This is a genomic window from Nitrospirota bacterium, assembly GCA_016180645.1.
GTDB lineage: Bacteria > JACPQY01 > JACPQY01 > JACPQY01 > JACPQY01 > JACPAV01.
In genome coordinates this window covers 57,672-115,123 of the sequence record JACPAV010000008.1, presented here as the reverse complement: position 1 = coordinate 115,123, position 57,452 = coordinate 57,672, and the positions used below count along the sequence as shown (strand labels likewise).

The window sequence follows — 57,452 nt, the reverse complement described above, 5'->3', positions numbered from 1 at the left end:
GGCAGTTTATTTTCCGACGCTCTTGCAAAATATCTTCACACGTTATCTCTGGGTGACTCAGACATGGGTCTAGGTCTAGATCCCGAACAGTACGCAAGAGTGATGGGAAAGACAATCGTTCGTGCAGGGCAGAAGGTATATGTCATTGGGTTTCCGAGAGCCGCGGAACTCTCGGCCCTCGGTGGCCGCGAATCAGGGTTGTCACCGACGGTATCCGACGGAATTGTCGCCGGACGGAAGATGGTTCATGGGATTGATGTCATTCAGATTACTGCACCCATTTCTCCCGGTTCAAGTGGAGGCCCCGTTATCACCGAAGATGGGCAGGTGATCGGGATTGCATCCTACTCTTTGGTCGATTCCCAAAACATCAATTTTGCGATTCCCTCAAGTCATGTCGAATCGAACTTGGCCAACTCAACTCAGGCTCTCCAAGATGCACCTTGGTGCCCGAAATAGTGAACAGATCCCGCTCGCGTTCTGCAACTCAAGCCCATGCCACAAGGGTGAGCATAGGAAAGCCCAGGAGACGGAAGGCCGGGACCGGACGGGAATCGGTTGCCGGGAATGAAGCGAAGGGCGTGGAGGAGAACAAAGGCCGGAGCGTGTCTCCCAACTCGCGCCGGGCTGAAAGGAAGGAACGACGAATGCCGGAAAAGGATTTCACGCCCCCGGATGGGGAGCCAAGAAACGACGACATCGAACCGCGTTTCACGGAGGATGCTCGGCGCAGGAAAGAAAACCGGGATCGTGAGGATGTCGTAAACAGTCTTGCCCGGTGCCGCGCCGAGTGGACCCCGGAAAGCTACATCAAGGCGAATTGGAACAATCAACCCTGCATTTTGCCGACTACCGCGAGAACACTCTATGGAGAAATGCACTCGGCACGAAGGGACAGAATCCCGAACCCCCTGCGGGGGGTATTCCCAAGCCTGGAGAGAGATTTGAGAAATACGTTTCCACCGGAAGGACGCACCATCGGTGACGCTTTCCTTGCATTCGTCCGCAATCACGCCGGGAAGATGAGCGGTCCCGTTCTATTGCAGCGGTTCCGGGAGCTTGTCGGTGAGGTTATGGACGCCGAAAATGGATCGGAAAAGATTTCTCGCTTCAAATTGCTGTTTGAGTCCAAGTTTCAGCTACCGAAGAGAAAGCCTGACACACCGAAAGACTTTCACGTCGCTGTGGCGACGGCATATTGGACACTGAAACAGCACATATCCCCTCTCTTCCCGCCCATGCCGAAAGGGGTCTACAAGAGCCAAAGAAAAGACCCACGGTGGGAAACCGCGTTGCTGGCTTCTTTTCCAAACACGGACCTTGCGCCGACCATGACAGACGAAATCAAGGATTGGCTCGATCCGACCCCGAAGGGTCAGGGAAAGAAGGGAAGAACTCCAAAACGTTCGATGTCGGGGTTGATTCTGCATCTGCTTGCGCCGATGTTCACGAATCAGCGAGGGATTTCGACCAAGGGAAGCGCCGCAAGAGCGTTGCAACGAAGCGTTCAAGTCAACAGATTTCAAACCGGCGCTTCCAAGTTCTTTCCCCCACCGGACTAGCCCCCCCCTACGTTACCGCGACAAATACCACCCTCTCTTTTGTCGCGGTAACAGTGACAGATAGTCATTGACCGCGATTCTACGCGGGTGTAGACTCTTGAGCAGTATGATTCAATTGGGATCAGCGAGAGAAGCGGCAAAGGTACTCGGCTTTACGCATCGCACGTTGTATCAACTCCACTACCGAGGACGGATACCCGCGTGTTTGATTGTCCACCCCGGCGGGAGCAGGACGGTTCGGTATCGTCTTGACCTTCTCGCACTCTGGATCGACGCCGGCTGTCCCCGCGACTGGATGCCCCTTGGCTTGGCGCATCGATGAGCTTAGATGTGTCGAAGAACTACCGCGTTCTGGCGCTTCATCACTTCAGGCAGCGGCGAATGTTGAAAGCGTTTCGGTGTCTGCTCCTTTCGATTCTTGGATGACGGGGATTGCACTTTCCGAACGCCGGACCCCGGAGGGTTGGATTGCCGAGGAGCTTTCCCAGGCTGTGGGAAAGATCGCGGAATGCGGGGCGCGGCTCCGGCGGGATCATACGATTCAAGCCAACCTCCACGCGGCGGTGGACTGGCTGTTAGTTTCAATCAGTGAACTCAAAAATGAGCATCTTATCGGACGCGCTTGAACTTCACCGGCGAGGGTACGCCGTCATCCCGATCCGGGAGGGTCAGAAACATCCCCCGCTCGTAGACTGGAAGACGTTTCAGACGAAACGCCCCACCGAGGAGGACATCCGCAAGTGGTTCGCCCATGGAAGTCCGAACATGGCGATTGTAACGGGGAGCGTAAGCGGAATCAGCGTGATCGACCTGGACGGCCCGGAAGGGATGGAGAACTTCAAGAAGCTCGGTGTCTCCGGTGACACCTTCACGGTGAAAACGCCGAAGGGCATGCACCTGTACTTCAAGTACACGCCGGAACTCCATACTGGGGCGGGGTTCCTCCCTCACGTGGACGTTCGAAGCGATGGGGGCTACGTCATGGCCTGCCCCAGCGTGGTAGGCGGTAAGGCGTACACCGTGCTGAAGGACCTTCCGCTTGCCGTACTGTCGAATCTGCCGGAAGCCCTGAAGGGGAAGAACGGAAACGGCAACGCGCATCCGGGAGCGGCGGTCAACGGTGACGCGCCAGACTGGGTATCCCGTCTGCTTGCGAAGGGTACGGCGGAAGGCACCCGGAACACCGACGCGGCCCGGCTTGCGGGATACTTCCACACCAAGGGGCACCCGGCGGACGTGATCGCTACGATCCTCCGGCCCTTCGCCGACAAGTGCAGACCCCCCATGGACGCCGGGGAGCTTCGCTCCGTGATCGAGTCCATCACGCGGTACCGGATCGAAGCGGAACGGCTGGGGATCGAGGAACCGCCCGATTTCTCGGATCGCGGGGGCGCGTGGGTGTTCGCCTGGCCGGAACACAAGATCGAAATCGAGCTTGACGGCGTGCACTCCGAGAACACGGGTGTTCACGCTGAACTTTTGGTCCGGGGCACCGGGGATGGAGTGCCGAAACGGATTCACGGCCCCGTGCGGACGAACTTGTCTGTCACCGGGACGCGGGTTCAACTTGTGAACTACCTGTCGAAGAGGCTACAGATCGGCTGGGCCGGGATGCTTGAGAGCGTGGCCGTGCTCGCCATAGAGCGAATCAAGACGGGTGACCCGGTGGAATTTCTGAACGCGCCCATGACGGCACGTGATACGCGATGGTTGATTGATCGAATCGTGACGCTGGGTGTTCCCACGATCCTTTTCGGCGACGGCGGCACGGGGAAAAGTCTTCTCGCCCTGGCGTGTGCCGTAGCCCATCAAGGGGGATGCGGCCCCCTCATGGACTCCTGCAACACATGGGGGAAGGCTTTCTATCTCGATTGGGAATCCGATTCGGACGAACACAAGGCCCGCCTTCGGCAGATGGTGACCGACCAGGGGCTTCCGCCCATTGGCTACCGCCGGTGTATCGGTCCCCTGTACGATCAACGGAGGCAGATCAAGCGGCTTGTTGGCGAGGGCGGTTATTCGTTCATCGTGTACGATTCAGCCGGGGCCGCCAGCGGCGGGGAGCTTGAGTCGGCGGAGGGAGCATTGAAGTTCTTTGAGGCCGTCCGCTTCATCGGCGGGACCTCCCTCGTCATCGCGCACGTGGCGAAGAACGTCACCCAGGAGAAGCCGATAGGTTCCGGGTACTGGCACAACATGGCGCGGGCGACGTGGGAGATGAAACGCGGGCAGGCCCCCGGCGAGGACGTGATCCAGGTGGGCTTGTTCAACCGGAAGTGCAACGGGGGCAGGCTTGAAGCTCCGATGGGGTTCACGATCCGATTCACGGGGGGCCGGATCACCTTTGAGAAAAGCGAGTTTGACGCCATGCCGGAAGCCGTGGCCGGTGGCCTGGCCCAATGGCAGCGGGTGGAGATGGCTTTGAAGAACGGGCCGAAGACTGTCCCGGAGATCGCGGAGATCACGGGGATCACCGAAAGCGCGATCCGAACCGTCTTCAGCCGGGACGATGGGCGGAAATTCGACGCCCTAGACACCCCCGGAGGACCCCGCAAATGGCTCAAGAAGTAGAGGGCGCAACATACCCCCATGTTGCGCGGATGTTGCGCTCGGCTAAGTGCTTGAAACTATTGCTGTGCAACATGTTGCGCTACATGTTGCGCTACACAGCTACACCCCCTTTAAGGGGTGTAGTGTTGCGGTGTTGCGGTCAAAGAGTGGTGGAAGAGTTCAAGCAGATTTTCTCTCGCCGGAGATGAAGTGAGGGGAAAGGGGTCAGTTCTGGACGGTCGGTTTCTTGCGGGTGACGCGGGACACGTAGATGACAGTGCCCACGGCGAACAAAAGCATACTCGTGAAGACTCCCAAGAGAACTGCGCTTGCCGCGTCCATGTCTATAGGGTATCGCCGTTTCCCTTGCCCGTCAACCAAACGGCGACTCCAAGAAAGATGATCCCCACCGCAATCCCGAACACGTCGATCAAGAGGCGAGTCCCATCCACCACGGCGTCCGCCGTTCCTCCGATCACGGCGGCAAGGCCAAGCTGTCTGAAGATTTCCACCAATTCGCGGATTCTCTTTGTATCTCGGCTTTCTTCTGCCGCCATGGGAATGGTTCCTACCACCGGCGGGAAGGAACTACAACTTTGAGCTACGCCAAGGGCCGATCCACCCTCCGTAGCAAGGCTACTGCGAAGGACGGGCGCTTGGAGTACCCGCCTTCGCCAAGGCTTCGGCGGGCAGGCCGGACGATCCGTTGCCTTGAGGCCCACGCGAGAGAGATCCGCCTACGCGCATTGCGCAAGGTGGGCGAGTTCCTGAAGGAGACGCCGAAAGCGAAGGGCGCACCGGGTCCGGGGAGAGGAAAAGCCGGTCACAAAGCGGGACCGGCTTTTACGGATGCCCCCACCCTCTCCGCCCTTGGCCTCACCAAGCGGGAGAGCGCAGACTGCCGCGGATCATCACGGCAAGCCCCCCCAGGCGGGCAGAAAGGGTGTGCGGGCAAACATCCGAATCCGTAGGTGGGGGATGAGACGATCCACAAGAGAAATGACGGAGGGGGTATGTTCCCGTTGCGCGTCCACATCGAAACACGCCGTATTTTCTGAAGACCCACCGTGCTCCTTCCGGTGTATCCCGCTGTAAGAACACGCGGAACGTGATGACGGGAGATGAAATCGAAGCGCCGAAACAAGGGCGGAAGGGCATTTTCGACGCCATATCTGGCCTTTTTGTCGCGTTTCCCCATGGATATTTTTCAGTTTTGTGAGGTAAAACGATGAACCATCGAAGAGGCCGACCGAGAAAGATTCCGCGGACGCCGGAGAACCTTCCCGCCTTGTGGGACGAGCTTGGGCGCCACATGGACAAGGACCGCTTCACGCAAGCGGTGAAAACTGCTCGCTCGATCCTCACGGTAACGGCGTGGGCGGTGCTGGAGGGCAAGGCGGACGCGGAACAGATCAAGCCCCTGATAACATTCGTGGGCCACCTTGAAATGCAGGAAAAGCTGGAGGCGGAACTCGATTGACGGTTCGATGTCGCGCCTCCGATAAGGGGGGGCTTGACATATAAAATGGCTTATAATATCGTGTCCCCATGAAACAGAAACAAGGCTACACCTTGACGGCTTTTCAAATCCGTGAGAATGAGCTTGACCTTGTGAGACGGACGGCGAAGGAAATGGGCGTGTCGGCGTCCGAAGTCATGCGCCGGGCGGTGTTGTCGTTTCTCGGAACATGCCCGACGTGTCGAAGGCCGTTCAAAACGAAGGGGGGAAAGCATGGCAAGGCGTGAGAGGAACCCGCGTGGGGTCTACGAGTACGTGAAGTACAGCGTTGAAGACTTCCTCATCGTCCCCGCCGTGGCGAAGGTCAACACGGGCGTCTGGTACATCCGCTACCGGGATCGGGACGGCAAGCTACACCGCGAGCGGGTGGGGCCGAAGGGGAAGGCGATCGAGCTTTACGGAAAACGCCGGAACGAGATTGTCGAAGGAAAGTTCAGGCCGGATGCGGTGAGAGCAAGGCGGGCGGTGTCGTTCAAGGAAATCGCGGAAGACTTCATCACGTGGGGGAAGGCGAACAAGAAGAGTTGGGCCGACGACGTGCAACGGCTTGGCTACTGGATCGAACACCTTGGAACGAAACCCGCCGGATCGGTGACGGCGCAAGAGATCGAAACGTGGAAAACGAAGCTGACCGAGGTGCGGAAATTGAAGAACCGGAAGACTCAAGCCTGCATGGGGACCACGATCAACCGCTACCTGGCTTCCCTACGGTCTGCCTATTACCTGGCCATGAAAAACGGGAAGGCGGAAAAGAACCCCGTCAAAGGTGTGAAGTTCTACCCGGAGAGGCAGAATCGTCGCGTCCGCTACCTGTCCGACGAAGAAGAGAAAAGGGTGTTCGCGGTGCTCAAGGACGACGAGAGGCCCTTTGTGGTGCTGGCGCTTCACACGGGCATCCGGTTGAGCGGCCTGAAAGAACTTCTGTGGGGCGATGTGGATTTTTCCGCGGGGGTGATCGACGTTCAAGAGGCCAAGGGCGGGCGCAACTACCAGGTGCCTATGAATCGCGTGGTGAGGGAAACCCTCCGGCGGATGCGGGATGAGCGGATGGGCGCGTTGCAACCCACGGAGAAGGGCAATGTTGCGGCCTTGCCGTCGTCCATCCTGCAAAAGCATGCGGTGTTCCCCCGGTGGCAGGGGCGGCGGAAGTGGATCGTGTCCAAGTGGTTCGAGGATGTGATCGACAAGACGGGGATCGAGGACTTCACGTTCCACTGCCTTCGGCACAGCTTCGCCAGCCGTCTTGTGATGGCCGGGGTTGACTTGACCACCGTGAAAGAGTTAATGGGCCACCGGACGATTGAGATGACCCTACGCTACGCGCACCTGTCGCCATCGCACAAGCAGAGTGCCGTTGAGCGGCTTGCCGGAGGGGGTTCCGTGGAACGAAGTATCACACCAAGTATCAACGGAACCTTGTCAACGGACTTGGCTGGTGCTAAGGTCGCGTCCTAACGCATTTCTGGGAGATCGTCCAATGGCAGGACAACGGACTCTGGATCCGTTTATCTAGGTTCGAATCCTAGTCTCCCAGTTTCCCTCGATTTCGCGTGATGATGGCGTCTGGCCCTGAACCGCATTCAATCGAGGCCGGCGATGGCTGGCGAAGTTGGGAGAGTGGGGTAGAATAGGAGAGTCATCAATAGCGAAGGGAGGGGAAATCATGGCGAATCGCATTGAGGGTTTCGGAGCTGGGGCGTCACAGGCGTTCAATCCCGTCGAAAGGGTTCGAACGCAGGCCACGCGTCCGGATCAGAGTGATGGGGCGGACCCGTCGGCGCCTCGGATTCAAGATTCGGTGACGAGTCGTCGGATCAAGAACGAGGTGAACGCGCCCGGTCAGATGGGGCCGCTCAGCCCCGCCGAGCACCGGATCGTTCAGAAAGTACAAGAATCGCTTGAGGGATCAGGAGTGACCGCTGCCGGTGGTCAGGCGGCGAATCCGAATGCGCGGCCCGGAGGACGGATCGACATCCTCGCGTAGTAGCCGGCAGCCTCGGAACCCGGGGATTCCGGGATAGTGCAGGGACGCCGGAACTACAGCTCCTGCCAGCGGATTTTCGTATGGCCGGAGCCGTATCGCGTTGAATCCACGGGCTCAAGAAGTTTGGCAATGGGATTCTCCGAGGCCCGCAGGCGCTCCGTGGCGTGGGCGGCCAGTACCACTTCGTTGGCAAGGGCAATATCTTCCATCTTCGCGGCCATGTTCACCGCGCTGCCGATGAACGTATTCTCGGAATGCTGTTTCGATCCGATGTGGCACACGAGAACCTTGCCGTAGTTCATCCCGATGCCGAGCCGCATCCGGGGCAGGTCGAGCCGGTCGAATACGGACCCCATGCCGTCGATGGCCACCTGCATGTCCGCCGCCGCGCGGATGGCCTGATCCAGATCCGCGCCGCCCGAGTAGGGGTGCCCGAACGCCGCCATGATGCCGTCACCGAGGATCTTATCGACCATTCCCCCGCGTTTCTCGATGATGATGTTCAGGAGTTCGGGAAGAATCGTATCCAGAAGTTGAACGATGCGTTCCGGGGGCATGTCCGCCGTCGTGCGCGTGAAATCGCGGACGTCCGCGAACATAATCGCTACTTCCTTTTCCACGCCGCGCGCCAAATCCCCGAGCAGTCGCTCATCCTTCTTGACCTTCTGAAAACACCTCTTGTTGATCTTTCCGGCGAAGGACGTGAAGATGCACTCGCGGTCCTTGTGCGACAGCCGGCTCCTCTTCGTGATGGGACAATTCATGAGTTTCATGGGATCCACGCTCTGGGGTTATTGCCTCAAGAGCTTGAACGCGTGGTTCCACTGGCCGCGCTGGAGGCCGGGGATGCACCAGAGGATGCACAGGGGCTCGATCGCGCGCGCGGCTTCGACGCCTCCCATGTCTTCGAACTCCCATCCGAACCGGGTCAGGATCGACTTCACTTCGTCTTTCGCGCCGGCGCTGTTTCCGCAAATGAACATGGTGGGTTTCATCCCGCCGAAATTCGGGTTGACCATGAAGGCATTGCCGACGCAGGAGAACGCTTTGACGAAGTTTGCCTTCGGGGCGGCGTTTTGCAGCCGCTCCATGAGCGAATCGTTCGGTCCGGTGAAGAACTTGAGGACGCCGTTGACGGGCGCCTCATCCGCGATGGGATTGGTCGCGTCGATCACGATTTTCCCGGCCACGTTCTCGACTCCGGCGAGCTTCACGGCCTCCGCCGCGGCCGTGCCCTTGACGGCCAGAACGATGATGTCGCCGAACTTTGCCGAATCGGCGAACGAGCCTGCCGACGCCTTGGAACCGGCCTTCGCCTTCCATTCCGAAAGTTTCCCCTTGTCGCGGGACCCGCGCATGACCTCGTACCCGTGCTTTAGGAACCCGTTGGCCAAAACCTCACCGACGATTCCCGAACCGATCACACCGACTTTTTCCATGATGTTACCTCCCTCAATGTGCTGATGCTGTTGCCGTTTCTATTTTCCCGACGGGTCACTCCTCCGCCTCTTCCTCGGACGCAGAGCCATGCTCCTGTGGGGCCGACTCACTCACGGCGTGGAGAAGCTCGTCCTGCCGCGGATGGCGTCCGAGCCAGTACACCTTGCCCGACTCGACATCGTAAACCGCCCCGTGGATCATCAGCTTCCCCGAATCGACACGCTTCCGGACGAGAGGGCTGTGCAGGAGATCTTCGATGCTCTGCCAGATATTCTCCCGGATGGCGTGTGTGAGGAGGTCATCGCCCTGGGCGGCAGGATAGGCCGCCTTCGCGCGCGCCACGGCCGGGCCGATGTTGTCCACCAATTGCGGAATGCTCCCGTGCACTTCGGCCTTGTTGACCACAGCCGTGACCGCTCCGCACTTCGAGTGGCCGAGGACCACGAGGAGGGGCGTTCCCAGATGATCCACTCCGTATTCCGCGCTCCCCGTTTCATCCACATCGCATACATTGCCGGCAACGCGGACGACGAAAAGATCACCGATACCCTGATCGAAGAGCCGCTCCGGAGGCACCCGGGAATCAGAGCAGCCGACAATCGTGGCAAAGGGGGCCTGGCCTTTGCCGGTCTCCTTGATTCGCGCCGCATTGGAGTGCGGATGGCGGCTTTTTCCTTTCACGAACCGCGCGTTTCCTTGTTGCAGAAACTTCAGCGCGTCCTTGGCGGAAACGTGTGTGGTGGGTCCTGAGGCATGGGAATGGACCATCGGCAGGCAGAGCGCGGCCGAAAATATCGCGAGAGCAACCACTTTGGAATATCGCATGGGTAACCTCCTATGGTCGGTCATCTTATCCTGTTCATGCATCATGCGGCAACGATCGAGGGCGGAGTCCACCGGCGCCAGGCTCTTCACGGCGGTTGACGCAGGGTGAGGGGCGGGGTAGAGGGTAGGCGATGACAGAGTCGGCGGCGCGCGCGGTATCCATTCTGAGGGACGGTTCGCATTTCCAGTGGCCCGTCATCTCCATCCTGGTGATCGTCATCTACATTTACAATGCGGAAATCGCGCGGAAGAATTGGAACGTTGTTTTCGCGGGTCTCGCCTTGTGGGGTATGGACTGGTTCAATGAGATCTGGAACTGCCTCGTGTTCCATTTCACAAACCATGCACCCGTCTGGGGCGAGCCGGGCGAGACTTCCTATCTTATTCTAGTCGGCCTGAACATCGAGACGTGTCTCATGTTCATGATCATGGGAGTGGCCGCTTCGCTGGTCCTGCCGAAGGACCCGCACGTGAAGCTGCTGGGGCTGCCCAACCGGCTCGTGGCGGCCGCCGGCTTCAGCGTGGTGTCGGTTCTCGTCGAGGTGGCGCTCAACCACATCGGCGCTCTGACGTGGGACTACCCGTGGTGGTCGGCGCGATCGCCCTGGCTGATTTTCCTGCTCGGTTATTTGCCTCTCTTCAGCGTGGCGTTCTGGGTGCACGATCTGTCGACGATCAAGCGGAAACTCGCGGCGGTGGGCGCGATCTACGCCTTCGATGCGGTTTGCATCGCCGTTTTCGGCGGCGTGATGGGATGGTTCTGAAATGAGAACGACTTCAATCATGTTGCTATCGATCCTGGTTTTTGCCGGTTGCGAAACATCGAACACCGGTGGGGGCGAGTGCGACGGGGTGGCGCCGACCGCGGAGGCGCTTCGCAAGGCCGGTGATTCGGACGGGTTATTCCTGCTTCCCGGAGGACGGGCGCTTACACCGACCGGCAGACAGGTGACGGTGGGCGGCTTCCCGGTGGATATCCGAACGCATCCGACGCTCCCGCTGGCGTACGTCTCCAATACCGGCTACGCGTTCCGCGCGCTTCAAGTCATCGACGTGCGGACCGGCGAAATCGTCCAGCAGCTCAAGAGAAAGAACGCGTTTTACGGTCTGGCCATGTCCATGGATGGCAAGCGTCTCTACGCGGCGGGGGGGGATTCGAAGCTCGTCGAGGCCTACGACATCGGGGGAGATGGGAAAGTGACTCTCGCAGGACAAGTCGTGGTGGGCGGCTATCCCGCCGGAATCGCGCTCTCGGCGGACGGGAAAATCCTGTGGGTGGGTCAGTTCCTCGGCACGAATGTTGTTGAGATCGATGCGGCGACGTTGACGAAGACGCGTGAGATCGCCGTCGGTTTCGGCTCATACGGCGTGGTGGTGGCCGAGCAGCGGGGAGAACTCTACGTGACCGGATTCAGGGACGACAAGGTGGGCGTGGTGAACCTCCAATCGGGGGACGTTGCCACGATTCGAGTGGGGGGCGGACCGCAAGGGCTGGTCCTGTCGCCCGATGAAGCCATGGCTTACGTGACCGTGTCGGATGGACACAACATCGTGGGGATCGACACGGCCGTGAAGACCGTGCTCAGGACCGTAGCCATCGGCGAGCCGGACCTTTTGGATGACGGGGGGAATCCACTGCCGGGGAGCAGCCCGGCCGGGATCGCGCTCGATTCCGTCCATGGAAAACTGATCGTGGCTCGAGCGGCGGACAACGCCGTGACCTTGTACAACGCGTCCACCTTCATCGCGGAGTCCGCGATTCCCGTCGGCTGGTATCCCACCGCGGTGGCGCTCGCCGATGGGGGGAAAACGCTCGTGGTCGCCAACGGCAAGGGGATCGGCGTGGGACCGCTCGTTGGCTACAAGAAAGACGACGAAAGCGGAAAGGAGAAAATGACCGGCACGGTGTCGCTGATTCCGCTTTCCGGACTCGATCTTCCGGGTCTCACAGCCCAAGCTGAGAAGAACATCCGGCGTCCCAACCAGGTCTTCCCGTTCACGTGCGACCGGAAATTCCCCGTGCCCGCAAGGGCCGGCGGAGAGACCCCCATCAAGCACGTCGTGCTCATCGTCAAGGAGAACAAGACGTATGACTCCGTACTGGGCGATCTTGATCGCGGCGACCGCGATCCGTCGCTCGTTCTCTTCGGCGAGGACATCACGCCGAACCTCCACTCGCTCGCACGGCGATTCACCCTCCACGACAATTTCTACAACGACTCGGAGACATCGGTTCAAGGCCACCTCTGGCTGACGTCGTCGTTCGTGAACGATTACATCGAACGGACCTGGCTGGAGGACTACCGCGGATCGGGTGGATTCGCCGAGGACGCCGCGATGGAGCGCGGACAACCGGATTTCGGGACGTTCTTCACGCACCTCATCAAGCACAACGTCTCTTTCACCAATTTTGGCGAAGTGGTCGGGACACTCGGGCGCGAGAGCGGCGACACCGTGTTTAATCATACGGACCTTCAATTTCCCGGCGTCTTTTTCAATACGGACGTGAAGGACGAAGAGAAAGCGCGCTACGTGGCCAGGAAACTCGTGGAGGAAGGGAAGTTTCCGTCCTTCGTGTTCCTGCTGCTGCCGAACGATCATACGCACGGAACCTCGCCCGGCGCGCTCAGCCCTGAATCGATGATCAACGACAACGATGTGGCTATGGGTATCGTGATCGAGGCCATCAGTCGCTCATCGTACTGGGACAGCACCGCCATTTTCGTCGTGGAGGACGATCCTCAGCAGGGTTCGGATCACGTGGACTATCATCGGTCGTTTCTGTTGGTGATCAGTCCGTGGGCGAAGCGGGGATACGTGAGTTCGGTGCACACGTCCTTCCCCTCGCTGTTCAGGACCTTCGAGCTGATTTTCGGGATTCCGCCCATGAACCGGTACGACCGTCTGGCCACGCCGCTTTGGGATGCGTTTTCGTCGAAAACCGATCCGGAGCCGTACACGACGATCCCGCGGACCGTACCCGACAAGGTGAATCCCCCGAGGGCCGTGGGAGCGGAGTTCTCCATGCGCATGGATTTCCGCGGCCCCGATCGGAACCCGCTTCTGGGGGACGTCCTGTGGTGGTATCGGAAGGGGGCGCCGAGGAAGGGATCTGCACTCGAGGGAGCGCTGGCGGGAAAAGGCGAGCTGGGCGAGGAAGAGGAGTGGGATGACGAAGTGGAACGGGATATTTACGACGCGGGGTGGCGGTACTTAGATGAGTACCTCAAGAAGCATCCGCAAGTGAAGGCGGACCTCCGGCCGCGCTTCCGGCACGCGGCGCCGCGGGAAACCAAATGAGTAACCATGGCGAATCCGTCCGCTGAGCCCGCGAAGGCCGGAACGGAAGTGTCCCTCGGCCTGGTAAAGTTCCATCTCGTTGCCGGGCTCGTTTGGCTTCTTCTTGGAATGATGGCGGGACTGACGGAAGCCTATCGACTCACCTCCCCCGCCGCCGCGGAATTTCTGGGGAATGTCCCTTGGCTGAACTACGGTCGGTTGCGGTTCTTCCACACCCACTCGGTGATCTTCGGCTGGTTGTCCAACGGATTCATGGCCTTCACGTTCTACGCGGTGCCGAAGCTGGTGGGAAAAGGACTTTTCCTCGAGCCGGTTGCGCAATTCAATCGGAAGTTCATGCAAGTGGCGCTGGCCGCCGGGGCCATCGGTCTTCTGGCCGGGTATGGCGAGGGCGTCGAGTATGCCGAGGCCCCGTGGTGGGCGGACGTGCTGTTTGCCGCCTCGTTCGTCTTGGCGCTTCTCTCCACTGTCGGAACGGTGCTCCAAGGAGGCGTGAAATCGATGTACGTCTCCCTCTGGTACATCGTGATGGCGTTTATCTTCACGGCACTGAACTTCGTGATGGCCAATACGATCGTGGCGCACGTGGCTCCCGGCGCGGCGGGCGCGGCGCTCTCCGGCCTCTGGATCCACAACGCCGTGGGCATGTGGGTGACGCCGATGGGAGCGGCGATCGCGTACTACCTTCTGCCCGTGCTTGTGCGAAAACCGATCGCGAGCCACAAGCTCTCGCTCCTCGGATTTTGGACGCTTGCCTTTCTCTATCCCCTCGGTGGAAGCCACCACTACTTTTACAGCCCCATCCCATGGTGGCTCCAGGTGGTGGCCGTTCCCCTCACGAGCGCGCTCCTCTTCGTCGTATATACCGTTGTGTACAATTTCTTCGCGACCATGCGGGGCTCCTGGAATCGGCTGGCGGACGACATCGCGCTACGCTTCCTGACGTTCGGGATCTTCTCCTACATCATGACGTGCACGCAGGGGCCATTCCACGCACTGTTGTCCGTTCAAAAGGTCGTCCATTTCACGGATTGGATCGTTGCGCACGCCCATCTGGCGCTGTTCGGTGTTTTCTCCTGGTGGATTTTCGCGTTCATCTACTTCGTCTGGCCCAGGATTACCGGCCGGGCCATCGCCTCCCGTGCCCTGGCCGAATGGCATTTCTGGCTCGCCCTGATCGGCTTTTTCTTCCTCTACTATGTGCCGGATACGGCCGCGGGTCTCATGCAGGGATTCGCGTGGATGCGGGGCCTCTCGATCATCGATTCACTCAAGGCCGCGGAGCCGTTCTGGGTGCCGCGCGCAGTATCGGGCGTTGTGCTTTTCGTCTCGACGGTGCTCCTGGCGATCAACCTGATCAAGAGCAGTCGAATGAAACCGGAGGCGGATGGCCGTGGGTGAGGAGAAAGGGCCCGTCGCCGAACGCCCTGTGGCAGGACAGCCGCGGGAGCGCGTGAGGCAGGACGCCGATCCCCCGAGAGGGGGACCGCCAGTGGCGGAGCGCCCGATGTTCATCCTGCTCGTCGCGGGCGTCGGATTCTTCATCTTCTCCATCGTGGCGATGGGGCTGGCGCCGTGGACGACCTTGCGGCACGTTTCAAAGCCGCCGGCAGGTTTCAAGAATCCCTATCTGGACGACAAAGGCCAACTCAATGCGGCGGGGCGGGGTCGCCACGTCTACATCCGGGAAGGCTGCTGGCATTGCCACTCGCAGTTCGTCCGGCCTGTGTCCGGTGAATCCTTCAGGTACGGTCCGGTCAGCCAAGCATGGGAAAGCATGTACGATGTGCCCCATCTGTTCGGCACGCGCAGGATCGGTCCGGACCTGAGTCGCGAGGCGGGCCGCCGACCGGATGACTGGCATTTCGCGCACCTGTATAACCCAAGATCGGTCGTGCCTCTCTCGGTCATGCCTCCGTATGCGTTTCTCTTCGACGAAACATCGGCGGGGCCGAGGCCGAGGGAGGAAGCGAAGGATCTGGTGGCGTATCTCCAGGTTCTGGGGAAGCCGTTCGAGGAGCAGGTGAAGGCCATGGTCTATCCGCAGTTGGTTTCGGTGAGCGGTGCGCCCCCGGAGGACCCGGCCAGTTTGCATCGAGGCAAGATGCTGTTCGAGGAACATTGCGCCGGATGTCACGGTGCGCTGGCGGATGGGAACGGCCAGGCGAACGCCTTTCTGCGCCCGAGTGCATCGAACCTGAGAGCGCGCTATCTGAAGCCCGAGTACGTGTACACGCTTTTCTACGGCGGCATCCCGGGATCGGCCATGCCTTCCTTCCGCGAACTTCCCGAGCGCGATCTGTGGGCGATTGCGCAGGCCGTGTCCGCCTTCGGGGTCGACTCGAAGGACAGGGCGCTCGCGGCCGCCGATCCGACTCTCACGGAGAAGGGGAAGGCCATTTTCATCTCCCAGTGCGGCGTGTGTCACGGTTTCGAGGGGAAGGGCGACGGCCCGGCCGCCGTGGCGCTGACGCCGCGGCCGAAAGACTTCATGCGCCGACTTTTCGATCCCGCCCACATCGACCGGATTCTCCAAGAGGGTCGGTCGGGCTCAGCGATGGCGCCGTTTCCTGCATTGGGACCCGATGACCGGAAGGCTATCGCGGCGTTTCTAACGACGCTCTACGGAGGTGCGTTGTGAACCGTGGCGCATTGGGCCTCGTCCGCCTGGCCGGTGGCGCCGGCGGGCTGATCCTGCCTGCAGCCGCACTGGCCTGCCCGTTTTGCGATGCGGGAGGAAGGGATTCCGCGCTCTTCATCCTGGCTTTTTTCGGCTTTTTCGCGCTCGGAATGGGCGCGGTCGTTTGGGCCTATGCGAGGGCGGGCGCGTTCAAGAGCCATCTCGGCCTGGAGCGGCGCGTCCTCGAGGCCGAAGGTATCGACACGGAGGAGCGGTAGCCGCAGGCTTCAGCCTGCGAGGCGGGAGGTCATCCATGGGCGACGATCATCGTCAACGGGACGAACAACCGAATTCAGCGGAAACCGGCATCCCTTTGTGGATCAAGCTGATGTGGGCGGCCGGCATCATCTGGATCCTTGGCTACGTCTACCTCGGCCTCCAGCACACTCCCGAGAATTGGTAGCCGCGGCTCCGTTAGACCTTTCCGGCGGGGATGCGTAGAATCGCTGGATGCACTTCGAATGGAGCCCGGCCAAGGCTGCGAAGAATGCTCGCAAGCACCGGGTGTCGTTTGAAGAGGCATCATCGGTGTTCTACGACCCCTTGGCGGCGACAGGTGCGGATCCGGACCATTCGCTTGACGAAGAGCGAATGGTAACATTCGGGTTGTCTTCTGCGGGTCGCCTCCTTGTCGTGGCTCACATCGAGCGTGGTGAGGCCATTCGAATCATCAGCGCTCGTATCGCAACCCCAGGCGAAAGGCGGATTTATGAAGAGAGGTAAGTCTGGTTCAGATGATCTCCGTCCGGAGTATAAGCGCTCTGATTTCGCACAAATGGAGCGCGGGCGCTACTTGGGGCGCGTGAAGGCGAGTTCCAATGTTGTTGTGTTGGACGATGACGTTTCGGCGGTGTTTCCGAACTCCGCCGCCGTAAACAAGGCGCTCCACTCGCTCGTCGAGGTCGCTCGGAGAGCGTCCGGACTAGCCGGCGGTTCCAGCCGACGGCCCCGCCTTCGGCTCGGCCGCGGCTGAACCACAACGCTGGCTCCAAGGCGAATCCGCATGGACGATCAATCACACCTCGATTCGAAATACTTCATCACGACGGACGTCTATAACTGCCCGTTCTGCAACCGTCGTCACGTCAAGTACAAGAATCTGGGCTGTGTGCAATTTAACTGGTCCAATCAAAAGACCTGCGACGTGTGGCGCGTTCAATGCGCAAGCTGCGAGAAGGTTTCAATGCACCTTACTTATAAAGACCTTCAGTCGGAATACTCCGACCGGCCTGACTTTCGAGAGGATGTAGACCTCGACAGAGCGTTCTTTTACTCAGTGCCAACGTCCTTCTTTGTTGTGGACCGTCGAATCCCAGCTGCACTGCGGGAGCTCATGACAGAAGCCGAGGGCTGCGCGAAGATGAACTATCTCACCGGTGCCTCGGCTTGCCTACGCAAAGCGATTTACCAACTGCTCGCGATCCACGGGGCTGATGGCGAGTACTACGACGACAGAATCAAAGATTTGCGATCTAAACACCCGGCTGTTGACTCCGAACTCTTTGAGACCCTCGGCCACGTCAAAGACATGACCAGCGATCACGTTCACGAACAAAGTTGGGTGGCATGGGACAGCAAGCACCTTCACCTGTTCTTGGAAACGTTGAAGGCGGTGTTGCACGAGATATACGTCGTGCCAGACGACAAGAAGTCGCGGGCAGACGCCGTGCGGGCTCTGCGGGAGCAACTTGGCAAAGCGAAGAGCACTGATAGCGCGCCCGCGCAGCCCGGCGAAGATGAGCCAAATAAAAGCTAATCGCCACGTTTCTACGTAGGGGATTTCTGTGGTGAGGCTTTGTCTCTCGACTTCATGGGGTGCGTACAATTGGGACTTGATCGGTCACGGGTGAGGCGCTACACTCCCGCACCGAAGGCCTCCGATGATCCCCGAAAAGTTGGTTGAATTTCTGCACGGCCCCGTTTACATCGGGGTCGGTACGCGCGACGAGAGGCTGCGACCCCTTCACACGTGGGCCATGGGTATGACTGTGGCCGCGGATAGGAAGGCCCTCACGCTTTTCATCCCCGATAAGACGTCCGGAAGGATGTTGGAGAATCTCAAACATAATGGAAAAGTGGCCGTCGGCGTAGGCTCCCCCGTGAACAACGAGAACTACCAACTCAAGGGAGAGTTCGCCACATCCCGGCCCACCGAACCCGGAGAGGCGGCCATTCAGGAAATTTATCGGACGAAACTTCTGACCACGTCGATCCAAGCCGGTTATCCCGAGGCGATCATCAAACCGCTCGTCATGGGATTTGCCTACAAGCCCTCGCTGGCCGTCACGGTCATCGTGAAGGAAATCTATCTCCAAACCCCGGGCCCCGAGGCCGGAAAGAAGATGGCCTGATGGGCCTGCTGCCGGACGAGATCAAACCCGCCATGCAGGGCGTGATTCCCGCCCATCTGGTGACGTGTTCGTTGGAGGGGATCCCCAATACCACGGTGGTCTCGCAAGTGTATTATGTGGATCCTGATCACGTGGCCCTCTCTTTCCAGTTTTTCAGCAAGACGAGCCGGAACATCAGGGAAAATCCCCATGCCTACGTGTGGATCGCGGACCCGAACACGGCCGAAACGTGGGACTTGGAGATACAATTTGAACGTTCGGAGACCGAAGGCCAACTGTTCGATACGATGGACATGCAGCTCGAAGCCATCGCCTCCATGACCGGCATGTCCGGAGTGTTCAAGCTCAAGGCGGCGGACATTTATCGGGTTCTGTCGGTGCGCAAGAACATCGAGGAAAGGATCCCTCCCTCCGAGATCAAGCCGTGATGGGGGGGGCCGCGTGAGCCAGGACGCCGTCCCGAACGTTCGCCAACAAATCCTCCAGAACGAAAAGATCATCGCGGATCTCAACCGTGATCTTTCGCGAAAGACGGATCAGGTCAGGATCATTCAGGAAATCTCCGCCGAGATGAACTCCACGCTCGACCTGGACCGCATGCTGGAGATTATTCTCCATTCGATGGGGAGGGTCCTCGGATTTCAGCACTCCATGATCCTCTTGTCGGAGGAATCCGGGGAGGACCTCCGAGTAGCCGCGAGCCGCGGATATGAGAAGGACGGGACGGGTGCCAGCGTGAAGTTGGGGCAGGGTGTGATAGGCGTCGTAGGCAAACGGCGAAAGATGATGCGGATGGGGAACATCGGGGCCGGGATGGCCTATCTGTCCACGGCCCGGGCGCAGATGAACCCCGGCGGAAGTGGCGCATCGACTGCGACGATGGCGTTGCCGGGACTTCCCAAGGTGCAGAGCCAACTCGCCATGCCGTTGGTGGTGAAAGATCGCCTCATCGGCGTGATGGCGGTGGAAAGCGAGCAGATGGCCGCCTTCGATGAATTGGATGAAGTGCTGCTCACGATTCTGGGCAACCAGGCCGCGGCGGCGATCGACAACGCTAGAATGTACCGCTCGGAAGAGCGACGCCGGGTTGAACTGGACCAGGCGAATGCGTCGCTCAAGCGTCTCAATGAGAAGTTGGAGGAGAAGGTTCGGGAGCGGACGGCTGAGTTGGAGGGGGCGAACCGCGAGATCTCCGGCGCACTCCATGCGGCGCGAACGGAAAAGCAGAAGGGCGAGGAGCTTCTGGGCCGGATGGCCCCTCCGGAAGTCATTCCGCAATTGCTCGAGGACAAGCTTCAACCGAGGAAACTCAAGGCCACGATTCTCTTTACCGACTTCGAGGGATTCACGCAGTTTTCATCGGGCATGGAGCCGGACGAACTCTTCTCCCGCCTCAATGGATTTTTCAGCCACGCGGGTGACACGATTGCGCGCTACCGCGGCTATGTGAACAAGACGAACGGCGATTCGATCATGGCCATTTTCGGTGTCCCCTTTGGAAGTCCCACTCACGCCATCGATGCCGTCTTGGCCGCCCTTGCACTCCAGTCGGGTCATCGCGAGCAGTTCCCCCTCAACATGCGGATTGGGATCAACACCGGCGCCATTACCGCGGGGATCCTGGGTCCTTCAAACAAGAGCCTGTACGACATCCTCGGCGATGCCGTGAATGTGGCCAGCCGGATGGAAAAAGTGTGCCCGGCGGGCGGGGTGACCGTTTCCGCAGAGTCCGTTCCACTCATCGATCGGTATTTCACCATTGAACCGCTGGGAGCCCAGCAGGTCAAGGGGAAGGGGGCCATGGATTGCTTCCGCGTGGCGGGTGTCCGAACGCTGGGGCAAGATGCAAACCGGGTGGACGCCACCAGCCGCTTTGCGAAGGAGTGTTCTTCCATGATGGATGAGGTGAGTCGGATCAAAGAGCAGCAACTAGGCATGGTGGATTTTCTCAGCATCCAGGCGCGAGACGGCGCCATTCTCCACAACGAGACGGTTGCCGCGCTGGCGGTGGCCTTGCGGCGATTCCTTGCGGGTGGCGGAGCCGGGAGCGGAGCGGAGGGTCGGAAGGAAGCGGAGAAAGTGCCGGAAGGGGACCTCATGCTTCTCGCGCTGCTGCATGATTTGGGAAAACACGCGTTGTCGCCCGATCGGCTCAACCAGCCGGATCTCCATTTCGGGCATCGCGGGGAGTTGGTGGGGGAGCTTCTCTCAAAGACGAGCGAGGCTTTGGAGAAACTCCAGTTCGGTCACCTGGCGCCGGCGCTCCAACGTCTCTATCGGTTTGAGTCCACCCGCGGATCGGAGGAGGAAACGGATCCGCTCGTACTCATGGTGGCCGCAGCCGACATCTACGACGCCCTCGCGGCTCCCAAGCTCTACAAGGGGCAGCCGTGGCGCGTAACGGGAGTGTTGGAAGAGCTTCTACGGATGCCGCACAACCAGCGGCGCGAGTGTCCCTATTTCCAGGGATTCGTTGAACTCATGCGCCCCGCCTCCGCCTCCGTCTCCTCCCGCCGGAAATCCGAAGTCCTGTTCAGATAGCATTGCGCGCGGTTGCCTTGGGGCCGCCGTTGGAGAGTGAACTGGCGATCTGGCGGATGTCTTCGAAATATCGCCGATGTGTCGTCCGGATCGCCGCCTCGCTTGCCGCATCCAGGATCACAACCTCGTGCTCAATATGCTCTCGGTTCAAACGGAGCTCGGTTTGAAGGCGCTCCTCTTGGGCCTTCTTCCGCTCGGAATCCGAGTATTGGACCAGCTTGACGAGGGTGCCGGCCTTCCGATCATATTCGATGAGGAACAGCATCAGGCCTTCTTGTCGAATCGTTCTACGCGAGTGATGCTCTCTTCCATTACGTTTGCCATTTTACCTCGTTGTCTAGCTATTTCCAGCGTTGCTTGCTCAAGTTCCCCCTCCAGATCAAGGATAGGGTCAGTTGATGTCCATCCCAGCCTAATGAATCTGATTCGGACCTCGCGAATTGCCCTATCAAATAGCGTCTCGGTTTTCGTTGTTCGCGCCCGCTTTATCAACTCGAATTTGGCCGCCAATCTGGCGTGCCGTTCCTCCAACCCTTCGTGTGCGGCTACGGCACGAGTGGTGTTATGGAGGGTTAGGCGGATGTCAGAGTCCCCTCCGCCGTACTTGATGGAAGGGTCGAACCTGTCGGAAAGTTTTTCGGAGAAATCGCCCCACAGATGCTGCAACAAGGTTCGGACCTGAATCTCGATCAGCTTTCCCTTGATTCTAGGAATGACATGAACGGCTCGGTAGCCGTAACTCGGCGTTTCGCGTCGATCGGCAACGGCGGCTTTGGGTAGCAGGCGTGTCAGGTCCGAAACAACACGATTCTGTTCCACGATATCACTCAGGATGATTCAGCATCCCGCGATGTCTTGGATTTGCGTCAAGCGGATGCTTTCGCGTCGAAGTTTCTCAATGATGGAAGTTGTGGATTTCGCGGGTCTTCCCGTGGGTTTCAGCTTGAGTTTGTCCCGGATTTCACCCATGGCGTGCTCAAAGGCTTCTCCGAAGGACCGTCGATACTCGTCAAGGGCAATCAAATCGGAATCGGTTAATTTTCCAGACTTCAGACGCTCGCCGAGCTTGTCGATCTGTGTCTTGCTCGGCGCCCCTGCGGGAGCCTTCCTCCTACTCACGCTTCAAACGGCAGTCCGGGCTGAGGGCGTCAGTAGAAGATCCCTTTGCGTTCGCGCAGACCCTTCTGGATCATGTCGTTGATTTTGTCCTTTGCCGGGGTCACTTGGGTTGGGTCACGGGGGGGGTGCTACGCATCCAAATATACACGCGCACCATGCGCATAGTGAACTCATATTCACCCCTCACCGGCCCTTGCTTGATCACATTCAGGTGCTTCATCTTGGTCAGGAAATTGTCGAACTTGCCTATCTGAGCCTCCGTCAGTCCCGTAAGGACCTGTTTCCTGTTGAAAGCCGTTTCGGCGGGTCCCAATTGCCCAATCTTCTGGAGAATGGCCTGGTAGTCAGCCGACTGTAGAGCGGCGTATACTCTAGCGTCCACGAATTTTCTTCCTAACTCCTCCGCTGCCGTCAATACCGCCCCTATCGCATCGTCCTTCGATACGACGCCATCGGTATCGAGCCAATAGGCCGCATCCCCAACTAGATGCATGATCCGAGGAAACCCCGCAGAATACCATGTCATGAACTCCAGCACGTTCTGATCGACCTTCATTTGAACGCTTTCAAACGCCCTGGTGAAGAAGTTCCCCATTTCCGCTTGGTCTAGAGGCGCAATCTGGATAAGCTCGAAAATGCGCTCTACAGGTTCATGCTGGGCCATCATGTCGAATCGTCGCTCTTTGGTGCCGCACAGAACCAACATCAGGGGCAGTTGGTGTGATGGGTCGGCGGCATTCGCATCCCAGAGGCTCTTCAGGAATCGCGAGAACTCCGGGTTAGCCGCTATGCCATTGATTTCGTCCAGGACCAGCATGATTCCTTTGGTACTCTGCTCGGCTCGGCGCAGGCGCCCGAGCACATCTCCAAGGAAGCTAAGCAGTCCGAAATGTGTTGCGATCTGGGGCGCATCGGTCTTCAGCGCTGCAAGATCAAGGTTCAGGCCGAAACCGAACAGCGACACCTCCTGCTTTCCAACGTATTTGGCGAGCTTGTCTTTCAATCCCTCCCATTTAGTCGGATCGAGGTGGCCGGCTCGCACCGTCTGCTGGAGGATGATCTCTCCTACATCCCGCAAGTCTCTTGCGCCTCCAAGCGGTGCATAGATACCAAAAACCCCGAAATCTCTTGCAGCCAACCATCGAATCAGGTTGGCTATGGAGCTCTTGCCTATCCCGTATTCCCCTTCGATGAAGAATGCCATTGGCTTGCCGGCGACAACCTGAACGATTCCTCGATCTACCATGCGCTGAATCTGGCCCCTGCGGCCCACGAACAACTCGGCCTGCACCGGACTGTTCGGCGAGAACGGACTCATGTTCTTGGTTTCAGCGGCCATGGATTCCTCCTATGCTGCCCACCAAGGCGAGCCACGCGCCGAACGGACAACTAACCCGGGAGGGAGCGTCCTTCGGAACTTCATGCTGGTTTCTCCCACTCAAAAGAAGATTCCCTTCCGCTCGCGGAGGCCCTTCTGGATCATGTCGTGGATCTTGTCCTTCACGATGCCGACGCACTTCTCGACCTTCTTCGGATCGTTTACCGCGTCCTCGCCGAACTCTTTGTGGAAATCGAAGGGCTCGCCATAGTAGATGCGATACCGAACGGGAAGAGGAAACAGGGACAGAGGTCCCAGATGGGGAAAGAACGGGGTCACGGGGAAGTAAGGCATCCCCGCGAGTCGGGCCAGGGGCTTGATGTTCCCGATCATCGGCGCCTGCTCCTCGCCGCCGACGATGGCGATGGGAATGATCGGGGCCTTGTATCGCAGCGACAGCTCCATGAAACCGACGTTGAACTTGAGAAGTTTGTAGCGGTCCCAAATCATCTTGCCCGGACCCTTGGCGCCCTCGGGGAAAACCATGACCAGCTCCTCGTTGTTGAGGAGTTCTTCGAAATTCTTGCGCGTGCCGATGACTTGTCCCACGCGACTGAACCAGATGTTGATGTACGGAAAGCGGGCGGCGAAATTGTCCACCACCGCTCGCATCAGACGGGGTGGGTCCATCCGGTGCAGGAGATCGAGAGCGACCAGCCCACCGTCCATGGGGATGACGCCGCTATGGTTTGCCGCGAGGATGGCCCGTCCGTTCCGTGGAATGTGCTCGTGACCGAAGCTCATCACCCGGAACCACCTCTCGTAGAGAAACTTGGTCATGGCATACGTGAGCGCCACGGAATACTTGTCCATCCCGAACTTGTCGTAGCCCCACCCCTGGTCGTGAATACGAATCTGAAGGATACGATCCAGATCGTGCGACTTGAGAAGGCGCTTGGCGAGTCTCTTTGTGAAGGATGCGTTGCCGGCAGTCATCGAACCGTGGGGAGTCTATGAGAACGCCTCCACCTCGTCAAGGATTGGGGAATCGGGTACGATCGATTTATGTCCCGCGTGGGTCTTCTTTACTCGGACGTGTTCCTTGGACATCGCACCTGGCAGCACCCGGAGAAGTCGGAACGTCTCCAGTGGATCACGTCCGGGCTGACATCCTCCGGCCTCCACGATCGTCTGGATACGGTCGTGCCTCGCCCGGCCACGGAGGAGGATATCGCTCGCGTCCATACGCTTTCGCACATCGAAACGATCCGGGCGACGCAGGGATCTCCTCGCGCGCAACTCGACGCCGATACCCAAACGTCAGAAGGCTCGTATGAAGCGGCGGTGCTGGCCGTCGGCGGATTGTGCGAGGCGGTGGATCGGGTCATGGACGGCAAACTGGACTCGGTGTTTGCCATGGTCCGTCCACCGGGTCACCACGCGGAACGGGACAGGGCGATGGGTTTCTGCTTATTCAACAACATCGCGATTGCGGCCGCCTACGCGCGCTCGAAGCACAAGCTGGATCGAATTCTCATCGTGGATTGGGACGTCCATCATGGGAACGGGACCCAGCACGCATTCTTCGAAGACCCACATTGTCTGTATGTCTCGACCCACCAGTATCCGTTCTACCCCGGGACCGGACACTATCGGGACGTCGGCATGGGGGAAGGCGAAGGCTTCACGGTCAACGTCCCCCTGCCGGCGGGGCAGGGCGATGGGGAGTTCAGGGCGATTTTCGATGAGGTGATCCTGCCCATCGCAACGGAATATCGTCCGCAAATCGTGATGATCTCCGCCGGCTTCGATGCCCACAAGGATGACCCCCTTGCCGGGATGGGGCTCACGGGCCCAGGCTACGGTTACATGACGCGAGCACTGAAGTCGGTCGCGTCCGCGTCGGCCGATGGGAAGCTCGTGGTGGCCTTGGAAGGTGGGTATTCCGAAACGGGACTTCAGGAGGGCACCCAGGCCGTCTTCCACGCGCTGCTGAACGATCCGATGGTAAAGACTCCTGCGGCAAGCGTCCGAATAAAGGATTACGTTGGAGACCTCAAGAAGAACTTCAAGCCATTCTGGAAATCGCTCTGAGGGCTGTCTGCGGGGGCCGGAGTGAAGAAGCCTGACTACCGGCAGGTTGAACATACGGCGGATCTAGCCATCGAGGTTTATGGAGCTACTCTGAGAGCGCTGTATCGGAACGCGATTCTCGCTTATTTCGACCTTATTACAACTCCGAATACGATCAGACCTCGGCGGACGTGGCGATTGAAGGTGCGGGCGTCATCGCCGGTAGATCTGCTTTATCAGCTACTTCGGGAGGTCCACTACCGGCAGCAGGCCGGAGGGTGGCTGGGTCGAAGAGTCGGAGTATCGGTGAATCGCGCCAAACCAGTGAGGGTGAGGGGAAAATCTTCTCCCTCTCCCCTGGCGGGAGAGGGTGAGGGGGCTGAACAGGTACAACGGCTGGTTCTGAACGCGGTTATAGAAGGCGAACGGTTTGACCCGGCACGCCACGAACTGAAGGATGAAATAAAAGCGGTGACACTCCACGGCCTCTCGATCAGCCGAATCCGGCGGCAAGGGCGGCCATGCTGGAAAGCGTTCGTGGTCTTCGACGTGTGAATGGACCACGTCGGAGACCGGGAGTTTGACAGTCCAACCCAAAAGCGGGATCATCGCGGTCTCGCAATACGTCCCAGCGTGGATTGGGGATTGCGTGGGAGGTTCCATTGGCTGAAGAAAAACAAGCTACGGGTCACAGCTCGAACGGGATCATTCAATCGGCTGTCGTCGAACTCCTGAAGGCCGTCGGGGAGGATCCCGGCCGGGAGGGACTGCGCAAAACTCCGGATCGCATCGCCCGCATGTACAAGGAGCTGACGGCCGGCTATTCCGTCACGCCCGAAGCCCTGATCAACGGAGCGTTATTCGAGTCGCAGTACGATGAGATGGTGGTGGTCAAGGGCATCGAGTTTTACAGCCTATGCGAGCATCATCTTCTGCCGTTCTTTGGACGCTGCCATATCGCCTACATTCCATCGGGGCGGATTATCGGCCTCAGCAAGATTCCGAGGATTGTGGAGGCCTACTCGCGCCGCGTCCAAATTCAGGAGCGGCTGACGTCACAGATCGCCGATTTCGTGAACACCGCGCTGAAACCGCAAGGCACGGCGGTGAGCATGGAGGCGGAGCATCTCTGCATGACGATGCGGGGAGTGAAGAAAGCGAATGCGAAGATGGTGACGAATTCGATGATGGGGGTCTTCAAGAAGGACGAACGCACCCGCAATGAATTCATGTCGCTGATCCGCAGCGGGAACGCAAGCTAGAGAAGCGGGCGGCTTCCAATCAGGGGTAGCCGCAGTCTTCAGGCTGCGTGGAAGGCGCGGGCTAAAGCCCGCGGCTACAGAGGTCTGGAACTCAAGTCTGGAACGAGGAGCCGCAGCCGCAGGTCGATTTCGCGTTGGGATTCTGAATCTTGAAACCGCCGTCGGTGAGGCCGTCCTGAAAATCCAGATGCAAGCCCTTGAGATGGGGCTGGCTGTCGGGGTCGATGGCCACTTTCACACCCTGAACCTCGGCAATGGCATCGTTGGCTCGAGCGCCTTCTTCAAACGCCATCGCGTACGAATAGCCTGAGCATCCGCCGGGGACCACTTTCAGACGGAGGACCGGCTGCTTCAACTCCTCCTCGGAGGAAAGAAGTTTCTTCAATTCTTCGGCTGCCTTCTCGGTGATGGTAATCATCGTGTGCTCCTCAATGAGAATAGATTGTATCCAGAAATCCTCCGGAGGTCAACGCGAGGCCGGTCACTCGTAACGGAGCGCGTCGATCGGGTTGAGCGCGGCAGCGCGGCGGGCGGGCCAGAGACCGAAGACCACGCCCACGGCGGCGGAGAAAAAGAAGGCGAGCGCGACCGCACCGGGGGACACGGCGGTGGCCCATCCGGCCATGCGGGACATCCCTTGCGTAAGTGACCAACCCAGCGTGATGCCCAGGATCCCTCCCAGCGTACTGACGACGATCGCCTCCACAAGGAATTGGCCCAGGATGTCCGACCGGGTGGCGCCCACGGCTTTCCTCAGCCCGATCTCCCGGGTGCGCTCCGTGACCGAAACGAGAAGGATGTTCATGATTCCGATTCCGCCGACTAGGAGTGAAATCGCGGCGATACAGGCGAGAAGCCATGAGAGGGTTCGGCTGGTTTCGGAGAGGGCTTCCTGGATCTCGGCCATGTTGCGGATCTGGAACGTATCGGGCTGCGAAGGTGGAATTCGGTGGGTGCGCATGATGAGATTCTCGATCTCGGTCCTCGCATCTTCCATCTGATCCGGTGAAGCGATTTCGATGTCGATGGAATCGACGTATTCCTTTCCAAGCAGCCTTCGCATCGCGGTCGACAAGGGGATCACGACGATGTCGTCCTCGTCCCTCCACGTGGAGGCCCCTTTCTCCCGCAAGACCCCGATGACCTGGAAATTGACCCTGTTGATCTTGATGAATTCGCCCAAGGGGTTGCGATCGCCAAAGAGCTCGCGCAGGGGCGTCATGCCGAGTACGGCCACCCGCGCCCGCCGCTGCATCTCCTCCTCGGTGGGGAAGCGGCCGGAGCCCGGTGAGGCCGCGCGCATCCCGGCATATTCGGGAACGGCGCCGAGGATCTGGGTGTTCCAATTCTTGTTGCCCACCACCACCTGGCCGCGGCCGCTGACGGTGGGGGCCACCTTGGCCACACCGGGAACGGATTTGCGGATGGCCTCGGCGTCGTCCATCGTGAGGCGAACCACGCCGGGACCCTCCCGGGAAACCCCGTGAAGTCGCGCAGAGCCGGGGCGAAGTACGAGGAGGTTGGATCCCATGGAGGCGAGACGCTCCTCGATCGAACGCCGGGCGCCCTCGCCGAGAGCAAGCGTCGCGATGACGGCCGCGACGCCGATGAGAATTCCGAGCATGGACAGGCCGGATCGCACTTTGTTGGCGCGAAGAGCGCGACCCGCCTGACGGGCGTGATCGGAGAGTTTGCGGAGGCTGAGGGCGTGGTGGGGGACTTGCATCATTGGAATCCGGGCATCCATGTTCGAGGTAGGCGCACCCTTTGAGGGTGCGTCCATGGACGCGGGCTGGAAGCCCCATGCCACGGAGGGTATGGGACCATGATATGTCGCCGCACCACGGATGGTGCGGCATGTAACATGGCCCGCGGTCACCGGGAGGTCAGTGGGCTTCTTATGCGCGCCCACTCGTTCATCCGACTGGACCAGCCCGTCCCGCATCCGGATGGTCCGCCCGGCGCTCCGCGCGATATCCGCTTCGTGGGTCACAAGAATGATGGTCTTTCCATCGGCATTCAGCTTGCGCAGGGCGTCAAGAATCTCCTTCTCGCTCTGCGAATCCAGATTCCCCGTCGGTTCGTCGGCGAGGATGATGGGCGGGGAATTGACCAGAGCGCGGGCGATGGCGACACGCTGCTGTTGACCGCCCGACAGTTCATTCGGTCGGTGGCGACTCCGGTCGCTCAGTCCCACGGTCTGGAGCAACTGCACCGCGAGATCCGGACGGCGTCCGTTCCGTGAGTACACAAGCGGGAGGGACACGTTCTCGAGGGCTGTGAGTCTGGGGAGCAGATTGAACTGTTGAAAAACGAAACCGATCGACCGGCCGCGAAGGTCGGCCCGTTCTTCCTCGTCCAGTGAGGAAATGCGACTCCCCATGATTTCGAAATCGCCGGAATCGGGAACATCGAGGAGGCCAAGGATGTGGAGCAGGGTGGACTTGCCGGAGCCCGAGGGTCCCATGATGGCGATAAACTCTCCTTCGGTGATGGACAGACTGACGCCCGCCAGGGCGTGCACCTCGCTTCCTCCCATGCGATAGCTCTTTCGAACGTTGGCCAACCGGATCATCTCGATTTTCCCTCCTTGCCGCCGGCCTTGCGCTGGCCCCACGGCATGAAGGGACTGGTCTTGGTTCCTTCGGTGGAGGGAATACGGAAACTTTTCATCAGAACCACGTCGCCCTCCGCGAGCCCCGATCGGATCTCGACGCGCTTGCCGTCCGTCACGCCCGTTTCGACGGATCTCGAACCGGGTTGGCGCGGCGTTGGGCCGGGCACGGAGACAACGGCATGACCATCCTCCTGCCGAATCGCCTCCGCCGGAAGCACGAGCACGCCCTTGCGGGCTTCGGCTTTCATGGTGACGTTGGCCGTCATGCCGCTCCGCATGAAGGGTGGGACGCGGCCCGGCGTGATGTCCACTTCGTAGATGGTGACGTTGTTCACGGTCCTTGCTTCGTAGGCGATGTGCGAGACCTGCGCCGGAATGAGGTCGGAGGGATACGCATCGAGGACGATCTCGGCGCTCTGGCCGACCCGCACCTGCCCGATGTCCGTTTCGTCGACCTGGGCCTGGACGATGAGCCGGTCGGACATGACGAGCACGGCGTCCTGGGCCGAAACGCTCTGGCCGGGTTCGACATTGCGCGCGATGATGACCCCGTTGAGTGGCGCGACCAGAGGCATGGGTTTGTAGAGCTGTTCCCAGTGGGCCAATTCCTCCGGTCCCTTGGCACGGGCGGCGTCCAAGAGGGCGGCGCGCTCGACCGAACTCATCCACGCGACCACCTCCCCCTTCTGCACGCTCTGCCCTTCTCCAAAGCGAATGTCTTCCACGCGGCCGCCGAGGGGCGGTTTGATTTCGACGCGGGTGCGCGGCTGAACGATGCCTGTAGCTAGAATGGAAACCTGGAGGTCGCCCCGCTCAACACGGATGGTTCGGTAGGTGATGGTTTCCGCCTTGCGCTCCTTTTTTCGAAGCGCCCAAAAGCCTCCGGCGGCCAGGAGCGCGAGCGCGGCGAGGATCATGAACCATTTGACTCTCATCGATCCAGACCTTTCCCTTGCGCCCTCAACCATTCTGCCTGTGCCAGCCAAACGTCCGTCTTGGAGGCGAGCCATGATTTCTCCGTCGAAATGAGATCATTCTCGATCAAGTCCCAATCCTGGAAGGACAAGAGTCCGCTTGTGTATTGGCTGCGGCCGATTTCGGCCCGGAGGCGCGCCGCCTCAAGAAATTCATTTTGGACCCCGTAGCGCTCGACGGCGTCCCGATATCGGCTCAGCGCCGCTTCCAGGTCCGCCACGGCGCGCTCACGCGTATCTCGCAGCGTGGCTTCGGCGCGACGCTCCTCGGCCCGTGCGCTTCGAATATCATAGGCGGTTCTTCCACCCGGGAAGAAGGGATAGGTCATGGACAGGCCGGCGGACCAACGATTGGAATCGGGCGGCCACTCGTCGCCGCCGCGGGCGAAGCTGGTGAGGGCGTCGACTCCGGGGAAGAGCTGGCCCCGCGCCGACTCCACGCCGGCTCCAGCCGAATCGACGGCTGCGCGAGCGCGCTGAAGCGAGGGGACATCCTCAGCGATACCGCGGAAATCCGGATTGGGGTCGGAGGGAAGCGGGGGAACATCTCCTGAGACGACCAGGTCGGCCGCGTCGTTCCGCCCAAGAATCCGTGCCAACTGTCTGCGCTTCACCCCGAGCGCGCGGTCGGCTTGAGCGACTTCGAACCGGGCTTGACTCCCGGCGGCCTTGCTCCGGAGATACGATCCCTTGTTCTCGCGCCCGGCTTCAAAGCGGAGTTCGACGAGCCGGACGTTTTCCTGCCTCCGTGAGAGGATTGTTTCGGCCAGCCGGAGAGCGTCCTGGCCGAAGGACAACTGAGCGAAGGCCGATGCCAAGTCCAGCCTGAGCCTGGAACTGGTGTCCTGAAGGTCGGCTTCCGCGGCCATCCGTTCGGCGCGGGCCTTCCCGAGGGATGCGGTATCCTTCCAGCCCGCAAAAAGATTCTGCCGGGCCGAGAGGCCCGCACTCACGTCGTTTCGTGCTGCCGATGATCCACCGGAGGCGGAAGACCGGGCACGGGACCAGTCCGCGCCCGCCGAGAGTTGCGGGAGGAAGGGGCTGTACGCACCGGTGGCGCGCTCGCGGGCGGCGGCGAGGCGTTCCTGTGCAGCGGCCAACTCGGGGTTGCGTTCGGACGCTTCCCGCAGGCATGCGTCCCAAGTGAGGGACTCCGCCGAGGCCGCCCGGGAGAGGGAGAGCATGAGAACGACGGCAAGCAGAACAGACATGGACGCGGGGCGACTATTCGTCGGGATGATGGTGCTTCCGCCGACGCTCCTCGCGCCGCGCCTTCATCGTGTCGAACTGTTCCCGCTGTCCGGGTGTGAGCAGCCGGGCGATTTCGTCGTCGGTGGTGTGGCGGATGTCATCGAATCGGGGGCGGACTTCGGCCCGAAGCGCGTGGACCCTCTGGCGCTTGCCCTCCAGAATCGCGCCTACCTGGCGTTGTTGTTCCGGGGTGAGGTCGAGTCTCGAAGTGAATCTTTCAAGCAGGCGCTGGTAGGGGTGCTCGCCCCGCCAGGAATCGAGGCGCATGCGGTGCCCCCACCATCCGAAAGCGGCGCCAAGCAGGAGTCCAACGGCCAACGAGGCGGAGATCGTTTTCCAGGAAGGTCTCATGGTTCCTCCAAGAGCTGTTCATCATAGGAATCAGTTTCAATCTCTGATGCGAGGAGAGGCCCCAATGTTCCGGAGTCCTCCTGAGCATCGGCCAAGAGGAGGAGTTCGGTGGCGCCCGTGGAATCTTGTTCCGGCACCAGGAGGGCCAGCGCCGCGGCGGCCAGGGCAGCGCCGAATGCAGGGATCAGCCAGCGGCGCAGGACCGCATCCCAATTCCGCTCGCCGTCCCCGGAGCGGAGCGGAGCGGGGCGGCGCAGGCTGAGCCAAACGGGATCGAAGACCGGAATGGGAGGGTCGGCCAAACGCGCCATGACACGGCTGGAGAAATGGGTGGACGGGGCCGCCATGGGCCGACGGAAGATGGCGGCGCCCATGGAGTTCCACGCGGCCAGTTCGGATCGGCATTCTCCACAATGGGCGACGTGGGCGGCGACCGCCTTCTGGTCGGCATTGTTCAGTTCGCCGTCGCGATAGGGCGAGAGGAGCTCCCAAGCTTGTCGGTGGTCCATGATCATTTCAGGCTCTGTTTGAAAACCCCATCGCTTCCGAGGGGATGTCCGGGTAGCCGCACCCCCATGCCGAGGACGGTATGGGGCCATGAGATGTCGCCGTGCCACGGATGGCACGGCATGTAACATGGCCTTTAGGGTGCGTCTTCGGACGCAGGCTGAAGCCTGCGCCTACCGGTCCAACGCATTTTCAAAAAGAGCCTGAAGGATTAGACGTTGAGTCAGGGTGAAAAGTGTCGCGCCATCTCGCGCAGGGACTGGCGGGCGCGGCGAAGTCGGGCTTTCACGGCATCGACGGAGCAGCCGAGGATCGCCGCGATTTCGGTGTAGCTGTGCCCTTCGCGTTCGCGGAGGACGAGTAGGGTTCGCTCCTCGGGCCGGAGAGATGAAAGGAGTTGATCCACGAGGTCGGCCATCTCCGAGTCGGCTTCCCCGGCCGGGTCGAGAAAAAGTGTGCGGGCCTGTTCTCCGTATTTGTCTTGCAGCTCCTCCAGGGAAAGCTCCCTGCGGCGGGACCGCCGTCGGAGCGCATCGCGACACTCGTTCACGGCAATCCGAATGAGCCACGTCGAAAAGGCTGCGTCGCCCCTGAATCGGGCGAGCGACCGAAACGCTTTTACGAAAACCTCCTGGGCGGCCTCCTCGGCCTCCTCCCGGTTTGAAAGTGTCGTCATGCAAAATCCGAAAATCCGGTCCTGATATCTGCGAATGAGCGCCTCGTAGCTCTGCGTGTGGCCACCCAAAACCTCGCGGATGATCTCCCGGTCGTTGGGAGATTCCTTCGCGGGGGATATGGTCGTTTCGATTGGATCCATCCGGTTTCGTGGGCATGGATCGGTTCGGACCGATCTCCGTCCTGCCTGAGGCGAGTTCTACTGTCGTTTAGTCCGGGAGTCCAGGGGCGGGGCGGGCGTGTCAGGCCTAGTGGAGGGAGAGGCGGTCGGATTCGGCGTAATAGAAACCGATCATGATGCACATCTCGTCATCCGAGGTGAAGCCGAAGATGAGGGGGATACTCTTGTCGTTGGTGTGTGTACAGGAGAAATTGACGCCCTGACCTTCCGAGATGGGAAGGGGAGGATCGAAATATCTCACGGCGGGATGGTCCCAGGTTTGGGTGGACATGAGAGGGGGATCGACCTTCTGACCGCCCTCAATCAGCCGGGCGGTGAAATCGATCGCGCGTTTGTGCATGTGGGAAGTGAGGGAGAGGAGTTGGATGTCCCGGTCGGGTGTCCACACATATTCGGTGGTGCGAGTCTCGCCGGGCAGCACGAGGATGAGTGGATTGTTCTCGAATATGGGCCGTGCCAGATGGCGCACGTCGGACTCCGGAATCGTGTGCAGGTTCAAGGCCACCTCGCCGCGAATTGGATGTGAGCCGTCCAGGTTGATGAAATGTGAATTGAAGATGAGCCACTGCTGAGCCCGCAGTCTGAAGGCCACTCCCACTGGAAACTGCATGTTGAGGTAGGGCTCCTGGGAGCCCAGAACGAAACTCCCTTCGCGGGCGCCAAACTTGAGCTCTGCGAAAAGAGGATCGTCGGAATTGAAGAACTGGCGAGTCCCTTCCTTGATGTCCTGTCGCTCCGGATCGGCTACATAGAGAATGAAGTGGTGGCTGCCCTCGGGCATCTTAACCTCGATTCGATTGACGTAGAGGTCTTCGTCGGATTCGAGCCGCCGGGCCTGGAAAATTTCCCGCTCGTGATTGGATTGGATATCGAAGGGCGTCATGCGGAGCTGTAGACCTCTCGCGGGAGCGGGGGGCGGTTCGAACGACGGTCCATCGGAACCGCAGGAGAAGACGAGTGCGGAGGCCAGCAAGGCCGGTATCGGGAACCATGCGTAACGCCTCACCATGTGGACTAGTCCGATCTCCATTGGCCCAACGGGAAGTCTACCCGTGACACGGAGTGGCTGTCAAAAGAAACGCGGTGCTATCGGACAGGAGCGTGTTCGGGTACGGGGGCCGAGAGGAAGATGGCCGCCAAGGGTGGGAGGGCGAGGACAACGGAAAATGGCCGGCCATGGGAGGGGAGGGCCATCGCCGTGACTTGGCCCATGTTTCCATGGCCGCTCCCGCCGTAGAGTGTGGAGTCGCTGTTCAGCGTTTCCTGCCAGGCGCCTTCGAAGGGAACGCCCACCCGGAATGAGGTGCGCACCACAGGCGTGAAGTTGAAGGCGGCGAGCACGGTCTCTCCCGGATCAGCGGAGCGGCGGAGAAAAGCCAACACGCTGGAGGAAGCGTCATTGCATTCAATCCATTCGAATCCCGCGGGGTCGCAGTCGAGGGCATGGAGCGCGGGCGAGGTTACATAGATTCGATTGAGGTCCCGGACCCACTTCCCGATGCCGGCGTGGGGTGCGTGTTGGAGGAGTGGCCATTCGATGCTTCCGTCGTGATTCCATTCGCTTCGCTGACCGATTTCGCCGCCCATGAACAGGAGTTTCTTGCCGGGCTGCGCGAACTGCCACGCGAGAAGGAGGCGAAGATTGGCGAATTTCTGCCAGTCATCCCCGGGCATTTTCCCGAGGAGCGAACCCTTTCCGTGGGTCACTTCGTCGTGCGACAGCGGCAGCACGAAATTCTCGGAGTGGGAGTACAGTTGGCGGAAGGTGAGCTTTGGGTGGTGATGCTTGCGATGGACGGGATCCTGCGAAAAGTAGCGCAGGGTGTCGTTCATCCATCCCATGTCCCACTTGTAGCCGAAGCCGAGCCCGCCTGTGTTTGTGGGGTGCGATACCGCGGGCCAGGCCGTGGACTCCTCGGCGATCATCTGGACATCCGGATACTCCTGATAGACGGTCTCGTTGAGACGGCGCAGGAAGTCGATGGCGTCGGTGTCTTCCCTGCCTCCCGTGGGATGGGGAATCCATTCGCCGTCTTTGCGCGAATAGTCCCGGTAGAGCATGGAGGCGACGGCATCCACACGAAGGCCGTCGGCATGATAGAGGTCGAGCCAGAAGATGGCGCTGCTCAGGAGGAAACTCCGGACTTCATGCCGGCCGTAATTGAAGACGTAGCTGTTCCAATCCGGGTGAACGCCCTGTCGGGGATCGGCGTGTTCGTACAGGTGGGTTCCGTCGAACTCTCCGAGGCTGTGGGGATCCGTGGGAAAATGCGAGGGGACCCAGTCCAGGATGACGCCGATCCCGTTGCGATGGAGGGTATCGATCAGGAACATCAGATCCTGCGGCGTTCCGTAGTAGCTGCTCGGCGCGAAGTACCCGGTGGTCTGGTAGCCCCATGAACCAAAAAAGGGGTGCTCCATGAGAGGGAGGAATTCGACGTGAGTGAAGCCGGTGTCCTTCACGTAATCGGAGAGTTGGGCCGCGGCCTCCCGGTAGGAGAGGGATCGATGACCTTCGCCCGCCACGCGTTTCCACGAGCCGAGGTGAACTTCGTAGATGGAGACCGGCTTGGAGCGGGTGGTTCGTTCCCCACGGCCGTGCATCCACTCGCCGTCCCCCCACGAGTAGTCGAGATTCCAGATGATCGAGGCCGTTTTCGGCGGCTGCTCCGTGAAGAACGAGAAGGGATCGGTCTTGTCGAAACGTGCGACGCCGCCCCTGGGCACAACGTGGAACTTATACAAATCGCCCTTCTGGGCTTTTTCCGCCGTGCCCTCCCATATTCCGGAGCTTCCCTTCGCGGACAGCGGATGGACGTTCGGTTTCCACTGATTGAACGAGCCGATCACGGAGACGCTTTCCGCGGCGGGTGCCCATATGGCAAAGCGCACTCCGGAGTCCGGCCGGGGATTGATCGAATGGGCTCCGAGCTTGCGATAAAGGCGGCCGTGCGTCCCCTCGTTGAAAAGGTGGAGATCCAGATCGGTCAGCGCGGAGGAAACGGTGAACATGATTAAGATTCCGGAGGTACTCCCCGCCGGAGCCGGTCCACTCGCTTCAACGCCAGCATGATGCTCCCGTCCGAGGAGAATTCCTCAAATGTTTTTCGCGCCTTCCGCCTCCAATTGGGGAATTCGTCGGTCGTGCCCGGCCTGTTCTGCGGTTCGGTTTCGAACCATAGATCTTCGAGATTCACGAGCGTCGCGAAGGCCGGCCCGCCGGCCAGATGATCGTGGCAGCGGCGCAACGCCTCCGATCGATTCGGGCGATCACCCCAGAGGGCGGCGAACGGCGGGATGTCGTGCGTGTTCAGCCCGGCGACGGAGTCGAAGGGAGGCGTTGGGAGCGGCCGCCCGCCGGTGAGGTCTTGCTCAAACGAGAGGATGAAAAGGCGGAGAATCCCACGCTCATGGAGGGCAGGCCGAAGTTCCTCGGGAACGGTCCCGAGGTCCTCACCCACCACAATCGTTTCATGGGCGAGCGATTCCCGGCACAACGCATCATAGAGGTCGCTCTTCGGATACCGCACGTAGACACCGTCCATCGCTTCGAAACCATCGGGAATCCAGAATTGGCGATGGAGACCCATAACGTGATCGATTCGGAGTATTCCCGCGCAGCCCATGTGGTGGCGGATGGAGTCCGACCACAGCCGGTTCCCCGAGTCGAGTAGCCGTTGCGGGTGCAAGGGAGCGAAGCCCCAACGCTGGCCCTTCGAGAAAAAGGGATCCGGAGGAGCGCCGACGGAAACACCCTCGACGAACATCTCGCTGAACCGCCAGGCGTCGTAGCCGTCGGGATGAACCCCCAGGGGAAAATCGAGGTAGAGGAGCACATTCTTCATTCGTGCCCGCCGCGCGAGAGAAGTCAACTGCTCGTGGGCGATCCACTGCACATAGGCATGATATTGTTCGGCGCGGGGGTCGGAATCGCCCGGGGTGAGAGTGCCGTTCCGGGCCGGCTCGGGCCATGTCCTCCAAGGCTGCTGGCTCCGCTCCCCTACCGCGCGGAATCGGGCGTAGTCGTTCAGTCTCGGGTGCTCGGAGCGGAATGCGAGGAATGCATCGAGCCTGCCGCCGGGCCGTGAAGAGATAGAGTCGGCCAATCGCTCCAGCACCCTCCGCTTGAGTTGCATGACACCCCGGTAGTCCACGAGCTGTATTTCGCGTTGCTCGCGAATTTCCGATCTGAAATCCGCTGACGACGCAAGCGAGGAGGCTTCCGGTGTGTCCGCCAATTCCGGGATGCCTTCGACATCGATGAACAGCTCATTCCAGAACATCCGGCTGACCGGTGTGTAAGGGCATGCGGCGAAGGGATCGTCGAGGAAGGTTGCCAGGAGGGGAAGTGTGCCGACGATTCCTCCTCCGAGACCGCCGACCCAATCCACAAGGTTTTCAATGTCGGTGAAATCGCCGACGCCCCAGTTGCGCGACGAACGGAGAGAATAGAGCGGGACAAACACCCCCCATCGGCGTTCACCGCTGCCGGGAGACCAGGCCTTCAGGGGCTGTAAGGTCTCACCCCCACCCCCACCCTCACCCTCCCCCTTCGAGGGGGAGGGGGTAGGCGCAGGCTTCATGCCTGCGTCTGAAGACGCACCCATGAAGGGTGCGGCTACCATCCCTTCCCCCCTTGAGGAGGAAGGTGCGGATGGGGGGTGCTGTGCGGCGTCTAGCAATCTGTGCAAGGCGTCCGGAGCGTCTTCCAAACGCTGAATCGGCGCGCCGAGTGCTTTCAGGATGGCAAGGAGGACTTCAGGCTTGGCGTCGCGCCGTTGGCCTTCGATCGTGTAGTACGTGGTCTGGACACCGTGAAGTTCCGCAAGCCTTCGGAGGGCCTCCATCTTGTCCGCCATCTTACTCCCGGTAGGCGTTGCGGATGTACTGGTTCATCATGCGGTGGGCGTTGAAGAAGGACCCATTCACCACAATGGTGGATTGGCGGATGCGGTCGAATTCCTCCGGTCGCTGAAAGTAGAGCGGCAGGATCGTTTGTTCGAGCTTGTCATAGAGCGAACGGACCTCGTCACCGCGGCGATCGTTGTGAGCCCAAGAAGAGGGAGCCGTAGGGGCGAGGCATGCCTCGCCCCTACGGGATGCTTCGTAGGGGAGGACCTTCAGGTCCTCCCAATGGCCGCCGATGGACCATCCGGTCACGCCTTCGACATGCCCTTCGACCCACCAGCCGTCGAGGACGCTCAAGCTGGGGACGCCGTTCACCGCGGCCTTCATGCCGCTTGTGCCTGAAGCTTCGAGAGGCTGCTGGGGCGTGTTGAGCCAGACGTCCACCCCTGCGCAAACGGTCTTGGCCAGCGCCATGTCGTACTCTTCCAGATACACCACGGGGACCGCTTCCGAAAGGGCCGCGGAAGCCTGGAAGATCCGTCGGATCAGATGTTTTCCCGGTTCGTCATTCGGGTGAGCCTTTCCCGCGAAAACAAGTTGGAGGCGGCCGTGCTGGGAGGCGATGGATCTCAGCCGGTTCAGATCGGTGAAAAGGAGATCGGCCCGCTTGTACGCGGTGGCCCGGCGGGCGAATCCGAGCGTGAGGGCGTTGGGATCGAGGCGGACGTGAGTTCGGCGCTCCACTTCGGCGAGGAGAGCGGCCTTCGCTTCCACATGGGCTTGGTGAATGTCGGCGGGTGGAATCCGGATGGCATATCGAAGGTAGGAGTTGTCGCCTCTCCATGCGGGGAGGTAGCGATCGAAGAGCGCGGCGAATGACGGGGAGGCCCAAGTCCCCGCGTGCACACCGTTCGTGATCGATTCGATGGGAGTCTCGGGGAACAAATCCTGCGAGACCTCGCCGTGCCGCATGGCGACTCCATTCACGTAGTCCGACAGCATGAGGGCCAGGTGGGTCATGTTGAGCTGGGTCCGATCGCACCAGCCGTGCCGATCGAGGGCGTCCGAGCGCACCCGGCCGAGCACCTCGGCGACCATCGAGCACGGAAACTGATCGTGTCCCGCGGGAACCGGCGTGTGGGTGGTGAAGACGCATTGTCGGCGTACGGCGTCGAGATCTGTCTCCGTGGCCGATTCCCATCTTCGACCCGGAAGCCGCTCTTCGAGAAGGGCAAGCGTGAGGAGGGCCGAGTGTCCTTCATTCATGTGGAAGAACCGAATGCTCTCGTGCCCGATCGCCCGGAGGACGGCCACGCCCCCGAGGCCGAGCACGGCCTCCTGGCAGAAACGATATCGAAGATCCGTTCCATACAGTGCGCCGCAGAGGGATCGGTGCCATGGCGTGTTTTCGGGAAGGTCCGTATCGAGGAAGTAGACCGGAACGACCCCCTCCGCTCCACTTCGGGGACGGCGGGTGGAATCACCATAAGATTCCAGCGCCGCGCCTCCGCCCGTGCCCCGGATAAGAAACCGCCACACGCCGACCCGCACCGTTCGTCCTTCAAGCTCGATCGAAACTCTTGCCGGGAGCGGTTCCAAGACTTTTTCGGGATTCCAGTCGCACGGCGTTTCGGTCTGATTGCCCTCCTTGTCCAGCCGCTGGCGGAAGTAGCCCTTTCGGTGGAGGAGCGAGACGCCTACGAGGGGGAGAGCGAGATCGGCCGCGGCGCGCAGGGTGTCACCGGCGAGGACGCCGAGTCCGCCGGCATACGTCGGAATCGCGGGATCGACGCCGATCTCCATCGTGAAGTACGCGATGCGGGGATTCAATGGCTCATCCTATCATCGTCCCCGGAGCCCCGCGGAGAGGGCGATGCGCGGTTGGAGCGGGCCGCGGGGGGGATACATTTCACGAACGGTCGGCCGTGCCGACGCGCAGGAGACTCGCGGCGCTCGCAACGGTCGCCCCGGCCGGGCATGGCCGGAGAACGAGGCGAGTGCCATCCCTGGTCATGACTTCCCCATATACCCAGCCCGTCCGAATCTCAAGGGTGCGATCATTGGCGCCGGGCCGGACGGTTTTGTATGATGCGAGTCATGGACCCCGCCGACGTTGAGAGCGTATAAGCGAAGGGAGGAGGCACGGCCGTCAAGAGCATGACCCAGTGCGTAGTCTGTCCGCAGAATGACGACGCGCTGACGTTCGTCATGGCCGGAGGGAAAGGCGAGCGGCTCTTCCCACTGACCCGGGATCGCGCGAAGGCGGCAGTCCACTTCGGCGGACGCTACCGGCTCATCGATTTCGTCCTTTCCAACCTCATCAATTCGGGATTCTACAAGATTAAGGTTCTGGTCCAGTATAAATCCGACTCGCTCGACCGCCACATCTCCAAGGTCTGGCGGCTGTCCTCCGTCCTGAATCACTACATCGATCCCGTGCCCGCCCAGATGCGCGTGGGGGAACGGTGGTTCATGGGAACGGCGGACGCCGTTTTCCAAAACCTGAACCTGGTGGAGAACGAGGACCCGCGTTTCGTGTGTATCTTCGGCGCCGATCACATTTACAAAATGGACGTGAGCCAGATGCTCAAGTTCCACATCGGGGCCGGGGCGGAATTGACGATTGCGGCCGTGCCGCGTCCGGCTCACGAGGCGCGCCTGTACGGCGTGCTCGACGTCAATGCCGAGGGCCGCGTCACCGAGTTCCGGGAGAAGCCCGCCGATGTGCATCCGGAAAGCGATGGGCAGGTCCTTGCTTCAATGGGGAATTACATTTTCAATACCGATGTCTTGAAGCAGGTTCTTAAAGAAGACGCGGAAGCCCACGATTCGTCGCATGATTTCGGGAGAGTCGTTATTCCAAGGATGATCGAGCAGCATCGCGTTTTCGCCTACAATTTTCACGAGAATGAAGTCCCTGGGGTTTCCGGGAAGGAAACGGCCTACTGGAGAGATGTTGGGACGCTCGAATCCTACTTCGATGCCAACCTCGATCTGATCGGCGTGTCGCCGCACTTCAATCTGTACAACGAGGATTGGCCCATCCGGTGCGGCCACTTCGATCTCCCGCCGGCGAAATTTGTCTTCTCAGGAGGGGATTCAAATCGAATGGGGATGGCGCTGGATTCCATGGTGGCCGAGGGCTGCATTCTGGCCGGCGGCGAAGTGAGCCGGAGCGTTCTGTTTCCCGAGGTGCGGGTCGATTCATTCGCGACGGTGCAGGAATCCATCCTCATGCCGGGAGTGAACGTGGGGAGCTATGTCCGCATGAAACGAGTCATCGCGGACGTGGGGGTGAAGATTCCGGACAACATGCAGATCGGGTTCAACCATGCGGAAGATCGGAAACGGTTTTTCGTCACCGAGTCCGGCTTGACGGTGATTCCGAAGGGGACGGTCTTGAGCTGACCGGCCCGAGGAGATCCAATGAGGCTGGTCATTCTCTTCCACATGCACCAGCCGCTGTACCAAGATCCGATTTCCGGAAGATTGCTCCTTCCGTGGGTGCGCCTTCACGCCATCCACGGGTATCACGACGTCCTCACGCTGATCGAACGCGAAGGCGTCAAGATCACGCTGAACATCACGCCCTCCCTTCTCAAGCAGCTCGACATGTACGTCCAGGGCACGAAAGACGCCTTCGAGCTCCTGACGGAGAAGCCCGCCGGGGAACTTACGCCGGCCGACCGCAAGGCGCTGCTGATGGATTTCTTCTCCTGCAACCCGGACACGATGATCCAGCCGTACCCGCGCTATTGGGAGCTCTTCAAGAAACGCGGGAAACGGATCACTCCGGAGGAAATGGAGGATCTGGCCATGTCCTTCACGAAGGCGGATCTTTGCGATCTTCAGGTGTGGTTCAACCTGACGTGGTTCGGTTTCACCGCTCTCGAATCGCATCCCGATCTGACGGAGCTCGTGCGCAAGGGGACGCACTTCACGGAGAAGGACAAGGTCTTCGTTCTCGACTGCCAACGAGAAATCCTGAAGGAATCGCGTGCGCTGCATCGCCGGATCCTGGACAAAACGGAAGTATCCACGAGCCCTCTGCACCATCCGGTTCTGCCGCTCCTCCTGGATACCGGCTACGCCCGCCGGTGCATGCCCTCGGCACCGTTGCCCGCCGTGGGGTTTTCCTATCCGGATGACGCGGAAGCCCAGATCGACCGGGGACTCCGGTTCATCGAAGAAAAGCTCAAGCGTCCGGTGGGAATGTGGCCCTCCGAGGGGTCGATGTGTCCCGAGCTGATCCCGGTTCTCGCCTCAAAGGGGGTGCGCTGGGTGATGACGGACCAGGCGCTGATGCCCTCCGGCGGCGACCATCGAAAGGCTTGGCGAACGCGGGTGGGAAACGGCGATGTGGTCGTCTTCTTTCGCGACCGGGCGATTTCGGACGCACTCGGATTCAAATACCACAAAATGCACGAATCGGATGCCGTGAACGATTTTGAACGCCGGCTTGCCACGGCGCGAGGCTCCGGGGGGGGGGTCCTTTCCCTGGCCCTCGATGGGGAGAATCCCTGGGAGTACTATCCGTGGCACGGCGGCCCGTTCCTGAAGAAATTCGTGGAGGTCCTCAAGCATGCGTCCGATTGCGAATTGGTCACGCCGTCCGACGTGCTGGCCGATCCGCGCGATGACATTCGGGAAACGGACCGAATCCAAACGGGTTCGTGGATCGACGGAAAGTTCGAAATGTGGATCGGGCAGGCGGGGAAGAACCGTGCGTGGGAGATCCTGGCCAAGACTCGGGGATTTCTCGCGCGGAGGGAATCGACCCCGGAGGCTCGTGAGAAGGCGCTGGAGCGCATGTACGCGGCGGAGGGGAGCGATTGGTTCTGGTGGTACGGCGATTCATTCCATACTGATCAGGCCGACACCTTCGACCTCCTGTTCAGAAACAACCTGATCGAGGTCTACAACGCCGTGGGGTGCGAGCCGCCGCCGTATCTCCTGGAACCGGTCCGGATCATGGAGGAGTCGCGCGGCCCCGTGGGATTCATTTCGCCCCGGATCGACGGGCTGGTCTCGGGCTACGCGGAATGGTACGCGGCGGGTTCTTACGAATGCCGAAGTGATCCGGGACGACTCGCGGCGGGCGTGGGCTACCTGAACCGGATCTACTACGGATTCGATTCGACTCATCTCTATCTCCGCCTCGATCCCGCCGAGCCGGAGGAGGAAGCGGAAGATCTGCACGTCCATCTCGTGTTTGGGCTGCGGGACTTCAAGATCCTTCCCTTGGAAGGCGCGCTCCTCAGCCGGACGCCCGAAGGGGGATTCGCAGCGGTGGGCAAGGTGGTGGCGGCGCGGCAGAAGGTCATCGAGATGAGCGTTCCGTTGGAACCGCTTCAGGCACCGGCCGGAACCCGCGTGTACTTTGTGGTGGAGGTGCGCCGGAAGGGTCAGATGGAGGATCGATATCCGCGGCTTGGGTTTTTGAGTTTCGACGTGCCCCCGGCGGACTTCGAGGACCGCATGTGGAGTGTGTAGGAACGATCTATGCTAAGCTCTAGGCCCACCCATGCCTGAGCTGAGAAAGGATCCCATCACCGGCCGCTGGGTCATCATATCGACCGAGCGGAGAAAGCGCGCCTCCGATTTCGGGGAGATCACGATGACGGCGCCCTCGGCGGACTCGCAAGGCAACTGTCCTTTTTGCGTGGGCCATGAACACCTGACGCCGCCCGAAATCTTGCGATTGAACGGCCGAGACGGGGCTTGGCGGGTGAGGGTGGTGCCCAACAAGTTCCCTGCGCTCCGGGTGGAGGGGGAACTCGACCGTCGGGGTCTGGGCGTGTACGACATCATGAACGGCGTTGGCGCGCACGAAGTGATCATCGAGTCGCCGAAGCACGATGAAAAACTCTCGACCTGTACGACGGCCCTGTGGCGGGACAATCTGTGGGTCTTTCGGGAAAGGATCAACGACCTGAAGCGCGACAAGCGGATGCGTTCCATGGTCGTCTTCAAGAACTACGGCGAGGAAGCCGGCGCCACGCTGGAACATCCGCACAGCCAGCTCATCGCCCTGCCCATCGTCCCGAGGGAGTTGGCCACGGAGATGGACGGCGCCAAATTCCATTTTACCTACCGCGAACGTTGCATCTTCTGCGACATCCTGAGGCAGGAAATGGACCAGGGCGAGCGCATCGTGTCGGTCTCGCAGGATTTCGTAGCCTTCGAACCGTTCGCCTCGCGATTTCCGTTTGAGACATGGATCGCGCCCCGGCATCACGCCGCCTACTATGAACACATCACCGACGCCCAGCTCGACGACCTCTCGGCCATCTTCTGCGACATCTTCCGCCGGTTGGACCGGACGCTCGGCCACATTCCGTACAATTTCTACCTTCATTCCGCGCCATCGGATGGGGACCGCGTGGAGGACTCCTTCCATTGGCATTTCGAAATCACGCCCATACAGACCCGGATCGCCGGGTTCGAAAAAGGAGCGGGTTTTTTCATCAATCCCGCGCCGCCCGAAGAGGCGGCCACTTTTTTACGGGGGGTGTAGTGATGCGTGTTCTGATGGTGGCTTCGGAAGTGTTTCCATACAGCAAAGTGGGCGGGCTCGGAGACGTCATGGGCTCGCTGCCGGTGGCGTTGTCCGGAAAGGGATTTGAAGTGACGGTCTTGAGTCCGATGTACCGGCCGACCTCAATCAAGATCAAAGGGGGCCGGGAAATCCGGCTCGAACTCGCCGGGGAAGCCATCCCGGCGAAGGTGTTCACGCAAGAGAAGAGGGGCGTGCGGTGGGCCTTCCTCGACGCACCCTCGTTGTTCAATCGTCCCTACGTCTACAACGATTCCGACGGGGATGTCGCGGATGAGCATCGGCGATTCTCCGCCCTCGCCTTTACCGCGATTGAAGGGGTGCGGCAGGGACTGTTCGAAGCCGATGTCCTGCACGCGCACGATTGGCACACGGCCCTCGTGCCGTACCTCCTGCGGCGGTATCCCGCCTATCGTGAAGATCCGGCGCTTTCGAATCTGCGATGCCTTCTCACCATCCATAATCTTGGATACCAAGGCGTTTTCCCAAAGGAGGTCCTGGATGAGTTGGGACTTCCGGCGGAGGACTTCAACACCGAGGTCCTGGAGTTCTACGGGAAGGTGAATTTCATCAAGGCCGGGATTGTGTTTGCCGACGCGGTGAACGTAGTGAGTCCGCAGTACGCCCGGGAGATCCAGACCCCCGAGGCCGGGTTTGCGCTCGATGGTCTCCTGCGGAAATATGCGGCCAAGCTCACGGGCATTCTCGATGGCATCGACTCCGAGGTGTGGAACCCGCGCAAGGACAAGGCTCTCAAGAAGAAACTGACCCTCTCGCTTGATCGATGGAAGGCGGCGTCGAAAGCCGCCTTGCAGGAAGAGATGGGCCTCGAAATGGATCCGAAAGTGGTCCTCGTGGGCATCGTCTCACGGCTTACGCCGCAGAAGGGAATTGACGTGGTGTGCGAAGCGGCGGATCGGATCGTCGAAAGCGGTATGCAGATGGCCGTGCTCGGTCGGGGGAGCGAGGCGCTGGAGAAGGCGGTGCGGGAGACCGGCGGGCGGTTGGCCGGACGGTTCGCGGTCAAGGTCGATTTCGACGACGCACTCGCGCGCCGTATCTACGCCGGCAGTGATTTGTTTCTCGTGCCCTCCCGGTATGAGCCGTGCGGACTCACCCAGATGATTGCGATGCGCTATGGGGCGGTTCCCGTAGCCCATCGGGTCGGGGGCTTGATCGATACCATTGAGGAGGGTCGAACGGGATTCCTCTTTTCGCCGTTGACGGCCGATTCGGTGGTTGACGCGCTGGGCCGGGCGCGGGAAGCCTGCGCGAACGGCGGCCTGTCGATGCTGCGGAAGACCTGCACGGAGCAGGATTTCTCATGGGATCACTCGGCGGAAGCCTACGCAGCACTGCTCTATTCCTTGAAGCCCGCATGACAAGAAAAGTCGGGATCATCGTTGGCGGCGGTCCGGCGCCGGGGATCAACGGCGTCATCGGCTCGGCGACAATCGAGGCGATCAACCGGGGATGCGAGGTGGTGGGAATCCTGGACGGGTTCAAACACCTTGCCGCCGGAGGAGTCAGCCAGGTGGAATCGCTCAAGATTGAGGACGTTTCCAGAATTCATACGCACGGGGGCTCCATCCTCCGGACCTCCAGGACCAACCCGACGAAGGACGCTCAGAGCATGCGCAACGTTCTGAACGGCCTCGCCGCGCTCGGGATTGAGCACCTCGTGACAATCGGGGGAGATGACACCGCCACCACCGCCGTGAAGCTCCACGAGGCGAGCGGGGGGAAGGTGAACGTGGTTCACGTGCCGAAGACCATCGATAACGATCTCCCGCTCCCGAGCGGAATGCCGACGTTCGGATTCGAAACGGCGCGCGAGCTGGGCGCCGCACTGGTCGGCAATTTAATGGAGGATTCCCGTACAACGCAACGGTGGTTCATCGTGGTCGCCATGGGACGTTCCGCGGGCCACCTGGCGCTCGGCATCGCCCGTGCCGCCGGGGCCACCTTGGCGGTCATCCCCGAGGAGTTTCCATCCATGGTGTCCGTGCGCCATGTGTGCGACATCATAGAGGGCGCGATGATCAAGCGGCGCGCGGCGGGCAAAGACGATGGCGTGGCGGTGGTCGCCGAAGGTGTGGCCGAGAAATTGAGGGCCGACGGCCTGCAGGGACTGGACGAAGCCCGAACGGACGAGCACGGTCACCTCCGGCTGGCGGAGTTGGGCTTTGCCGAATTCATGAAGCGCCGGATCGAACAGAGCCTGAAAGAGCGCGGGATGTCCATTCCTATTTCGGACAAGAACATCGGCTATGAACTCCGCTGTGCGGCGCCCATTGCCTTTGACCTGGAGTACACCCGCACTCTGGGTCACGCCGCGGTAAAGTTCCTCCTGGAATCCGGACCCAATGTGATGGTGGCCCTGTCGGAAGGCAAGGTGGTTCCCATTCCGTTCGGCGCGATGGTGGACCCTCAGACGGGCCGGACGAGACTCAGGCTGGTGGATGTTGAGTCGGAGAGCTACGAGGTGGCCCTCCGGTACATGATCCGTCTGCGAAAGAGCGATTTCGAATCGACAGAGGAAGTTCGGCGGCTCGCCTCCGCCGCGAAGATGACCGAAGAGGCTTTTCGCTCTCGTTTCCAGCCCGTCGCCGCCTGAAGCCTTCAACGGTTGCGATTGCGGGTGCTTATTTCCACTTGATGAGCTTCAAGTAAGTCTCGGCATTTACCGCCTTGAAGGGAAATTCGCCTGCACGGTGAAGAAAGTCCCGCCGATTCTCCGTCACCAAGAAGTTTGCGCCGACCCACTCTGTGTATCCGGCAATGAACGCATCCCCGGGTTTCAGGCCCTTCGCCTCATACTTCCACGCCGTCTCAAAGGGAACCTCGAAGTCCTCGTCAATTATGGCAAGGGCGTTGATGAAGGTCATGAATGTCTTGAAATCTTCTGAGGCGAGATTCCCGCGAACCTCATCCACAATGGTCCGGGGAATCCTGAGCGAGTTGGCGAGAGGATCCGCCAGGACCGCGTCTAGCAGAGCCCTGCATGAGGACTTCCCCGGTGGCGCAATGCCGAAAATGTACTCATTCGAATCAAGCACCAACAGCAAGCTTTCTCTCCCAAAGCCGGCGTCGGGTTTCTTTCAACACCCGAATCACCTCCTCCTCCGTCATGCCCTCGAAACGGGAGGATTTTTTCGCGAGGCTCGCGCGCAAACTGTGGAGCGCGGCGCGTGCCTTCGCGGCATCGGGTCTTTTCGGGGATGCACGCCTGGGATCTTTCCGGACCATCGCCATAGCTCCAAGAGTACCCGTTTTGGTGCGCACCGGCAAGAAGTGCGGCGAAGATTCTCCGTAGAAGCTGGGATCAGATCCCGATTGGCTATCGTGGCACCGTCTCACGTTTCCAGGTTGTCGTCCTGCTCAAGCTGCTTCACGTAGCACTCCAGGTTGTCGGCGATTTTCGCAAAGACCCTTGGCAAGAATGGCATAAGTTCCAAGAATGTGGGTGCCGCTCCGTTTGGGCCACCGTGGTAATGGCGAAGGTGGTCGAGAACCGCATTTCGCTCGGCCGCGGAAATCTGGTCCAACGGATCTCGGGTTTGATGGTCGTGGAAGTTGGAAAGGTGGACGAATGCGCAACCGAAGGCGTATACGGACCTTGTCCAGCCGTGAAGGGTGTTGGTTAGGTCAACCATCTCACGGTCGGTTACATGCTGCTTGGAATTGCGTCTGCGCCAACGCTGTCCGGACACTGATTCCTCGATGAGCGTCTGCCGGTAGTCCCGATCATCCTGCGCTAAGAGGAAGACGACACGCACCGGAGAGTCGATCTCTTGGCGGAGCACTGAGATCATTTGCCCTGGCAAAGCACGCACGGCGAGCATAGCCTGCCTGTTCTCGGCGGACCGTGCGCGCACCTGGCGGCAGAAGGTCTCGACCTCGTTCGTCCTTTTCATCGATCCGGCGTATTCCGGGCGTTCAGGTCATGGTGCCGCGGTTGACGGATCGCGATCCGGTTGTGATTATCGTCCAAGAGCACGACCTCCGTCGCTTTTGCGCTCGGGAGTCATGGAGTGTGACGATTAGGGAGCGTTCGGGTTGGTCTCCCGAGGAAATCCACTCTTCTCGATGCCCGATTCCCGCGGTGGGGGCCCTCCCCAGATAAGAACGTCGGGGCAATTGAATATTGAGTTTTGGGTTTTGGCGCTTGACATGACCTGTTGAGCGTGCTCCCCTCCTCTTGATTAGTATATACATTTGTATTACAACTCCATGAGATGGCCGATGTCCGGTGGGCTCTTTCCAAGAGCAAAAAGCTGAAGAGAAAACGGGGCGTCTCTTTCGAGGAGATCGTCCGAGCAAGGCTGGTAGCCGTGAAGGAGCACCCGAGCCGTTCGCACCAGAATATCCTGCTCTTCGAACTTGGGGGCTACATTTGGGTAGTGCCCTATGTGGCAAGGGGAGAGACCGTTTTCTTGAAGACGCTTTTCCCCAGCCGGAAATACACGCGAATGTGGAAGAAGGGAGAATTGGCATGAAAAGGATGAATCTGAGCCGGAGTGAAAGGGCGATTGAAGGCGCCTTGGTACGGGGCGAGTACCGCCCCGTGAAACGGGCGGAGTTCGAAGCCATCGCGCAGGCTATTGCGCGCCGAAAGAAGGACGCCGTCCTGAATATCCGGGTGAACCGTCAGGATTTGGAGAGCATCAAGAAGAAGGCGAGGCAACTGGGAATTCCCTACCAGGCATTTGTCTCCGAGCTGCTCCACCACTACGCGGCCTAGTGGTCCGCGGACAAGTGTGTTCGGGCAAATGGCGTTCCCGAGCAGGAGTTCTTGAACCTTAGGAGTGAATTGTCTTCGATATGAACAAACGGAATCATGCCGGAGCTGAAGCATTGCGTTTGGCGGAGGACGCCCGGCGCGAGAAGAATTGGAAGCGCTGGGGGCCTTATCTCTCGGAGCGGCAGTGGGGGACCGTGCGGGAAGACTATTCCCCCGGAGGCGAATGCTGGTCGTATCTCCCGCACGATCATGCCCGAAGTCGGGCGTACCGCTGGGGGGAGGATGGCCTACTCGGGATCTCCGACCGCGAAGGCCGCCTCTGCTTCGCCGTGGCGCTCTGGAACGGAAAGGACCCGATTCTGAAGGAACGGCTGTTCGGTCTCACCGGCCCGGAAGGCAATCACGGTGAGGACGTGAAGGAGAGCTACTACTACCTCGATTCCACGCCGACGCATTCCTACATGAAGGCCCTGTACAAATACCCGCATGGTGAGTTCCCATACGGCCGTCTCCTTGAGGAGGCAGGGAAACGGGATCGATCGCATCCCGAGATCGAACTGGCCGATCTGGGCGTGTTCGATCAGGGCCGCTATTTCGATGTCTGGGTGGAGTACGCCAAGGCTGATGCGGACGACATTCTTATCCGGCTGACGATCGAAAACCACGGCAAGGATCGCGCGGTCCTGCACGTGCTCCCGACTTTCTGGTTCCGCAACACATGGTCGTGGGGCAGGTCCGGCGAAGGCTATTGGCCGAAACCGACGCTCGCGTTGATGTCGGCCAATGCGATATCGGCTGAGCACGTTTCCCTTGGCCGATACCGGCTGGACGCGGGCCCTAGCCCAAAGGGCAACCTGCCGGCCTTCCTCTTCACGGAAAACGAAACGAACTTCGAGCGCCTTTACGGGTTCAAGAACGGCGCGCGATTTTCCAAGGACGGGTTTCACGACGCCGTGGTCCACGGCCGGAGCGAGGCCGTGAATGTCGCGGCGGTGGGGACGAAAGCGGCGGCGCACTACACGTTGGACTTGTCGCCGAACGAAACGGTTTCGCTTTCCCTCCGGCTTCGGCGTGAAGGAGACCGGAACTCCATCACGTTCGGGAAAGCCTTCGACCGTGTTTTCGCCACGAGGATCGAAGAAGCCGATGCCTACTACGAGGAGATACTTCCCAACTCGCTCTCGGCGGATGCCCGCTCCGTGGTTCGGCAAGCCCAGGCGGGACTCCTCTGGAGCAAGCAGTTCTATCACTATGTCGTCGGCCACTGGCTCGAAGGCGATCCTTCACAACCGTCGCCGCCGGAGAATCGCCGGAAGGGTCGCAACCGCGAGTGGGTCCATCTCTACAACCGCGATGTTCTTTCCATGCCGGACAAGTGGGAGTACCCGTGGTACGCGGCGTGGGACCTCGCCTTCCACATGATTCCCTTCGCGCAACTTGATCCGGAGTTCGCGAAGCAACAGCTCATCCTCCTCTTGCGCGAATGGTACATGCACCCCAATGGCCAGATGCCCGCCTACGAGTTCGCGTTCGACGACGTGAATCCTCCGGTTCATGCGTGGTCGTGTTGGAGGGTGTACAAGATGACCGGCGCCCGCGGAAAACGCGACCGCCTCTTCCTTGCGCGGACGTTTCAGAAATTACTTCTCAACTTCACGTGGTGGGTGAACCGGAAGGACGTGGACGGAAACAACATCTTCGCCGGCGGTTTTCTGGGACTCGACAACATCGGCGCGTTCGACCGCTCCAAGCCTCTTCCCTCCGGCGGGCACTTGGAACAGGCGGACGGCACGGCCTGGATGGCGTTCTACGCCGCCACGATGATGGCCATGGCGCTTGAACTGGCGAAGGAAGAACCCGCCTACGAGGACGTCGCCTCGAAATTCTTCGAACATTTTGTAGCGATAACCGACGCCATGAACACTCTTGGGGGCACCGGACTCTGGAACGAAGAGGATGGGTTCTACTACGACCAGCTCCTGCTTGGCGGACGAACCATCCCGCTGCGGGTACGGTCGATGGTGGGGATCATCCCGCTTCTTGCCGTGGAGGTTCTGGATTGGGAAACCATCGGCCGATTGAAGGGTTTCTCGAAAAGAATGAAGTGGTTTCTGGAAAACAGGAAGGATCTTGCGGAGACCATTTCGTACATGGAGTCCGTGGAGGAGGGAAATCACAGCCATCGGCTGCTCGCCATCCCGAGTCGCCGGCGCCTTGAGCGAGTCATGCGCTACCTGCTGGATGAAAAGGAGTTCCTGTCGCCCTACGGCATCCGATCGCTCTCGAAGGCGCACGGCGAAGATCCCTACGTCTTCGGCTTGAACGGCGACGAATATCGCGTGGAGTACGTTCCCGGAGAATCGACCACGGCGTTGTTCGGGGGAAATTCCAATTGGCGCGGGCCGATCTGGTTCCCGCTGAACTACCTGCTCATCGAGGCTCTGGAACGGTATCACCATTTCTACGGCGACAAGTTTCGAGTGGAATGTCCCACGGGGTCCGGGCGGAGGATGAATCTGTCGGAAGTGGCCCACGAACTGGCCACGCGGCTGTCCCGTCTGTTCCTGCCGGACGCGGAAGGACGACGGCCCTGCCACGGTGACGACGCGCGATATGCCCGGGACCCCGATTGGAAGAACCTGGTTCTCTTTTACGAGTATTTCCACGGAGACTCCGGCAAGGGCTTGGGAGCCAGCCACCAGACGGGCTGGACCGCGCTCGTTGCAAAACTGTTTCAAGACTTGGCCCGACATGCCATCTAGAGTCCCTGGCAGAATGGGTAGGGGGGGGTCTTTAGACCCTCCCGATAAGAGGAGCATCTAAAGATGCCCCCCTACGAATAGGTCATTCTGTTGGAGGGTCTTGGTTTCGATCCCAACGCGGAATGGCTGGAGGCGGACGGCCTCGGTGGGTTCGCGTCAGGAACAGTTTCCGGAATCCGCAGCCGCCGCTACCACGCCCTCCTTCTCGTCGCCACGGATCCCCCCGCCGGCCGTGTGGTGCTCGTCAACGGGTTTGACGCCTGGGTCGACACCCCGGAGGGCAGCTATGCGATCACCTCCCAGCGATACCTGCCGGAGGTGGTGCATCCGGATGGAATGACCCGAATCGATTCCTTCAAGCCCGACCCGTGGCCCACATGGACGTTCCAGTTTGAGAACGGGACGCGCCTCCTGCACGAGCTGTTCGTGCCGCACGAGACACAATCCGTGTGCATCTCCTGGAAAGTGCTTGGCAAGAAGCAGCCAGGCCGGCTTCGTGTCCGTCCCTTCCTGTCAGGTCGTGACTACCACTCGTTGCACCACAACAACCCATCGTTCAACTTTGAGTCAGGGGCGGGTGAAGGTTACGTGTCTTGGAGACCCTATGCCGTCCATCCACGAGTGGTCAGTCGGATGAACGGTACGTACCGCCATGAGCCGACCTGGTACGGCAACTTCCTGTACGCCCAAGAGCGGGACCGGGGCTTGGATTCCAGTGAGGATCTCGGATCGCCCGGTGTGATGAAGTGGGATCTGTCGGCAGGCCCGGCGATCTGGATTCTATCGGCTGAGCAGGCCGGTTCATCCGTGGACGCCACCATTGACGCGAGGTCGCGCTTTGAGGCTCATCGAAAGGCGGAGTTGAACCGACGCAAGCGTTTCTCCTCGCCGCTCCACCAGTCTGCTGATTCTTACCTGGTGCGACGAGGCGGCGCCAGGACGGCATGGCCGTCCCGCGACTGGCTGGATGCCACCAAGCGGGGAGAAGGCAAGACTCTTGTGGCCGGCTATCCGTGGTTCACCGATTGGGGGCGGGATACGTTCATCTCGCTCCGAGGACTGTGTCTGGCTACAGGCCGATTCGGGGAGGCTCACGACATTCTCTCGAATTGGTCAGACATGGTATCGGAGGGCATGCTTCCGAATCGGTTTCCCGATTCGGGCGGAGAGCCGGAATTCAATTCGGTGGACGCCTCGCTCTGGTTCGTGGTGGCGGTCTATGAGTTTCTGCGCCTGGCCGCGTCAAGGCGATTCAAGGTGACCGAGGAGTTGCGCGTCCGGTTGGTTTCGGCGGTTCGGGCCATTCTGGACGGCTACGCCAGGGGCACTCGCTACGGGATTCATCAGGACCACGACGGACTTCTCGCATGCGGTGAGACCGGAACACAGCTCACCTGGATGGATGCGAGAGTGGACGGACGGCCTGTCACGCCTCGCATCGGAAAACCGGTCGAGATCCAGGCGCTGTGGTTGAACGCGGTCCGGATCCTGGGCGAACTGGAGGGAGGCTCCCTCGGCCCCTTCGAGAGCCTACAGAAAACATTTCGAGCACGATTCTGGAATTCCGGTCGCGGCTGTCTCTTCGACGTGGTCGACGTGGATCACGAGCCGGGACGGAATGACGCAGGCCTTCGCCCAAACCAGATCTTTGCGGTAGGCGGTCTGCCATTCTCATTGCTTGACCGCAATGCCGCCACACAAGTTGTGGAAGTCGTAGAAAACCGGCTCCTCACTCCCATGGGACTGCGAACTCTGGCCCCCGGCGAATCCGGGTACGCGGCGCGATACGAAGGCGGGGTGCACCAACGCGATGGCGCCTATCATCAGGGGACGGTCTGGCCGTGGCTGATGGGACCGTTCGTGGAAGCATGGATTCGGGTGCGTGGAAGTTCGGAGAACGCGAAACGGGAGGCGAGGTCACGCTTCCTGCCGGGACTCCGGGCGCACCTGGACGAAGCGGGACTGGGGCACATCTCAGAAATTGCAGATGCCGAGCCGCCACATATCTCTCGCGGCTGCCCGTTCCAGGCGTGGTCCCTCGGGGAGTACCTCCGATTGGAAATGGGCGTTTTTGCACCCACCTCGCGAAAAACAAAGAGGCTCCAACAGAATGCAGATTTGTAGGGGCGCATCTTTAGATGCTCCGTCCTGTCGGGAGGGTCTGAAGACCCTCCCCTACTCGTTCTGCTAGCCGCTCAATGCTTCAAGGGAGGACTCGTGGACGATAAGTCACTGGACTCACTCTGCATCAATACCATTCGAACGCTGGCCATGGACGCCGTTCAGCAGGCCAACTCCGGCCACCCCGGAACGCCGATGGCCATGGCGCCGGTGGCGTATTGCCTTTGGCAGCGGTTTCTTCGCTTCGATCCGGAAGATCCGATCTGGCCGAACCGGGATCGATTCGTCCTCTCGATGGGGCACGCCTCGATGCTGCTTTACTCGCTGTTGCACCTCGCGGGTGTGAAAGCCGTCAATGCGAAATATGAGCGTCTGGGCGAGCCGTCGGTGGGACTGGACGACATCAAGCGGTTCAGACAACTTGACAGCAGGTGTCCCGGCCATCCCGAGTATCACTGGACCTCCGGTGTGGAGACCACCACCGGCCCATTGGGACAGGGCGTCGCCACGAGCGTCGGCATGGCGATCGCGGGACGATGGTTGGGGACGACCTTCAATCGTCCCGATCTCGAAATGTTCAACTACAGCGTCTATGCGCTCTGCGGGGACGGTTGCATGATGGAGGGCGTCTCCTCCGAAGCGGCCTCGTTGGCCGGTCACCTACGTTTGTCGAATCTCTGCTGGATCTACGACAACAACCGGATCACCATCGAAGGGCACACGGACTGGGCCTTCAGCGAGGACGTGGCCACGCGATTCATCGGCTATGGATGGAACGTGACGCGGGTTGGGGACGCGAACGATCTGGACATGCTGGAGAGGGCTTTTCGTACGTTCAAAGCCACAAACGACCGGCCCACACTGGTGATCGTCGATAGTCACATTGCGTATGGCGCGCCCCACAAACAGGACACCAGCGCGGCGCACGGGGAACCGCTGGGGGAAGACGAAATCCGGGCGGCGAAGAAGAACTACGGCTGGCCGGAGGATGCGAAATTCCTGGTGCCGGACGGGGTACGCGGACACTTCGGCAAGGGGATCGGGGAACGGGGCTCGCGTCTTCGCAAAGAATGGATGGAGCGTTTCGAGTCCTACCGGTTGAAGTTTCCGGACTTCGCCGAGAGCTTGTTGAACATGCAGAAACGTGCGCTCCCGGCCGGATGGGACAAAGATCTTCCGACGTTTGCCCCCGACGTGAAGGGCGTTGCGGGACGCGAAGCTTCAGCCAAAATCCTGAATGCTCTCGCGAAGGAGATTCCATGGCTGATCGGGGGCTCGGCCGACCTCGCTCCTTCCACCAAAACGCGACTGACGTTCGACGGGGCGGGGGATTCGACCGCCTCGACGCCCGGCGGGAGGAATTTCCATTTCGGCGTGCGTGAGCACGCGATGGGGGCCGTGCTGAACGGGCTTTCGCTCTCCAAAGTGCGACCCTTTGGGTCGGGCTTTCTCATCTTCAGCGATTACTCTCGTCCCGCGATCCGCCTCGCGGCGATCATGGAAATTCCCGTGATATACATTTTCACACACGATTCGATTGGGGTTGGTGAGGACGGTCCCACCCATCAGCCGATTGAACAGTTGGCTTCTCTTCGCGCGATACCGGGCCTACTCACGTTCCGCCCGGCGGACGCCAATGAAACGGTCGAAGCCTGGAAAGTGATCATGCAACTTCAACATGAGCCGGCGGCGCTCGTCCTCAGCCGCCAGGCAATCCCCACGCTGGATCGCTCGAAATTCGCGTCGGCCTCCGGACTTACGAAGGGCGCCTATGTGCTCGCCGACGCGCCGAACGGCAAGCCGGACGTGATCCTCATGGGCAGCGGAAGCGAAGTCAACCTCTGCATAGAGGCGCATGAAAAGCTCGCGAAGACGGGAGTGCGATCCCGCGTGGTCAGCATGCCCTGCTGGGAACTGTTTGAACAACAAACCGTGTCCTATCGGGACGGCGTCCTTCCGCCTGACGTGAAAGCGCGGGTGGCGGTGGAGCAGGCCGCGACCTTCGGTTGGGAGCGGTACGTGGGCTTGACCGGCGCCGTCATCGGCATGCGCTCCTTCGGCGCCTCGGCGCCCCTCAAGGAGCTTCAATCCAAGTTCGGCTTCACCGTGGATAGGGTCGTGGACGGAGCGAGGGCACAGCTGTCCCTCAAGGGATAGGACGCTTGGGGTGTGATGAAACTTCGGAACAAACGAGTACTCGAATTCGCCGCGGCAAAGAAGTAAGATCCCCGCTCCTTGATGCGTCCCATGAGTAACCAACGGAGGAATTGATGCGCGTGGTCATCGGATCGGATCATGCGGGATTCGAACTGAAGCAGTTCGTCGTAGCCGTCCTGCGCGAGCTTCAGCATCCGGTGGCCGACGTCGGCACCTACAGCGCGGAGCCGGCCGACTATCCCGACTACGCGGAGAAAGTCGGAGTGGCCATCCGGGAAGGAAAGGCCGATCGAGGGATCGTGATCTGCGGGAGCGGGGTCGGCGCCTCCGTGGCGGCGAACAAACTCCCGGGGATCCGGGCCGGATTGTGTCACGATACCTATTCGGCCAAGCAGGGCGTGTCGCACGACGCGATGAATGTACTCGTCCTGGGAGCACGGGTCATCGGCCGTGAGGTTGCGCGCGAACTCGTCACCGCGTTCTTGAGCACGGAGTTCAGTACCGTGGAGCGGCATGTGCGTCGCCTGAACAAGGTAAACACTCTCGAAAAGAAATATTCGAGACAAGGAGAACCCGTCCGGCCTCCGGCCGCTTCCCCCGCCAAACGGACGCCCCCCGCACGCCGAGTCCGATCCCACCGCTGAAGCATGTACCCGGGTTGCGCCCGCCACGGTGTTCTTCGATGGATGGAGGTGGCGGGGTGAATCCCCTTCTGGCCACGCAGGAACTCGGACAGTCCATCTGGCTCGACTCCATCCGGCGCGGCTTGATCACCAGCGGCGAACTCCATCAACTGGTCGAGAAGGATGGACTCCGAGGTGTGACGTCCAATCCTGCCATTTTTGAAAAAGCGATCTCGGGAAGCCCGGACTACAACAACGCGCTCAAGGCGGTCGAACGCCGAAAAGACTTGGACGCCAAATCCCTCTTCGAGGAACTGGCCGTGAAGGATATCCAGGATGCCGCCGATGTGCTGTGGCCCGTCTATGAGAAAACGGCCAAGCGAGACGGGTATGTCAGCCTTGAAGTCTCTCCGTACCTGGCCCGCGATTCCCAGGCCACGGTCGAGGAAGCGCGCCGGCTCTGGAATGCCGTGGGGCGTGACAATGTCATGATCAAAGTCCCGGCGACCCCGGAGGGGATTCCCGCCATCGTTCAGATCATCAGCGAAGGCATCAACGTCA

Annotated in this window: 57 protein-coding genes and 1 tRNA gene (2 of these 58 cut by a window edge); 36 read left to right on the top strand and 22 right to left on the bottom strand. The window is 60.5% G+C overall.

What is annotated here, in order from left to right:
• From HYT87_07225 to HYT87_07210, 4 genes are all read left to right on the top strand, one after another.
• Positions 1-459: the final stretch of a serine protease gene (locus HYT87_07225; GenBank protein ID MBI2059548.1), read on the top strand. Its footprint begins 507 nt before the window's first position; the window shows 459 of its 966 coding nt (coding positions 508-966); the start codon falls outside the window, past its left edge; it ends in the stop codon at positions 457-459.
• Between the two features lie 188 nt (positions 460-647).
• A complete protein-coding gene (locus HYT87_07220; protein MBI2059547.1) occupies positions 648-1,562 on the top strand; it encodes a hypothetical protein in 915 nt (304 codons plus the stop codon).
• 302 nt (positions 1,563-1,864) lie between these two features.
• Positions 1,865-2,188 (top strand): hypothetical protein, encoded by a 324-nt coding sequence (locus HYT87_07215; protein ID MBI2059546.1) that lies wholly within the window; start codon positions 1,865-1,867, stop codon positions 2,186-2,188.
• A complete protein-coding gene (locus HYT87_07210) occupies positions 2,163-4,133 on the top strand; it encodes a bifunctional DNA primase/polymerase (GenBank protein ID MBI2059545.1) in 1,971 nt (656 codons plus the stop codon). Before HYT87_07215 ends, HYT87_07210 begins: the two co-directional genes overlap by 26 nt.
• A gap of 323 nt (positions 4,134-4,456) precedes the next feature.
• Here HYT87_07210 and HYT87_07205 read toward each other — a convergent pair whose 3' ends face one another.
• Positions 4,457-4,669, bottom strand: coding sequence for a hypothetical protein (locus HYT87_07205; GenBank protein MBI2059544.1), 213 nt, complete (start codon positions 4,667-4,669; stop codon positions 4,457-4,459).
• A gap of 671 nt (positions 4,670-5,340) precedes the next feature.
• Here HYT87_07205 and HYT87_07200 point away from each other — a divergent pair.
• The 5 genes from HYT87_07200 (at position 5,341) to HYT87_07180 (ending at position 7,615) form a co-directional block, all read left to right on the top strand.
• Positions 5,341-5,592, top strand: coding sequence for a hypothetical protein (locus HYT87_07200; protein MBI2059543.1), 252 nt, complete (start codon positions 5,341-5,343; stop codon positions 5,590-5,592).
• Between the two features lie 68 nt (positions 5,593-5,660).
• On the top strand, positions 5,661-5,858 hold the full coding sequence (locus tag HYT87_07195; protein MBI2059542.1) for a ribbon-helix-helix protein, CopG family: 198 nt from the start codon (positions 5,661-5,663) through the stop codon (positions 5,856-5,858).
• Positions 5,845-7,086, top strand: coding sequence for a site-specific integrase (locus HYT87_07190; protein MBI2059541.1), 1,242 nt, complete (start codon positions 5,845-5,847; stop codon positions 7,084-7,086). Before HYT87_07195 ends, HYT87_07190 begins: the two co-directional genes overlap by 14 nt.
• An 8-nt stretch (positions 7,087-7,094) precedes the next feature.
• A tRNA-Gln gene (locus HYT87_07185) sits at positions 7,095-7,165 on the top strand.
• 129 nt (positions 7,166-7,294) lie between these two features.
• Positions 7,295-7,615: a hypothetical protein gene (locus tag HYT87_07180; protein MBI2059540.1), complete on the top strand. Its 321-nt coding sequence runs from the start codon at positions 7,295-7,297 to the stop codon at positions 7,613-7,615.
• 53 nt (positions 7,616-7,668) lie between these two features.
• Here the strand turns inward: HYT87_07180 and HYT87_07175 are convergent, their stop codons facing one another.
• The 3 genes from HYT87_07175 to HYT87_07165 are packed head-to-tail and all read right to left on the bottom strand — an operon-like array spanning position 7,669 to position 9,880.
• Positions 7,669-8,397: an adenylate/guanylate cyclase domain-containing protein gene (locus tag HYT87_07175; GenBank protein MBI2059539.1), complete on the bottom strand. Its 729-nt coding sequence runs from the start codon at positions 8,395-8,397 to the stop codon at positions 7,669-7,671.
• A 9-nt stretch (positions 8,398-8,406) separates the two neighbouring features.
• Positions 8,407-9,054, bottom strand: a complete 648-nt coding sequence (locus HYT87_07170) for an NAD(P)-binding domain-containing protein (GenBank protein ID MBI2059538.1) — start codon at positions 9,052-9,054, stop codon at positions 8,407-8,409.
• Positions 9,055-9,109: 55 nt separating this feature from the next.
• Entirely contained in the window at positions 9,110-9,880 is a 771-nt protein-coding gene (locus HYT87_07165; GenBank protein MBI2059537.1) for a carbonic anhydrase, read from the bottom strand.
• A 131-nt stretch (positions 9,881-10,011) separates the two neighbouring features.
• Here HYT87_07165 and HYT87_07160 point away from each other — a divergent pair, with 131 nt between their 5' ends.
• The 12 genes from HYT87_07160 to HYT87_07105 all read left to right on the top strand — a co-directional run bounded on the left by HYT87_07160 (position 10,012) and on the right by HYT87_07105 (position 20,752).
• Positions 10,012-10,644, top strand: a complete 633-nt coding sequence (locus HYT87_07160) for a hypothetical protein (protein MBI2059536.1) — start codon at positions 10,012-10,014, stop codon at positions 10,642-10,644.
• Between the two features lies 1 nt (position 10,645).
• Positions 10,646-13,180: a bifunctional YncE family protein/alkaline phosphatase family protein gene (locus HYT87_07155; protein ID MBI2059535.1), complete on the top strand. Its 2,535-nt coding sequence runs from the start codon at positions 10,646-10,648 to the stop codon at positions 13,178-13,180.
• 6 nt (positions 13,181-13,186) lie between these two features.
• Positions 13,187-14,581 (top strand): cbb3-type cytochrome c oxidase subunit I, encoded by a 1,395-nt coding sequence (locus HYT87_07150; protein MBI2059534.1) that lies wholly within the window; start codon positions 13,187-13,189, stop codon positions 14,579-14,581.
• Positions 14,568-15,821, top strand: a complete 1,254-nt coding sequence (locus HYT87_07145; GenBank protein MBI2059533.1) for a cbb3-type cytochrome c oxidase subunit II — start codon at positions 14,568-14,570, stop codon at positions 15,819-15,821. Before HYT87_07150 ends, HYT87_07145 begins: the two co-directional genes overlap by 14 nt.
• Positions 15,818-16,078, top strand: coding sequence for a hypothetical protein (locus HYT87_07140; GenBank protein ID MBI2059532.1), 261 nt, complete (start codon positions 15,818-15,820; stop codon positions 16,076-16,078). The genes HYT87_07145 and HYT87_07140 overlap by 4 nt, the downstream gene beginning before the upstream one ends.
• Positions 16,079-16,113: 35 nt before the next feature.
• Positions 16,114-16,263 carry a hypothetical protein gene (locus HYT87_07135; protein ID MBI2059531.1) on the top strand — a complete coding sequence of 50 codons (150 nt, stop codon included), beginning with the start codon at positions 16,114-16,116 and terminating at the stop codon, positions 16,261-16,263.
• 47 nt (positions 16,264-16,310) lie between these two features.
• Entirely contained in the window at positions 16,311-16,583 is a 273-nt protein-coding gene (locus tag HYT87_07130) for a BrnT family toxin (GenBank protein ID MBI2059530.1), read from the top strand.
• On the top strand, positions 16,570-16,833 hold the full coding sequence (locus HYT87_07125; GenBank protein ID MBI2059529.1) for a hypothetical protein: 264 nt from the start codon (positions 16,570-16,572) through the stop codon (positions 16,831-16,833). Before HYT87_07130 ends, HYT87_07125 begins: the two co-directional genes overlap by 14 nt.
• A 30-nt stretch (positions 16,834-16,863) precedes the next feature.
• Complete coding sequence (locus tag HYT87_07120; GenBank protein ID MBI2059528.1) at positions 16,864-17,616, top strand: hypothetical protein; 753 nt, start codon at positions 16,864-16,866, stop codon at positions 17,614-17,616.
• A 124-nt stretch (positions 17,617-17,740) separates the two neighbouring features.
• A complete protein-coding gene (locus tag HYT87_07115; protein MBI2059527.1) occupies positions 17,741-18,211 on the top strand; it encodes a pyridoxamine 5'-phosphate oxidase family protein in 471 nt (156 codons plus the stop codon).
• A gap of 5 nt (positions 18,212-18,216) precedes the next feature.
• On the top strand, positions 18,217-18,639 hold the full coding sequence (locus tag HYT87_07110; GenBank protein ID MBI2059526.1) for a pyridoxamine 5'-phosphate oxidase family protein: 423 nt from the start codon (positions 18,217-18,219) through the stop codon (positions 18,637-18,639).
• 13 nt (positions 18,640-18,652) lie between these two features.
• Complete coding sequence (locus HYT87_07105) at positions 18,653-20,752, top strand: GAF domain-containing protein (GenBank protein ID MBI2059525.1); 2,100 nt, start codon at positions 18,653-18,655, stop codon at positions 20,750-20,752.
• Here the strand turns inward: HYT87_07105 and HYT87_07100 are convergent.
• The 5 genes from HYT87_07100 to HYT87_07080 form a co-directional block, all read right to left on the bottom strand.
• Positions 20,745-21,017 (bottom strand): hypothetical protein, encoded by a 273-nt coding sequence (locus HYT87_07100; GenBank protein MBI2059524.1) that lies wholly within the window; start codon positions 21,015-21,017, stop codon positions 20,745-20,747. The genes HYT87_07105 and HYT87_07100 overlap by 8 nt on opposite strands.
• Positions 21,017-21,571, bottom strand: a complete 555-nt coding sequence (locus HYT87_07095) for a hypothetical protein (GenBank protein ID MBI2059523.1) — start codon at positions 21,569-21,571, stop codon at positions 21,017-21,019. Before HYT87_07095 ends, HYT87_07100 begins: the two co-directional genes overlap by 1 nt.
• Positions 21,572-21,589: 18 nt before the next feature.
• Entirely contained in the window at positions 21,590-21,871 is a 282-nt protein-coding gene (locus HYT87_07090; GenBank protein MBI2059522.1) for a hypothetical protein, read from the bottom strand.
• A gap of 100 nt (positions 21,872-21,971) precedes the next feature.
• Positions 21,972-23,210, bottom strand: coding sequence for an ATP-binding protein (locus HYT87_07085; protein ID MBI2059521.1), 1,239 nt, complete (start codon positions 23,208-23,210; stop codon positions 21,972-21,974).
• A gap of 99 nt (positions 23,211-23,309) precedes the next feature.
• A complete protein-coding gene (locus HYT87_07080; GenBank protein MBI2059520.1) occupies positions 23,310-24,185 on the bottom strand; it encodes an acyltransferase family protein in 876 nt (291 codons plus the stop codon).
• Positions 24,186-24,254: 69 nt separating this feature from the next.
• Between HYT87_07080 and HYT87_07075 the strand changes: the two genes are divergently transcribed.
• From HYT87_07075 to folE, 3 genes are all read left to right on the top strand, one after another.
• Positions 24,255-25,283, top strand: coding sequence for a histone deacetylase (locus HYT87_07075; GenBank protein MBI2059519.1), 1,029 nt, complete (start codon positions 24,255-24,257; stop codon positions 25,281-25,283).
• A gap of 21 nt (positions 25,284-25,304) precedes the next feature.
• The gene (locus HYT87_07070; protein MBI2059518.1) at positions 25,305-25,817 is read left to right on the top strand and encodes an archease; all 513 of its coding nucleotides are present in this window, start codon (positions 25,305-25,307) and stop codon (positions 25,815-25,817) included.
• A 107-nt stretch (positions 25,818-25,924) separates the two neighbouring features.
• On the top strand, positions 25,925-26,524 hold the full coding sequence (folE, locus tag HYT87_07065) for a GTP cyclohydrolase I FolE (protein ID MBI2059517.1): 600 nt from the start codon (positions 25,925-25,927) through the stop codon (positions 26,522-26,524).
• Between the two features lie 91 nt (positions 26,525-26,615).
• Here folE and HYT87_07060 read toward each other — a convergent pair whose 3' ends face one another.
• The 11 genes from HYT87_07060 to glgP all read right to left on the bottom strand — a co-directional run bounded on the left by HYT87_07060 (position 26,616) and on the right by glgP (position 39,731).
• Positions 26,616-26,942, bottom strand: coding sequence for an iron-sulfur cluster assembly accessory protein (locus HYT87_07060; GenBank protein MBI2059516.1), 327 nt, complete (start codon positions 26,940-26,942; stop codon positions 26,616-26,618).
• 63 nt (positions 26,943-27,005) lie between these two features.
• Positions 27,006-29,099, bottom strand: a complete 2,094-nt coding sequence (locus tag HYT87_07055; protein MBI2059515.1) for an ABC transporter permease — start codon at positions 29,097-29,099, stop codon at positions 27,006-27,008.
• Entirely contained in the window at positions 29,096-30,076 is a 981-nt protein-coding gene (locus HYT87_07050) for an efflux RND transporter periplasmic adaptor subunit (GenBank protein ID MBI2059514.1), read from the bottom strand. Before HYT87_07050 ends, HYT87_07055 begins: the two co-directional genes overlap by 4 nt.
• Positions 30,073-31,326: a TolC family protein gene (locus tag HYT87_07045; protein ID MBI2059513.1), complete on the bottom strand. Its 1,254-nt coding sequence runs from the start codon at positions 31,324-31,326 to the stop codon at positions 30,073-30,075. The genes HYT87_07050 and HYT87_07045 overlap by 4 nt, the downstream gene beginning before the upstream one ends.
• Before the next feature lie 13 nt (positions 31,327-31,339).
• Positions 31,340-31,717: a hypothetical protein gene (locus tag HYT87_07040; GenBank protein ID MBI2059512.1), complete on the bottom strand. Its 378-nt coding sequence runs from the start codon at positions 31,715-31,717 to the stop codon at positions 31,340-31,342.
• A complete protein-coding gene (locus tag HYT87_07035) occupies positions 31,714-32,226 on the bottom strand; it encodes a zf-HC2 domain-containing protein (protein MBI2059511.1) in 513 nt (170 codons plus the stop codon). The genes HYT87_07040 and HYT87_07035 overlap by 4 nt, the downstream gene beginning before the upstream one ends.
• A 221-nt stretch (positions 32,227-32,447) precedes the next feature.
• Positions 32,448-33,041, bottom strand: coding sequence for an RNA polymerase sigma factor (locus HYT87_07030; GenBank protein ID MBI2059510.1), 594 nt, complete (start codon positions 33,039-33,041; stop codon positions 32,448-32,450).
• Positions 33,042-33,147: 106 nt separating this feature from the next.
• Positions 33,148-34,086, bottom strand: a complete 939-nt coding sequence (locus HYT87_07025; protein ID MBI2059509.1) for a hypothetical protein — start codon at positions 34,084-34,086, stop codon at positions 33,148-33,150.
• An 80-nt stretch (positions 34,087-34,166) separates the two neighbouring features.
• Positions 34,167-36,092: a 1,4-alpha-glucan branching protein GlgB gene (glgB, locus tag HYT87_07020; GenBank protein MBI2059508.1), complete on the bottom strand. Its 1,926-nt coding sequence runs from the start codon at positions 36,090-36,092 to the stop codon at positions 34,167-34,169.
• Positions 36,093-36,094: 2 nt separating this feature from the next.
• Entirely contained in the window at positions 36,095-37,939 is a 1,845-nt protein-coding gene (gene malQ / locus HYT87_07015) for a 4-alpha-glucanotransferase (GenBank protein ID MBI2059507.1), read from the bottom strand.
• Position 37,940: 1 nt separating this feature from the next.
• Positions 37,941-39,731 (bottom strand): alpha-glucan family phosphorylase, encoded by a 1,791-nt coding sequence (glgP, locus tag HYT87_07010; protein MBI2059506.1) that lies wholly within the window; start codon positions 39,729-39,731, stop codon positions 37,941-37,943.
• A 354-nt stretch (positions 39,732-40,085) separates the two neighbouring features.
• Between glgP and glgC the strand changes: the two genes are divergently transcribed.
• Genes glgC through HYT87_06985 form a run of 5 tightly spaced genes read left to right on the top strand, consistent with a single transcriptional unit; the run spans position 40,086 to position 47,101 of the window.
• Positions 40,086-41,336: a glucose-1-phosphate adenylyltransferase gene (gene glgC, locus HYT87_07005; protein ID MBI2059505.1), complete on the top strand. Its 1,251-nt coding sequence runs from the start codon at positions 40,086-40,088 to the stop codon at positions 41,334-41,336.
• 18 nt (positions 41,337-41,354) lie between these two features.
• The gene (locus tag HYT87_07000) at positions 41,355-43,421 is read left to right on the top strand and encodes a hypothetical protein (protein ID MBI2059504.1); all 2,067 of its coding nucleotides are present in this window, start codon (positions 41,355-41,357) and stop codon (positions 43,419-43,421) included.
• Between the two features lie 31 nt (positions 43,422-43,452).
• Complete coding sequence (gene galT, locus HYT87_06995; protein MBI2059503.1) at positions 43,453-44,445, top strand: galactose-1-phosphate uridylyltransferase; 993 nt, start codon at positions 43,453-43,455, stop codon at positions 44,443-44,445.
• 2 nt (positions 44,446-44,447) lie between these two features.
• Positions 44,448-45,866 carry a glycogen synthase GlgA gene (gene glgA, locus HYT87_06990; GenBank protein MBI2059502.1) on the top strand — a complete coding sequence of 473 codons (1,419 nt, stop codon included), beginning with the start codon at positions 44,448-44,450 and terminating at the stop codon, positions 45,864-45,866.
• Complete coding sequence (locus HYT87_06985; GenBank protein MBI2059501.1) at positions 45,863-47,101, top strand: 6-phosphofructokinase; 1,239 nt, start codon at positions 45,863-45,865, stop codon at positions 47,099-47,101. The genes glgA and HYT87_06985 overlap by 4 nt, the downstream gene beginning before the upstream one ends.
• A gap of 28 nt (positions 47,102-47,129) precedes the next feature.
• Here HYT87_06985 and HYT87_06980 read toward each other — a convergent pair whose 3' ends face one another.
• Positions 47,130-47,372 carry a hypothetical protein gene (locus HYT87_06980; protein MBI2059500.1) on the bottom strand — a complete coding sequence of 81 codons (243 nt, stop codon included), beginning with the start codon at positions 47,370-47,372 and terminating at the stop codon, positions 47,130-47,132.
• A 468-nt stretch (positions 47,373-47,840) separates the two neighbouring features.
• The gene (locus HYT87_06975; GenBank protein MBI2059499.1) at positions 47,841-48,401 is read right to left on the bottom strand and encodes a hypothetical protein; all 561 of its coding nucleotides are present in this window, start codon (positions 48,399-48,401) and stop codon (positions 47,841-47,843) included.
• Between the two features lie 321 nt (positions 48,402-48,722).
• On the opposite strand from HYT87_06975, the gene HYT87_06970 reads away from it, so the two are divergent.
• From HYT87_06970 to HYT87_06940, 7 genes are all read left to right on the top strand, one after another.
• Entirely contained in the window at positions 48,723-48,983 is a 261-nt protein-coding gene (locus HYT87_06970) for a toxin (protein MBI2059498.1), read from the top strand.
• A complete protein-coding gene (locus HYT87_06965; GenBank protein MBI2059497.1) occupies positions 48,980-49,228 on the top strand; it encodes a hypothetical protein in 249 nt (82 codons plus the stop codon). Before HYT87_06970 ends, HYT87_06965 begins: the two co-directional genes overlap by 4 nt.
• Positions 49,229-49,308: 80 nt before the next feature.
• Entirely contained in the window at positions 49,309-51,990 is a 2,682-nt protein-coding gene (locus HYT87_06960; GenBank protein MBI2059496.1) for a glucosidase, read from the top strand.
• 84 nt (positions 51,991-52,074) lie between these two features.
• Positions 52,075-54,114 carry a glycogen debranching enzyme family protein gene (locus HYT87_06955; GenBank protein ID MBI2059495.1) on the top strand — a complete coding sequence of 680 codons (2,040 nt, stop codon included), beginning with the start codon at positions 52,075-52,077 and terminating at the stop codon, positions 54,112-54,114.
• 93 nt (positions 54,115-54,207) lie between these two features.
• Complete coding sequence (gene tkt / locus HYT87_06950) at positions 54,208-56,268, top strand: transketolase (protein ID MBI2059494.1); 2,061 nt, start codon at positions 54,208-54,210, stop codon at positions 56,266-56,268.
• Between the two features lie 113 nt (positions 56,269-56,381).
• Entirely contained in the window at positions 56,382-56,912 is a 531-nt protein-coding gene (rpiB, locus tag HYT87_06945; GenBank protein MBI2059493.1) for a ribose 5-phosphate isomerase B, read from the top strand.
• Between the two features lie 38 nt (positions 56,913-56,950).
• On the top strand, positions 56,951-57,452 hold the start of the coding sequence (locus HYT87_06940; protein ID MBI2059492.1) for a bifunctional transaldolase/phosoglucose isomerase. It continues 2,372 nt past the right edge of the window; 502 of the gene's 2,874 nt are visible here — the first part of the coding sequence; its start codon is at positions 56,951-56,953; its stop codon lies off the right edge, out of view.

Bases quoted from the DNA above. Each gene is read 5' to 3' on its own strand.
- HYT87_07220 (MBI2059547.1), top strand. From the start codon at position 648: ATGCCGGAAAAGGATTTCACGCCCCCGGATGGGGAGCCAAGAAACGAC.
- HYT87_07210 (MBI2059545.1), top strand. From the start codon at position 2,163: ATGAGCATCTTATCGGACGCGCTTGAACTTCACCGGCGAGGGTACGCC.
- HYT87_07205 (MBI2059544.1), bottom strand. From the start codon at position 4,669: ATGGCGGCAGAAGAAAGCCGAGATACAAAGAGAATCCGCGAATTGGTG.
- HYT87_07200 (MBI2059543.1), top strand. From the start codon at position 5,341: ATGAACCATCGAAGAGGCCGACCGAGAAAGATTCCGCGGACGCCGGAG.
- HYT87_07195 (MBI2059542.1), top strand. From the start codon at position 5,661: ATGAAACAGAAACAAGGCTACACCTTGACGGCTTTTCAAATCCGTGAG.
- HYT87_07190 (MBI2059541.1), top strand. From the start codon at position 5,845: ATGGCAAGGCGTGAGAGGAACCCGCGTGGGGTCTACGAGTACGTGAAG.
- HYT87_07180 (MBI2059540.1), top strand. From the start codon at position 7,295: ATGGCGAATCGCATTGAGGGTTTCGGAGCTGGGGCGTCACAGGCGTTC.
- HYT87_07170 (MBI2059538.1), bottom strand. From the start codon at position 9,054: ATGGAAAAAGTCGGTGTGATCGGTTCGGGAATCGTCGGTGAGGTTTTG.
- HYT87_07165 (MBI2059537.1), bottom strand. From the start codon at position 9,880: ATGCGATATTCCAAAGTGGTTGCTCTCGCGATATTTTCGGCCGCGCTC.
- HYT87_07160 (MBI2059536.1), top strand. From the start codon at position 10,012: ATGACAGAGTCGGCGGCGCGCGCGGTATCCATTCTGAGGGACGGTTCG.
- HYT87_07155 (MBI2059535.1), top strand. From the start codon at position 10,646: ATGAGAACGACTTCAATCATGTTGCTATCGATCCTGGTTTTTGCCGGT.
- HYT87_07150 (MBI2059534.1), top strand. From the start codon at position 13,187: ATGGCGAATCCGTCCGCTGAGCCCGCGAAGGCCGGAACGGAAGTGTCC.
- HYT87_07145 (MBI2059533.1), top strand. From the start codon at position 14,568: ATGGCCGTGGGTGAGGAGAAAGGGCCCGTCGCCGAACGCCCTGTGGCA.
- HYT87_07135 (MBI2059531.1), top strand. From the start codon at position 16,114: ATGGGCGACGATCATCGTCAACGGGACGAACAACCGAATTCAGCGGAA.
- HYT87_07130 (MBI2059530.1), top strand. From the start codon at position 16,311: ATGCACTTCGAATGGAGCCCGGCCAAGGCTGCGAAGAATGCTCGCAAG.
- HYT87_07125 (MBI2059529.1), top strand. From the start codon at position 16,570: ATGAAGAGAGGTAAGTCTGGTTCAGATGATCTCCGTCCGGAGTATAAG.
- HYT87_07120 (MBI2059528.1), top strand. From the start codon at position 16,864: ATGGACGATCAATCACACCTCGATTCGAAATACTTCATCACGACGGAC.
- HYT87_07115 (MBI2059527.1), top strand. From the start codon at position 17,741: ATGATCCCCGAAAAGTTGGTTGAATTTCTGCACGGCCCCGTTTACATC.
- HYT87_07100 (MBI2059524.1), bottom strand. From the start codon at position 21,017: ATGCTGTTCCTCATCGAATATGATCGGAAGGCCGGCACCCTCGTCAAG.
- HYT87_07085 (MBI2059521.1), bottom strand. From the start codon at position 23,210: ATGGCCGCTGAAACCAAGAACATGAGTCCGTTCTCGCCGAACAGTCCG.
- HYT87_07080 (MBI2059520.1), bottom strand. From the start codon at position 24,185: ATGACTGCCGGCAACGCATCCTTCACAAAGAGACTCGCCAAGCGCCTT.
- HYT87_07075 (MBI2059519.1), top strand. From the start codon at position 24,255: ATGTCCCGCGTGGGTCTTCTTTACTCGGACGTGTTCCTTGGACATCGC.
- HYT87_07060 (MBI2059516.1), bottom strand. From the start codon at position 26,942: ATGATTACCATCACCGAGAAGGCAGCCGAAGAATTGAAGAAACTTCTT.
- HYT87_07055 (MBI2059515.1), bottom strand. From the start codon at position 29,099: ATGATCCGGTTGGCCAACGTTCGAAAGAGCTATCGCATGGGAGGAAGC.
- HYT87_07050 (MBI2059514.1), bottom strand. From the start codon at position 30,076: ATGAGAGTCAAATGGTTCATGATCCTCGCCGCGCTCGCGCTCCTGGCC.
- HYT87_07045 (MBI2059513.1), bottom strand. From the start codon at position 31,326: ATGTCTGTTCTGCTTGCCGTCGTTCTCATGCTCTCCCTCTCCCGGGCG.
- HYT87_07040 (MBI2059512.1), bottom strand. From the start codon at position 31,717: ATGAGACCTTCCTGGAAAACGATCTCCGCCTCGTTGGCCGTTGGACTC.
- HYT87_07035 (MBI2059511.1), bottom strand. From the start codon at position 32,226: ATGGACCACCGACAAGCTTGGGAGCTCCTCTCGCCCTATCGCGACGGC.
- HYT87_07030 (MBI2059510.1), bottom strand. From the start codon at position 33,041: ATGGATCCAATCGAAACGACCATATCCCCCGCGAAGGAATCTCCCAAC.
- glgB (MBI2059508.1), bottom strand. From the start codon at position 36,092: ATGTTCACCGTTTCCTCCGCGCTGACCGATCTGGATCTCCACCTTTTC.
- malQ (MBI2059507.1), bottom strand. From the start codon at position 37,939: ATGGCGGACAAGATGGAGGCCCTCCGAAGGCTTGCGGAACTTCACGGT.
- glgP (MBI2059506.1), bottom strand. From the start codon at position 39,731: ATGGAGATCGGCGTCGATCCCGCGATTCCGACGTATGCCGGCGGACTC.
- glgC (MBI2059505.1), top strand. From the start codon at position 40,086: ATGACCCAGTGCGTAGTCTGTCCGCAGAATGACGACGCGCTGACGTTC.
- HYT87_07000 (MBI2059504.1), top strand. From the start codon at position 41,355: ATGAGGCTGGTCATTCTCTTCCACATGCACCAGCCGCTGTACCAAGAT.
- galT (MBI2059503.1), top strand. From the start codon at position 43,453: ATGCCTGAGCTGAGAAAGGATCCCATCACCGGCCGCTGGGTCATCATA.
- glgA (MBI2059502.1), top strand. From the start codon at position 44,448: ATGCGTGTTCTGATGGTGGCTTCGGAAGTGTTTCCATACAGCAAAGTG.
- HYT87_06985 (MBI2059501.1), top strand. From the start codon at position 45,863: ATGACAAGAAAAGTCGGGATCATCGTTGGCGGCGGTCCGGCGCCGGGG.
- HYT87_06980 (MBI2059500.1), bottom strand. From the start codon at position 47,372: ATGACCTTCATCAACGCCCTTGCCATAATTGACGAGGACTTCGAGGTT.
- HYT87_06975 (MBI2059499.1), bottom strand. From the start codon at position 48,401: ATGAAAAGGACGAACGAGGTCGAGACCTTCTGCCGCCAGGTGCGCGCA.
- HYT87_06970 (MBI2059498.1), top strand. From the start codon at position 48,723: ATGGCCGATGTCCGGTGGGCTCTTTCCAAGAGCAAAAAGCTGAAGAGA.
- HYT87_06965 (MBI2059497.1), top strand. From the start codon at position 48,980: ATGAAAAGGATGAATCTGAGCCGGAGTGAAAGGGCGATTGAAGGCGCC.
- HYT87_06960 (MBI2059496.1), top strand. From the start codon at position 49,309: ATGAACAAACGGAATCATGCCGGAGCTGAAGCATTGCGTTTGGCGGAG.
- rpiB (MBI2059493.1), top strand. From the start codon at position 56,382: ATGCGCGTGGTCATCGGATCGGATCATGCGGGATTCGAACTGAAGCAG.